Genomic DNA, 56379 nt, shown 5'->3' on the forward strand with positions numbered 1-56379 from the left:
CATCCGTGCCGAAATGTCCTTCGGGTCCGCCTTCACCCGCGGCAGGCCGGCCGCCAGCATCTCTAGTCCCTTCAGTGCCTGCGCGTCGCCGTAAGGATGCGCCTCGCGCGAGCAGATGCCCTCGACGCAATGATCGACGGCGCGGATGCCGGTCGACAGGAACAGCCAGTCCGGCGTGTGCACCGACAATTCCGGATCGAGGATGGTGGCGCGCGGTATCACCAGCGGATGGCGCAGCATCTCCTTCTGCCGCTTGGCCTCGTTGGTGACGCCGGCGATCGAGGAGAACTCGCCGCCGGCGATGGTGGTCGGCACGCTGATCTGGCGCACGACCGGCGGCCTCATCTCGGGTATGACCCCGCCATGGGTGCGGATCGTGTCGATGCCGTCTGATGTCGTGACGTTGTTGGCGAGGCAGAGCTGCACCGCCTTGGCGCCGTCGGTGATCGAGCCGCCGCCGATCGTGACGATCAGGTCGGCCTGCGCGTCACGCGCCTGTTCCGTCGCGGCGATGACCGCCGCGCGCGGCGTATGCGCCGGCATCCGGTCGAAGGTGCCGACGCAGCGCGCGCCGAGCGCCTGGCGGACCTTTTCGATCTCGTCGGTCTCGCGGTTCAGCGTGCCGGAGACCATCAAAAAGGCGCGCTGCGCGCCAAGCCGGTCCAGTTGCTCGACGATGGCCTCACGGGCGGCCCGCCCGAACACGACCTCGTCCATGGCGCCAAATACGACACGGCCTCGATGCACGTGGATTTCCTCCCTCAATACCGTCCGCCTTGCCGGCGGCCCTTTGCGGCGAGGTTAGCGGAGGAAATCGGGGCCGTCATCAGGGTCCTCGGGCTGCGTATTCGACGGCGCCGCACCCATCACTGTCGGCCTGGCGTTCGCCAGGACCATTGCGGAGATCTGGCGTCGTGCGTTGGTCATGAATCCACACCCTCGCGGCGCCATGCGTCCGAGTCTTGCGTTTAGTTGCCCTGCTGCGCTCGCGTCATCCCGTCGCGCGGCCGGGTGCGGCGTGCTACAGCTTTGCGGTCAACAGGGGCACCGCATGACATCCACCGTCGATCTGGCGAAACTGCATATCGATGATTTCACGCCGCACCAGGATGCCGTGTTCGAGATGCAGGCGGCGGATCGCGTCGTGGCCCTGAAGCTCGTCAAGGTCGAGCTTGCGGGCAACAGCGGCCGGGCGGGCGGCGCGTTCTCGCTGCTGTTCGCGGGACCGAACGGGCAATGGCTGCCGCAGGCGACCTATCCGGTACGGCACCCGGCGCTGGGCATGATCGACATCTTCCTGGTGCCGATCGGCCCGCTCGAAGACGGCAACGGCTATCAGGCGATCTTCACCTGATGGCCTGAGGCGCCTGCCGCGCGCCACCGCATCAGGTCGTAGACGCCCTTATCCTCCTCGGCGATGAAGCCGAGCCTGTGGTACAGCCGGATCGCCGGATTGAATTTCTCGACATGGATCGACACCGCCTTGCCGGCCGCGGCCGCCTCGTCGAGCAGGTCGCGCATCAGCGCGCCGCCGAGACCCGATCCGCGATGCTCCGGCAGCAAGGCGATATCGATGACGCAATGCTCGCTCGGCCAGCGGTCGACATAGAGCCGTCCGATATCCGCTCCGTCGCGCATCGCCACCAGCCAGTCGGCGGTCGGATAATATTGCTGGTAATGCGCGTGCTGCGCCTTGAACTGCATCGCCAGGAAAGCGGCCTTCTGCTCCGCGCTCCACGGCGTCAGCGCCAGCTCCTCGGCGCGGGTCGAGGCATAGAGCCGCTCGAGGAAAGGCAGATCGGCATCATTGATGCGGCGGAAGCGCAAGCCGGCCTCCGCGGCGCGGATCCAGCCGAAGGCCGCTAGCGCCGGATCGCTGCGCGATCTATCTGCCATGACCGGGTCAGCCGCGCTGCGGGAAGATGCCCTGCAACGCGATGCAGAAATTCAGGGTGAGGTAGGGCATCAGATTGTTGTGGGGCCTGCTGCCGCCGGTCGGCCCGATCGAGCTCGCCGCCGAGAACGGCGAAATATTGGTCAGCGTCCCGGTATAGGCCTGGCCTGGATTGGCCCGCGCCAGCGATCGCACCGGGCTCGGAGCTGCGAGGTTGGCTGGATTGATGTTGCCCTGGATCGCATGGTTGTGCTGCGGCATTTCAGTTGGCAGCAGCGTCACCGTCGTGGTGCCGCCGGTCTGCCCGATGTCGTAAATGGTGCCGGTAGAGCCTTGCCCCTGTTGCATCGGCGAACTGCCTTGCATGTTGGGCAGCCCGAAAGTGCTCTTGCCGTTGCCGCCATAAATCGTGCCGAGCAGCGAGAACAGCGCGGTGTTCTGCGAGATCGGCATCAACTGGCCGTCGCAGAACGCCCATCCCCTCGGCGCAAAATTGAACGGGAAGATGCGAATCTCGGCCACGAATGGATCAGACATGGTCCCGTCCTAGCTTTGACTTGGATAAACGCCGAACAGCGCAATGATGAAGTTGATGCAAAGGTACGGCTGCATGTTGTCATGCGGCTGGTTGCCGCCGACCAGCGAGCACGCCTGGTTCGCCATCGCCGACGCGGCCGGGACCTCGCGGTAGATCTGCGTCGCGCCCACGCTGCCCACGACGTTGCCGGTCACCGTGTTGCTGGTCGCGTTGTTCTGGGAGGCCGCCATCGGGTGGGAGTGGACGGGCAGTTGCTGGGTGATCAGCGTCACCTGCTCGCTACCCCCGATCAGCCCGATCGGATAATTGCCGGTCTGGTGCAACGGCAGCCGGCCCTGGAGATTTGGCAAGGCGAATGTGGTCTGGCCGTTGCCGCCATAGGTCGTTCCGATCAGATTGTACAAGGTGTCGTATTGCGAGATCGGCAGGACCTGTCCCTGGCAGAGCATCCAGTTGAGCGGCGCAAAATTGCCGGCGAACATGCGGATCTCGCCGATATAGGGCTGGCTCATGGCGGGCGTCCCTCAGTTCTGGGTGGGAAAGATGCCCTGCAATGCAATGCAGAAGCTGACCGCGAGATAGGGCTGCATGTTTTCGTGGGCCTGCGAGCCTCCGGCATTGCCGACGGTGCTCGGGTCGAGCGTCGTCAGATTGTTGGCGGCGGTGTAGAGATTGGCCGACGTCGCCATCAGGTTGCCGGTGACCGCGGGATTGTCGGCGTTGTTGGTCGTCCCCTGAAATACATGCGGGTGCTGCGGCATCTCGGCGATCGACAACGTGTGCGACGCCTCACCGCCGGTCTGGCCCAACGCGAAGCCCGAGCCCATATGGACCGGCACCTTTCCTTGCAGATTGGGCAGCGCAAAGGTCGTCATGCCGTTGCCGCCATAGGTCGTGCCGAGCAGCGAGAACAGAGCCTGGTTCTGATTGATCGGCATCGTCTGGCCGTTGCAAAACGCCCAGCCTTTCGGCGGGAAGTTGAACGACACCATCTTGATTTCCGAGAGAAACGGTTCGGACATCGATCCTCCGTCAGACTGGTCGTGCTGTCAGTGATTCGGTTTGCCGGTGGCCCGGTTTTGTCGGCGACGCGAGTTGTTGGCGACGAGGTCCGTCAGTGACGTGACTGGCTGGTGACCCAGTGAATGAAAATGCCGCGAAATGTCGTCATACAGGTAACCAGCGCACGATAGCGTGTTTTGTGTCGAGTGCAACCTCAACGATTGGTCCGCTTTTGTAATTTTTTATGCGTCCGCTTCGTCGATCGCCGGCTCGCGCGGGCGGCACGGGATCGATCGCGCGGACGTCATGTCACGAAGCGGACATGAACCCACGGGCGCGATGAGCCGCTTGATTAGATCAAACCACGAGATCGTGGTGGGTCTGAACGTGATAATCGGTCGGCGTGCCGCCCATGGCCGCCAATATCATTTCGTGGCCGGTCCACCATGGCGCGGCGGCACTGGATGGCCCGCCGAACAGATCGGTCAGCGCCTGCACATTCCGCGCGAGGCTCGACTCATGGCCGGCGTCGGTCTGCGACGACGCCTGGGCCATCGTCGAGAAGTCGAAGCCTTGGCTCGAGGCGGCGCCGGTAAGTGCCGATTTGCCCGTTGGTTGAGTCGTCGACGCATCATTCTGCGGGGACGCGGCGCCCTGTGTGTTGGCGTTGGCCTGGACGACGTCGGCGGCACTGACCAGACGGCGCTCGCCATCGGCGAGGCCGATATACATCAGGTCGTTGACGTCGGACGGCGAGATCAAGTCGGGAAGGCCGAGCACATGGCCCAGTTCATGCGCCACGGTGGTGAGGAGGTCGAGATGGCCCGCCGCGGCCGTCGACGGATCGGTCAGGAGATCCGTGCCCGCGGCATTGAGGGCGTGCGCGAACTCGAAACTGTCCGAGACGGTCGGGTCGATGAACCAGCCATGGCCGGCGGCGTCGACGTCGATCGTGATATGTCCTGCGCCTTCCTGCCCGATGATCTGGCCGCCGAGATCGGCAATGCTGAAGGTGACGGCATGCAGGGCGGCGAGCGCAGCCGAACTGGCGCCCGCGGATGCCCATTCGGCGATCGCAGCCGACACCACCGCATTGAGCTCGCCCTGGGTCAGGTGCACCTCTCCGGTGCTGGGCGTCGCAGCCTGCACGCCGCCCGCCTCGGCGAGCAGCGGCGCGACCGCAGCCGGAAGCGCCGGCAGCGTGCTGACCAGTGTCGTCGTGCCGATACCGCCGGTGGTGTCGACGCTGATGCCGCCGGTGCTGCTGGTGTCGTCGTCGGTGATCACGCCCTGCGCCGAGCCGGAGGTCGAACCGTTCTTCGACAGGTTCAGGTGGGTGTTGCCGTTGAAATTGCTCAGCTCGACGTCGGTGGCGTAGCTCGAATTGTGGTTCAGCGTGTTCCTGCTGCCCGTCGTGCTGCCGGATCCCGTCCCGATCACGATGTTGGTCGTGCTGGTGTCCGACGCGGTCGCACCGTTTTCGACATCGAGCGCTGCAAACGGACTGGTGGAGGTTGGAGACGACACCGAGTTGCCGTACAGCGAGGCGTTCAGGGTCGAACTGCCGTCGTTGTTTTGCAGCGCGATGCCGGAGTCGCCCGCTCCGGTGATGGTGTTGTTCTGGATCAGCGTCGTCAGCGAGCCGGCGCCGGCGTCGCGCACGAAAATGCCGTCGGAGTTCGAGCCGGCCTTCGCCGGGCCGATCTCGTTGCTGGCGATCGTGCCCGACATGGTGCCGCTGTCGGCGCCCTTGGCGACGAAGATGCCCACGGTGTCGAACGCGTTGGCGCCGCCATCGGTCAGGACGTTGTGCGAGATGTCGAAGGTGGTGGTGGCGGCCGAGGCGAGGGTGCCGGATCCGCTGCGGATATCGACCCCGGTGCCGCCGCCGGGAACGATGGCTTCGCCGTTGTGGAAGGTATTGCTCCGGACCACCGCGTCCATCGACGCATTGTTGTTGGCGATCAGGGCGATGAAATCGGAACGCGTCCCGGCGAAGCTGCTGTTGGTGACGGTATAGTTGGCGGTCGCCGAATTGTAGACCTGGGCGAGGACATTGTCGTTGCCGCCGGTTGTACCGATCAGGCCGAACGTGTCGCTGTCCATCGTCAGGCGGTTCAGCGTGCCGCTGGTGTTGTAGAGATCGACATTCTGGGTGTAGCCGCCGGAGATGCTGGATCCCGTGATCGAGGCGGTGCCGAGCAGATTGTCGAACCGGATGCTGCTCTCTTCGCGATCGCCGGCATTGCTGCTGCCGTTCGTGCCGCTGATCGTGCTGTTCGCGAGCGTGAAGCCGGTGACGTTGTTGCCGTAGATCGCGAAATTGCTGAAATCGTGCAACGTCACGTCGGTGAGCGACACGTTGGCGGTACTGTGCAGGAAAATGCCGGTCCCGTTCGTGCCGGACGTGGTCTGCCCGCCGGCATCGGTGCCGGTCAGGATATCGCTGCCGGTCTTGTTGTCGATGGTGCCGCCGGAGCCGGCGACTCCGGTGCCGGTGATCACAAGGCCACCGGCCGTGCCGGTCGTGTCGAGAATGATGCCGGCACTGCTCGACGTGCCGGTGGACGAGATGCTCTGGAAGGTCAGATTGCCGGCGCCGATATTGGTGTGCTCGACGTCGAGCGCGGTGCCGGTCGTGGACGTGATGGTGTTGGTTGCCCCGGTGACGGTGATGGTGCCGCCATGGGTGAAGCTCAGGCCGGCGCCGCTCGACGTATTGACCGTGATGTCGGACATCGTCACGGTGCCGACATTGTTGCCGTCGTCGCTGATGCCGATTCCGGTCGAAGCCGAGGTGTCGATGCTGACGCCGGTGATGCTGTGGCCGGTCGTGCCGAGCAGGTCGATGCCGTTGTCGGCGCCGGTCACCTTGATCACCGGATCGGTGCCGGAACCGGTGTTGGCGGTGACCACCGCGCTGGTCACCGGATTGGTGAATTGCAAGGTGTGGCTGCCGCCGATCAGGTTGACGCCGTTGGCGAGATTGATGCCGTTGGCCTCGCTGTAGGTGCCGGTGCCGTGCTCGAGCACGACGTAGTCGCCGGAGCCTGCCGGGTTCGCCGCGTTGAAGGCGGCGATCGACGTAAATGGATCGTGCTGGGTGCCGAGGTTGGCGCTGCCGGTGGCCGAATTGTCGATGTAGAACACTTGCGGCACGACGCCGACATGGAAGCTCTGCGGGCCCGACGAGAGCGGCCCGGCGCTGCCATTGTTGTCGGCGACGTTGAGGGAGACGGTATCGGAGCCGGTATAGCCGTCGTCGCTGTTGTAGGTCAGCGTCGCCAGCGCGGTGTTGATCTGCGCCACCGTCCCGGTCAGCGTGACGGTGTGGCTGCCATTGTTGGTGAAGCTGGCGAGGCCGGTGGTGTCGAATGTCAGCGCGCCGTGACTTGAAGTGATCGTTGCGACGTCATTGCCGGTGGCGCTGACGTCGGTGATCGAAAGCCCCGAGATCGCGAGGTTGGTGTGCGAGAACGCCGTCCCGACCGACGAATCCGCGGGCACCGTCGCGGTCGGCGGCAGGTCGGGAACGGTCACGTTTTCGCTGTTCGAGGTGCCGGTGATGGCGGCATTGGCCGTATCGGTCGCGGTGATGGTCTGGTTGCCGGTGCTCTCGAATGTCTCGCTGAAGGTGCCGACGCCGTTGGTCAGCGTCATGTTGGTCGGCAGCATTGCGCTGCCGTCGCTCGACGTGAAGTGCACGGTGCCGGTGTAGCCGGTCGCGACGTTGTCATGGGCATCGAGCGCAGTGACGGTGACCGAGCCCGCGGTACCCGTCGTGCCGCTGGCCGGGATGGTGACCACGAAATGCGTGGCCGCGCCCGGCGCCACGGTTTCGGCGTTCGAGGTGCCGGTGACGCCGGCGCTGACCGTGTCGGTCGCGGTGATGGTCTGGTTGCCTGCGGTATCGAGCGTTTCGCTGAAGGTGCCGACACCGTTGCTCAGCGTCATGTCGGACGGCAACACGGCGTGGCCGTCGCTCGAGGTGAAGTGGACGGTGCCGGCATAGCCGGTGGCGACGTTGCCGAAGGCATCAAGCGCGGTGACGGTGGTCGAACCCGGCGTCCCCGCGGTGCCGCTGGCGGGAAGCGTGACCGCAAAATGCGTGGCGGCGCCGGCCGTGATCGTTTCGACGCCCGAGGTGCCGGTGATGGCCGAGCTCACGGTGTCGGTCGCGGTGATGGTCTGGCTGCCCGCGGTGTCGAGGGTCTCGCTGAAGGTGGCGACGCCGTTGGTCAAGGTCATGTTGGCCGGCAGCGTGGCAAGGCCGTCGGTCGAGGTGAAGTGGACGGTGCCGGTGTAGCCGGTGGCGACGTTGCCGAACGCGTCGAGCGCGGTGACCGTGCCGATGGCCGCGGTCCCCGCCGTTCCGCTGGCCGGCAGACTGACCGAAAAATGCGTGGCGGCGCCGGCCGTCACGGTCTCGGCGTTCGAGGTGCCGGTGATGCCGGGGCTCACGGTGTCGGTCGCGGTGATGGTCTGGCTGCCGAGGGTGTCGAAGGTTTCGCTGAAGGTGCCGACGCCGTTGGTCAAGATCATGTTGGCCGGCAGCACCGCGTGACCGTCGGTCGAGGTGAAGTGGACGGTGCCGGTATAGCCGGTGGCGACGTTGCCGAAGGCATCGAGCGCCGTCACGGTCACCGACCCCGGGGTGCCGGCGGCGCCATTGGCCGGAATCGTGACCACGAAATGCGTGGCGGCTGCGGCCGCCACGGTTTCCGGATTCGAGGTGCCGGTGATGGCAGGGCTCACCGTATCGGTCGCGGTGACGGTCTGGTTGCCGGCGGTATCGAGCGTGTCGCTGAAGGTGCCGACGCCGTTGGTCAGCGTCATGTCGGCCGGCAGCGTGGCGAGGCCGTCGCTCGAGGTGAAGTGGACGGTGCCCGAATAGCTGGTGGCGACATTGCCGAAGGCATCGAGCGCGGTGACGGTGACCGAACCCGGCGTTCCCGCCGCGCCGCTGGCGGGAAGCGTGACGGCGAAGTGCGTGGCGGCGCCCGCCGTGATCGTCTCGGCGTTCGAGGTGCCGGTGACGGTGCTGTGGACCGTGTCGGTCGCGGTGATGGTCTGGCTGCCCGCGGTGTCGAGGGTCTCGCTGAAGGTGGCGATGCCGTTGGTCAAGGTCATGTCGGCTGGCAGCGTGGCAAGGCCGTCGGTCGAGGTGAAGTGGACGGTGCCGGTGTAGCCGGTGGCGACGTTGCCGAGCGCGTCGAGCGCGGTGATCGTGCCGATGGCCGCGGTTCCCGCCGTTGCGCTGGCCGGCAGGCTGATCGAAAAATGCGTGGCGGCGCCCGCCGTCACGGTCTCGGCGTTCGAGGTGCCGGTGATGCCAGGGCTCACCGTGTCGGTCGCGGTGATGGTCTGGCTGCCGATGGTGTCGAAGGTCTCGCTGAAGGTGCCGACGCCGTTGGTCAAGGTCATGTTGGCCGGCAGCACCGCATGACTGTCGGTCGAGGTGAAGTGGACAGTGCCGGTGTAGCCGGTGGCGACGTTGCCGAAGGCATCGAGCGCGGTCACGGTCACCGTGCCCGGCGTCCCCGCTGCGCCGTTGCCCGGAATGCTGACCACGAGATGGGTCGCGGCACCTCCCTTCACCGCCTCCGTATTCGAAGTGCCGTTGATGCCGGGGCTAACCGTGTCGGTCGCGGTGATGGTCTGGTTGCCGGCGGTGTCGAAGGTCTCACTGAAATGGCCGACGCCATTGGTCAGCGTCATGTCGGCCGGCAGCGTGGCGAGGCCGTCGGTCGAGGTGAAGTGGACGGTGCCGGTGTAGCTGGTGGCGACATTGCCGAAGGCATCGAGCGCGGTGACGGTGACCGAACCCGGCGTTCCCGCCGTGCCGTTGGCCGGAAGGTTGACCGAGAGATGGGTGGCGGCGCCCGCCGTCACAGTTTCGGCGTTCGATGTCCCGGTCACGGTGTGGTCGACCGTGTCGGTGGCGGTGATGGTCTGGCTGCCTGCGCTATCCAGGGTCTCGCTGAAGCTGCCGGAGCCGTTGGTCAGCGTCATGTCGGCCGGCAGCGTGGCGTGGCCGTCGGTCGAGGTGAAGTGGACCGTGCCGGTGTAGTTGGTGACGACGTGGTTCAGGGCGTCGAGCGCGGTCACGGTGACCGTGCCCGGCGTCCCCGCTGCGCCGTTGGCCGGGATGTTCACGGCAAAGTGAGTGGCCGCGCCCAAGGTCACGTCGATCGTGAAAATCTGCGAGCTGCTCAGCGTGCCATCGCTTGCCGTCGCGGTGACGGTATAGGCGTGGCCCGGCGCGGTGGTGAAATTGATCTTGCTCGGATCGGCGACGGTGATCACGCCCGTCGTGGCATTGATGGCGAAGCCACCGCCCGAACTGTCGCCGGTCAGGCTGTAGGTCACCGGATTCATGTCGGTCGCGGACGCGGTGATGCCGACGAGGCTGCCGGCCGCCGCGCCTTCCGCGACCTTGTTGGGCGCCGCATTGCTGTCGACCGGTGTCGATGGCGCGACGTCCGTGACGGCGATGACGAAGCTCTGCGAGCTCGTCAACACGCCGTCATTGGCCTGGACGGTGACGGTGTAGGCGTGACCGGGGCTGGTGACGAAATTGACCTTGGTCGGGTCGGCGACCGACACCACGCCGGTGTTAGGATCGATCTTGAAGCCGCCATTGGAGCTGTCGCCGGTCAGCGAGTAGGTGACGGGATTGCCGGCGCTGCTGATGGCCTGTGCGGTGAGGTTGACGAGCGTGTTGGCGGCGGCGCCCTCGGAGACGGTGATACCTCCCGAATTGATGTCAACTGGCGCCGACAGTGAGGCGGTCACCGGCGGCCAAGGGGTACCGGCAGGGCAGCCGAGATAGAGATATTGCAAGCCGTACTGCGCGGCGAATGCCGATGCCGCGCCATCCAGGACGATATGTCCGGTCGAGTCGAGCTGCAGTTCCGGCCGGGTGATGTCACCGATCGTATAGGCGGGAATGCTCGTCATGGTCACTCCAGCGACCGGTGCCAAGCCCGATCGATAATTACACTTGTCTGGAAAAACGGCGTGTGAACCCGGTCACACGTAGGGGTTGATCATTGTTGTTCGGGGCGGACGGCTCCGTGCCGATCGCAATGAAAGCAGGCGGTGCGGTCGGCGCAGAGGCGCGGTCTGCGAGTTGAAATGCACTTCCCATGCGAAGTCGCCTCACTCACGCCGCGACCGAGGCTCAACAAATGTTCGAGAAAAATGCGGCGATCGACAAAATATGCTGTTTGGTAACCATGACCGTATTGGCGATGCTTGCAGGTGTCAACGTCGGTCCGGAGCGAAGCCGTACAAGTAACCTTGATGACGCCGTGCAGCGGGAGGTAGAGCGCCGCAATCGCGCGATCTTCCTCGCCATGTGACAATGGGATGTCGAGGCACTCGCCTTCTGATTGCTCCACATTGGGACGGGTTCGCCGGCTGCGCCCACACCGTGATGGGATTGACCGCCCGATACGCCAGTCATTCTGACCTTTCGACGACCGTTTTCTTCCAATCGCCGTCGTAAGGCTCTCATGATGCGAAACTATTTTGCTTGATCACGGCCTCGTCTTGAACAGACTGGGGGGCGGTCACATCTGAGACGTCCGCCGCGGCGACGTTGCGGCCATCCACTTCGTCGAATCACAGCAATTTCATTTGCGGCATTCGAGTCCTTGGGGAGACGGAATTGAGCACGACTGACAGAACGGAGCGTCCGGCTCCGACGAACGGCCATGAGCGGCGTTCGCTTCCCCGCCTTGCATCGCTCGGCCTCGCGCCGATCGGGCTGTTGGCTGCGCTGGCGCTCGGCGGCTGTGACGAGAAGAGCGCGCAATCGCAGGCCGCGCCTCCGCCGCCGCCCGTGACCGTCGCGCAGCCGGTCAAGCGCACCGTCACCGACTGGGACGAGTTCACCGGCCGCTTCGAGGCGATCGAGGAGGTTCAGGTCCGCGCCCGCGTCGGCGGCTTCGTCAACAGCGTCGAGTTCAAGGATGGTGCGATCGTCCACGCCGGCGATCTGCTCTACATCATCGATCCGCGGCCGTTCGAGGCCGTGGTTTTGCAGGCCGAAGGTCAGCTCGCCGACGCCCGCGCCAAGGGCGAGCTTGCCAAGCGCGATCTCGAGCGCGGGCTGAACCTGGTGCAGACCAGCGCGGTCTCGGAGCAGGTCGTCGACCAGCGCCGTCAGGCGTTGCAGGCGGCGCGCGCCGCCGAGACCCAGGCCGAGGGTTCGCTGAAGGCCGCGCAGCTCAACGTCGAATTCACCCATGTGGTGGCGCCGATCACCGGCCGCGTCAGCAGGCATCTGGTGACCCCGGGCAATCTGGTGCAGGGCAGCGAGGGCGGCGCGACGCTGCTGACCTCGATCGTGTCGCTCGACCCGATCTATATCTATTTCGACGTCGACGAGGCGACCTATCAGCGCAACAGCAAGCTGTGGTTCGAAGGCCGGCGGCCGAGCTCGCGCGACACCGCAAATCCGGTGCAGGTGGCGCTGACCGGCGAGACCAAGCCCTCGCATGAGGGCAAGATGGACTTCATCGACAACCGGCTCGACGTCTCCACCGCGACGCTGCGCAGCCGCGCGATCATTCCGAACCATGATCTCTCGATCCTGCCCGGCCAGTTCGGCCGCGTCCGCATCATCGGCTCCTCGCCCTATGAGGCGCTGCTGATCCCGGACACCGCTGTTGCCACCGACCAGTCGCGCAAGATCGTGTTCGTGGTCAAGGACGACAACACGGTGGAAGCACGCGCCGTCACGCTCGGGCCGCTCGATGACGGCCTGCGCGTGATCCGCGAGGGTCTCAAGGCTGAGGACCATGTGATCGTCGACGGGCTGCAACGCGCCCGGGTCGGCGCCAAGGTGACGCCGAAGATGGCGCAGGCACCTGCTGGTGACAAGCCGGTGGCAGGTGCCACGCCCCCGGCAGGTGCAAAGCCATGAATCTCGGCAGGCTCTCCATCAACCAGCCCATCCTCGCGATGGTGCTGTCGATCGTGCTGCTGATCGTCGGCGCGATTGCCTATCCGACGCTGCCGGTCTCGGAATATCCGCAGGTGGTGCCGCCGACCGTCACGGTCACGACGCAATATCCGGGCGCGTCGGCGCAGACGGTGTCCGACACCGTCGCAGCTCCGATCGAGCAGGAGATCAACGGCGTCGAGGACATGCTGTATCTCTACAGCCAGGCGACCTCGAACGGCCAGCTCACCATCACCGCCACCTTCAAGCTCGGCACCGACCTCGACAAGGCCCAGGTGCTGGTGCAGAACCGCGTCGCGATCGCGCAGCCGCGGCTGCCTGAGGAAGTGCAGCGCAACGGCGTCGTCACCCGCAAGAACTCGCCCGACATCCTGATGGTCGTGTTCATGCTGTCGCCCGACGACAGTTTCGACCAGCTCTACATCTCCAACTACGCGCTGCTCCAGGTCCGCGACCAGCTGCTGCGGCTCGACGGCGTCGGCGACATCCAGATGTTCGGCGCGCGCGATTACTCGATGCGGCTGTGGCTCGATCCCGACCGGATCGCCAATCTCGGCCTGACCTCGGCGGAGGTGTTGGCCGCGATCCGGGCGCAGAACCTGCAGATCGCGGGCGGCCAGATCGCCGAACCGCCGATCGCCGACCGCGCGTTCCAGCCGAACCTCGTGTTCACCGGCCGCCTCAAGGACATCAGGCAGTTCGAGGACATCGTGGTGAAGGCCGGTTCCGACGGCCGCACCGTGCGGTTGCGCGACGTCGCCCGCGTCGAGCTCGGCGCGCTGTCCTACGCCACCAACAGCTTCCTGCTGCGCAAGTCGGCCGTTGCCCTGCTGGTGACGCAGCGGCCGGGATCGAACGCGCTCGCCACCGCCAAGAACATCACCGATACGATGGCGCAGCTCAAGACGACCTTCCCGAAGGGGCTCGACTACAATATCGGCTACAACCCGACCGAATTCATCGCCCAATCGGTCCATGAGCTGATCAAGACCATCTACGAGGCGATGGCGCTGGTCGTCATCGTGGTGCTGGTGTTCCTGCAAGGCTGGCGGCCGGCGATCATCCCGATCATCGCGATCCCGGTGTCGCTGGTCGGCACCTTTGCGGTGATGGCCGCGCTCGGCTTCTCGATCAACAACCTGACGCTGTTCGGACTGGTGCTCGCGGTCGGCATCGTGGTCGACGACGCCATCGTGGTGGTCGAGAATGTCGAGCGGCATCTCGAGCACGGCATGTCGAGGCGCGAGGCGGCGCTCAAGACCATGGAGGAGGTCGGCGGCGCGCTGGTCTCGATCGCGCTGGTGCTGTGCGCGGTGTTCGTGCCGACTGCGTTCCTCGGCGGCATCTCCGGGCAGTTCTTCCAGCAATTCGCGGTGACCATCGCGGTCGCGACCGCGATCTCCTGCTTCTGCTCGCTGACGCTGTCGCCGGCGCTGGCCTCGCAGATCCTGGTGCCGCATGAGGAGAAGCGGCCGCCGGCGCGCTGGAACATCATCGCGCGGGGCTGGGACAGCTTCACCGCGCTGTTCAACCGGGTGTTCGATCGGCTGGCCCACGGCTATGCCGCGGTGGCCGATTTCGTGATCCGGCACACCGTGGTGATGCTCGCGGTCTATCTCGCGCTGATCGGCAGCGCCGGCTGGCTGCTTGCGACCACCTCGCAGGGCTTCATCCCGGCGCAGGATCGCGGCTACGTCATCATCTCGGCGCAGCTGCCGGGTGCCGCGTCGCTGGCGCGGACCACGGCTGTGGTGCGCGAGATCGAGCGGATCGCGCTGGATACGCCCGGCATTGTCCGCGTCGCCGCGTTCGCCGGCTTCTCCGGCGCGACGCGCACCCAGGCCGGCAATGCTGCCGCGCTGTTCCCGGTGTTCGACGAGCCCGAGGCGCGGCTGAAGAAGGGGCTGACGGCGAACGCCATCACCGCCGAGTTGCGCAAGCGGCTGTCGGTGATCCAGGGCGCCTTCATCATCGTGATTCCGCCGCCGGCCGTGCCCGGCATCGGCACCGGTGGCGGCTTCACTATCCGCGTCCAGGACCGCCAGGGGCGTGGCCCCGAACTGCTGGCGGCCGCGACCGACGAACTGGTGCTGGCGGCGCGCAAGTCGCCGAACCTGACATCGGTGTTCTCGCCATACTCGGCGAACACGCCGCAGCTGTTCGTCGACATCGATCGCGTCAAGGCGCAGAAGCTCGGCGTTCCCATCGCCAACGTCACCGACACGATCGAGACCTATTTCGGCTCGACCTATGTCAACGACTTCAACCTGTTCGGGCGCACCTACCACGTCACGGCGCAGGCCGACCTGCCGTTCCGCAAGGAGACCACCGATCTTGCGCGGCTGCGGACCCGCAACGCCAATGGCGACATGGTGATGCTCGGTAGCATCGTCGACTTCAAGGACATTTCGGGCCCCGACCGGGTCGCGCGCTACAATCTGTATTCGTCGTCCGAATTGCAGGGCGAGCCGGCGCCGGGCGTCAGCTCGACGACGGCGCTCGACACCATCAAGAAGCTCGCCGACGAGACGCTGCCGTCGGGCTTCTCGTTCGAATGGACCGACCTGTCCTACCAGCAGGTCAACGGCGCCAATGCCGGCCTTTACGTGTTCCCGATCTGCGTGCTGTTCGTCTACCTGGTTCTGGCCGCGCAATACGGCAGCTGGACCCTGCCGTTCGCGGTGATCCTGATCGTGCCGATGTGCCTGTTCGCGGCCACCATCGGCGTGCGCATCATGGGCCAGGACGTCAACATCCTGACCCAGATCGGCTTCGTGGTGCTGGTCGGCCTTGCGGCCAAGAACGCGATCCTGATCGTCGAGTTCGCACGCGACATCGAGCTCGAGGGCCGACCGCGGCTGGAGGCCGTGATCGAGGCCTGCCGGCTGCGCCTGAGGCCGATCCTGATGACGTCGTTCGCCTTCATCCTCGGCGTGCTGCCGCTGGTGGTGTCGACCGGCTCGGGCTCGGAGATGCGGCAGGCGGTCGGCGTCGCCGTGTTCTTCGGCATGCTCGGCGTCACCCTGTTCGGCCTGGTGTTCACCCCGATCTTCTACATGGTGGTGCGCAACCTCGCGGAAGGAAAGAACGAGGGTAAGCCGAAGGAGACGGCGGCGGCGGCGGGGTGAGCATCGCTCTCTCCGTCGTCATTCCGGGGCGCCGCGGAGCGGCGAGCCCGGAATCCATTCTTCCACCTGGGCTGCGGCCCGATGGATTCCGGGCTCGCGCAGCGCGCGCCCCGGAATGACGGGAGAGCGCAACGCGAGCCCATACTTTTGGCTGAACTGAAATCGATGGGCAGGCGCGCGGTTATAAAATAATGTCGCGCCGATTTTTCCTGATGAGAAAACTGCTGGGAGAGCATAACAATGAAGTCGGGATTTTTGGCCGCGGTCGCGGCATGCAGCCTGATGCTTGCGGCGCCGGCGATGGCCCAGGGCGTCAAGATCGGCATCCTGAACGACCAGTCGGGCGTCTACGCGGATTACGGCGGAAAGTACTCGGTCGAAGCCGCCAAGATGGCGATCGAGGATTTCGGCGGCGAGGTACTCGGCCAGAAGGTCGAGATGGTCACCGCCGATCACCAGAACAAGCCCGACCTCGCGACCTCGATCGCGCGGCGCTGGTATGACGCCGATGGCGTCGACATGATCACCGAGCTGACGACCTCGTCGGTCGCGCTCGCGGTGCAGGAGCTCTCGAAGGAAAAGAAGAAGATCGACATCGTGGTCGGGGCCGCGACCTCGGCGATCACGGGCGCGTCCTGCACGCCCTATGGCTTCCACTGGGCGTTCGACACCCATGCGCTCGCGGTCGGCACCGGCGGCGCGCTGGTGAAGGCCGGTGGCGACAGCTGGTTCTTCCTCACCGCCGACTACGCGTTCGGCTACGCGCTGGAAAAGGACACCAGCGAGATCGTCACCGCCGCCGGCGGCAAGGTGCTGGGCTCGGTCCGCGTGCCGTTGAACTCGTCGGACTTCTCCTCCTTCCTGTTGCAGGCGCAGAGCTCGAAGGCGAAGGTCATCGGCCTCGCCAATGCCGGCCAGGACACCACCAACTCGATCAAGCAGGCCGCCGAGTTCGGCATCGTCAGGGGCGGCCAGAAGCTCGCCGGGCTGTTGATGACGCTCGCCGAGGTCAACGGTCTCGGGCTCGAGGCCGCGCAGGGCCTGGTGCTGACCGAGGGGTTCTACTGGGATCACGACGACAAGAGCCGCGCCTTCTCCGAGCGCTTCTTCAAGCGCACCGGACGGATGCCGAGCATGATCCACGCCGGCACCTATTCGGCGACCTTGAGCTATCTGAAGGCGGTGAAGGCCGCCGGCACCAAGGATTCGGATGCGGTCGCCAAGAAGCTGAAGGAGCTGCCGGTCGACGACGCCTTCGCCCAGGGCAAGGTGCAGGAGAACGGCCGCATGGTCCACGACATGTATCTGTTCGAAGTCAAGAAGCCCTCCGAATCGAAGAAGCCGTGGGACTACTACAAGCAACTCGCCGTGGTGCCCGGCGACCAGGCCTTCCCGCGGGCCAAGGACTCGGGGTGCCCGCTGACCAAGTAATGCAAAGCTGTTGAAACAACACAACTGTCGTCCCGGCGAAGGCCGGGACCCATAACCACCGATCTCAGTTGTTGTGTAAGGCTGGGGCCCCAGCCCTCGCAAAACTGGACCCTGTGGTTATGGGTCCCGGGTCAAGCCCGGGACGACAGCGGAATATGCGGCGCGATCGCGCCTTCAATGCACCAGCCGCCACACCGCGCCGCCGATCGCGCCGACCCACAGGACGACGGACGCCAGCGCCTGGATGGCGAAGCCGGGGCTGCGTTTCGCCACCGCCTCGCGATAGCCGATGAAGTAGACGATGCGGCCGATCACCCAGATCGCGCCGACGATGGCGGCCGCGGCATCGCCGATATAGATCGCGAACAGCCAGAGCGACGGCAGGAAGATCGGCATCCATTCCAGCGTGTTCATCTGGATCCGGAAGATGCGCTCGAAATCCGGATGGCCTGAAATCGCCGGCAGCTTGACGCCGTAGCGGACGCGGGCGCGCGCGACCTGCGTCGAGGTGAAGAAATAGAACGCGACCGCAAGGCAGGTGACGATGGCCGTGTAGGGGTACATGGCAGGCGTTTCCTCTTGTTGCACTGGCCCCGATGTCATGACTGGGCAGCAGGGTCCGGTGTGACAGGCGTGGTCATCTGGGCTGCGCCGATCTTCCGTCGGCGTCCTAGTATCCCGTCATCTCAAGATAGCCGATTCCGGCGTGGCTGCCGGAAAAGCGGATCGGACCTTCCCAATAGGGGAAGCTGGTCCCCATCCAGCTTCGCGGATAGAGCGGCATGGTTTCGATGGCGAGGCCGCGCGCGGGCAGGGTGATACGCCATGATGTCGGCAGCTTGCGGTCGCCGATCTCCGTGATCGCGGTTGGCGTGAGGCTGTTGCCGGCGGCCGCGATCTCGGCCGAGCGGCCGTCCGGCGTGATCCAGTTGCCGAACAGGTTTTCGCGGCCGTCCTTCTGGCGCAGCCGGTACAGCATCAGCTTCTCGTCGCCGGGCAGATGCAGCGAGAACCAGTCCCAGCCGGTCTGGTCGGCGGCAAGCGGCTGGCTGCTCCATTCGCGATCCATCCAGGCCACACCCGTGACGTCGACCGGCCTGTCGTCGATCACGATGCGGCCGGACGCCCGGTAGAACGGCTGGCTGTAATAATAAGAGGCCTGTCCGCGATCCGATTTGCGGCTGTAACCGTGGTCGCCTTGCAGCACCAATGCGCGGTCGGCTTCGAGGTGGAGCGTGGCGCTGAAATCGGTGGCGGAGGCCTTGAGCTCGAGCGGCGCGACGCGCTGCGCGTCGAATCCATCGAGCCCGCGGATCTCCCAGGCGTCGATCCAGGCATGGAACGGCGTGGCTTCGACACCGGCCTGCCCGACGCCGCCGCGCGCGAACGTCTCGCTGAAGCGATGCGTAGCGGCGCTGGTCACCGCCGCGTGGCCCATCCAGAGCTGTTGGCTGGCCCAGCCCTCGCTGGGACCGCCCGGCTTCATCGCCTGGCGGAACAGCGTCCATTGCGCGCCATAGGCCGCGCCGCTGGCATCCGACAGGTTTGCCGTCACGTACCACCACTCGATCCGGAAGTCCGGATGTGGGCCGTGATCGGCGGGGAAGGCGAACGGCTTGCCCGGCGTGACGGCGGCAAAACCTTCGGCATTCTCGCCGAGCCCGGCAAAGCCCTGGGCAAGGCTCCTGCCGCCGAGCACCAGCGCCAACGCACCGCCGGCAAACGCGCGACGCGTGATCGTGCCGCTAGCGCTCATTGACGAAGATCCTGATCAGGCTGGCCGGCTGCATGCGGGCCAGCCTGGCGACCGGGAGTGCGGCGGCACAGAGCGCGGCGGCCATCGCCACCGCGAGCAGCTCGATCAGTTGCAGCGGGAAGACGTGGAACGGCAGCCGCCAGCCGAACGCTTTCACATTGACGATCGCAAGCAGGCACCACGCCACCAGCAGGCCGAGCGGCAGCGCGAACAGCGCGGTGATCAATGCGACGGCCATGGTCTTCAACAGTTCGAGCGCCGCGAGCCGCCGCCGCGTCAGGCCGATTGCCCACAGCGGCGCCAGTTGCGGCAGCCGCGAATTGGCCAGTGTGAGCAGGCTGGTCAAGAGCGCGATGCCGGCGACGCCGAGCGTGAAGGCGTTGAGCGCCGCGGTCACCGAGAAGGTGCGATTGAAGATACGTTTGGACTCCCGCTTCATCGTCGCCTGGTCGGCAACGCTGCGGTCGTCGAGAGCGAACTTCTCCTGCAACGCCGTGATCAGCGGCGCGATGCGATCCGGCGCGACGCGGAGCCCGAGCCGGGTCTGCGGCGTCTGCGGAAAGCGGCGCGTCAGTGCGGCGAAGTTGACCGCGATCTGGCCCTTCGGGTTGCCGTAATCGGCATAGATGCCGACGATCTCGAGCGGCCAGTTGCCGCCGGGGGCGGGGACGTCGATGTGATCGCCGAGGCCGAGCTTCATCCGTCGCGCCAATTGCTCGCTGACCAGACAAGTATCGCCGGGGCGCAGCCTGACCCAGGCATTGGCGGTGCTCTCCAGCAGCGGCCAGTTGTCGCGATAGGTCGAGTGGTCGGGCAGGCCGAGCACCTCGATTGGCGCACCACCGAATTGCGTGTCGGCGCGGCCGCCGGGCAGAATCGCCTCGACCTCCGGCCGGTCACGCAGCCAGGCCTTGATCTCCTTGGCCTGGGCATCGCTGGCGGCGCTGACATAGACGTCGGCGGCGAGGCGGCCGTCGAGCCAGACCAGGAAGGTGCGGCTGAAGCTGTCCACCATGGTGCCGACGCCGACATTGACTGCGAGCGCGAGCAGTAAGGCCATCAGCGCCAGCGACAATCCCGATAGCTGCTGGCGGCTGTCGGCCCAGAACCAGATGCCGACCGGTGCCCGCGCGCTGCGCTGCCCGATCGCGAGCGCGATTTGCAGCACCATCGGCAGGATCAATGCCGCGCCGAGCATCAGCGCGGCGAGCACGGCAAAGCCCGCGATCAGGGAATCGCCGAATCGAATGAGCGCGGCGGCAACCGCGAACACCGCGACTGCCGCTGCGCTCTGAAACATCAGCCAGCGCCGCTGCGCCTGCTGCCAGGCCTGCGGCTGCGCGGTCGCCAGCACCGGCATCCGGATCGCCTTGATCAGACTCGCGGCCGCGGCGGCCAGCGCGCCCAGGATGCTGATGGCGACGCCGGCGAGCCACCACACCGGCTTGAGCGAAAGCTGTCCCGGAATCTGCGCGCCATAGAGCCCGCGCAGCGACGCCGCGACGTCCGGCAGCAACGACGCCGCGATGAAGTAGCCGCAGACCAGGCCGATCAGGCCGGCGACCAGCGCCAGCGATAGCAGCTCGATCACCAGCACGGTGTTGATCATCCGGGCCGAGACGCCGCAGGCGCGCAACGTCCGCAGCATCGGCAGCCGCTGCTCGAAGGCAAGTCCGATCGCCGAATTGACGATGAACAGGCCGACGAAGAACGACAGCAGGCCGAACGCGGTGAGGTTGAGATGGAAGCTGTCGGTCAGGCGTTCGAGGTCGCTCTCGGCGCTCGGCTCGACGAGGCGGAGCCTTTCGCCTGCCACGCTTTGCAGCGTGGCGTGCGGCGCCATGGACTTGCCTTTGGACTTGCCGACCAAGAGGCGCGACACATGGCCGGGCAGCTTCAGGATATCCTGCGCGATACCGATATCGACCACCAGCGCGCCGGGCGCGAGCTCCGCCTGTACGCGCAGCGGCGGCAAGATGACGCCGCTGGCCTGCGGCCGCTCGCCCTCCTTGAGGCCGAGATCGCGCAACGTTTCCGGCGCCACCAGCATCTCGCCGGGCGGCGTGACGAAGGCTTGCAGGCTGCCGCGGCTGACCACCGGCGCGGTGCCGACCTCGGACGGCAAGGTCACCGGCTCGACGCCGAGCAGGCGGAAGCTGCGGCCATCGATCTGGACCCGGCCTTCCAGCATCGGCGACACCGGCCAGCCGGCGCGGCGCAGATCGACGAACAGTCGTTGTGGGAAGGTCGCGCTGTCGCGGCCCACCAGCATGGCGGTGCGCGAGCCGCCGAAGGTCGCGGCGGCGCGGTCATAGGCGATGCGGGCTTGCTGGTTCAGCGCCTGCACGCCGCTCCACAGCGCGGTTGCCGAGATCAGCCCGATCAGCAGCGTCGCAAGCTGCATCGGATGCCGTCGCCAGTGGCTGAGCAGCACGGCGAGGATCCAGATTGCGCGCTTCATGCGAGCCTTCCCGCATGCAGCGTGACCTGGCGGTCGAGCGTCGCGGCGAGCCGCGCGCTGTGGGTGACCATCAGGAAGCCGCAGCCGGTGCGAACGACCAGATCGCGCGCCAGATGCAGCACCTCGTCGGCGGTGTCCTCGTCGAGATTGCCGGTCGGCTCATCGGCGAGCAGCAACAGTGGCTTCGGCGCCAGCGCGCGGCCGATCGCGACGCGCTGCTGCTGGCCGCCGGACAATTGCTCCGGATAGCGCCTGAGCAGGTTTTTCAGGCCGAGACGCTCGACCAGCTCGTCATGCCAGGCCGCATCGTGCCGGCCGGCGATGCGCGACTGGAACACGAGATTATCTGATACCGTCAGGCTCGGGATCAGGTTGAATTGCTGGAACACGAGGCCGAGCCGGTCGCGGCGCAGCTCGGCGCGGCCGGCATCGTTGAGCCCGGAGACAACGATATCCGCGAGCTTGATTTCGCCGCCATCGGCGGCATCGAGCCCCGCGATCAGATGCAGCAGCGTGCTCTTGCCGCTGCCGGACTCGCCCGATAGCGCGACGCTCTCCCCGGTCGTCACGGTGAGGTCGACGCCGCGCAGCACGGCGACGTCTTCGCCGGCGGAGCGGTAACTCTTGGTCAGGCCGGTGACGCGAAGCAGCGTGGCGGTCTGGTCAGGCGAAGCGATGGCGGGGCCTCATTGCGGCTTCTGGTATTTCAGGACGAACTCGTCGATCGGCACCGGTGCCTTGAAGACGGGAATGTCCTTCGGGTCCTCCGCATGATGCAGGAAATCGCCCTCGGCGACCAGCTTGAAACCGGCGGCCTCGATCTCCTGCTTCAGTGTGCTCTCCTCGATCCGGTGCAACGTCTTGGCGACGCTGGTGCCGTCGCCCGGCTTGGCCGAATGGTCCGCGATGATGAGGTAGCCGCCCGGCTTGAGCGCGGCGAACATCTTCTTGTTCATCGCGGCGCGATCGACCGGCAGGTAGGTGATGTCGTGATAGAAAAAGAAGAAGGTGATCATGTCGAGGTTTTTGAGATCGGGCGGGATCGGATCGTCATAGTCCCGGACCACATGCACCACGTTCTTCATCGCCGGCGACTTCGCGCGGGTGTCGAACCTGTCCTTGACGAAGCGCTCGAGCACGGCGGCCGAATCCTGCGCATAGACCTTGCCTGACGGGGCAACCGTGCGCGCCAGCAATTCGGTGCTGTAGCCGGCGCTCGCCGCCATGTCGAGGATCGTCATGCCCGGCTTGACGCCGGCAAAGGCCAGCATCCTGGCCGGCTGGCGGCGCTGGTCGACTTGGCGATCGGTATCGCTGCGATCGGGCGCGGCGACGATCGCCGCATAGTCGGGGCTTGCCGCGTCTTGCGCACGGACGGGCATTGCGAGCAGTGCGGTGGACACGAGTGCGGCGCAAGCGGCCGCGCGAAGGATCAATCTGTTCATGAAATAACCCCGGCTTTTCGTTGCGCCCGAACATAGCAGCCGAGGCATGACAGATCACCGCTTCACGGCCGCGACGACGCGATCGTGATCGAAGGCGCCGCGAGGTCATCGTGGCGTGGCGGCCACAGGCCCCGAGCAAATGCGGTGTTGCGTTGCGCAGCGAGGCGTGGCTAGCATCTCTGACGGGGCCGAATTTACGAAGCCAAGATACGAAGCCAAGAAACGAAACGACGGGGAGCCAGACATGACCACGCAACCGACGCCCAGGGGCACGCCAAAGGGGACGCCCAAAGGCGCTTGGCAGATCACCTTCCTGCTGTTCCTGTTCATGGTGGTGAACTTTGCCGACAAGATCGTGGTCGGGCTCGCCGGCGTGCCGATCCGGAAGGAATTGGGCCTGACGCCGGAGCAGTTCGGCGATCTCGGCGCAGCCTTCTTCCTGCTGTTCTCGATCTCGGCGATCGTGGTCGGCTTCATCGTCAACCGTGTCGCGACCCGCTGGGTGCTCTTGGTCCTCGCGGTGGTCTGGTCGCTGGCGCAATTTCCGATGGTGGGCGACGTCAGCTTCGCGACGCTGGTGATCTGCCGCATCATCCTCGGCGCCGGCGAGGGGCCGGCATTCTCGGTCGCCGCGCACGCGATCTACAAATGGTTTCCGGACGAGAAGCGCACGTTGCCGACCGCGATCCTGTCGCAGGGTTCGGCGTTCGGCGTGATCCTCGCGGTGCCGGCGCTGAACTGGATCATCGTCAATCACAGCTGGCATCACGCCTTCGGCGCGCTTGGGATCGTCGGCCTGCTCTGGGCGGTCGCCTGGTTCGCGCTCGGCAAGGAAGGCCCGCTGGAATCGAGCAGCACGATCGTCGCCAACGAGCAGCGGATTCCCTACTGGAAGCTCTTGACCTCGCGCACCTTCGTCGGTTGCGTGATCGCGACCTTCGGTGCCTATTGGGCTTTGTCGCTCGGGCTGACCTGGTTCACCTCGTTCATCATCGAGGGGCTCGGCTTCTCGCAGCAGCAGGCCGGCTTCGTCTCGATCCTGCCCTGGATCTTCGGCGCGACCATCGTGATCCTGACTGGCTGGATTTCGCAGTTGATGCTGGCGCGCGGCTTCACCACCCGTGGCGCGCGAGGCGTGCTCGGCTCGGTGCCGCTGATCATCGGCGGCTGCATTCTCGCGACGCTGCCCTATGCGCCGCCCGGCGGCCTGATGATCGCGCTGCTGGTGATCGGCTCCGGCCTGTGCGGCTCGATCTACGTGGTCTGCCCGCCGATGCTCGGCGAGTTCACCCCGGTGTCGCAGCGCGGCGCGATCATCGCGATCTACGGCGCGCTCTACACCGTCTCGGGCTTCCTGGCGCCGATGGTGATGGGCAGCGTGATCCAGCATGCGGCGACCCCGATGGCCGGCTACATGACGGGCTTCACCATCAACGCCGCGATCATGGCCGGTTCCGGCCTGCTCGGGTTGCTGCTGCTGTGGCCGAACACCGAGCGCGCACGACTGATCGGCGAGCCTGCCGCGCAGCCGAAGTTCGCCTGACGCGATGGCGCGCTATCGGCTCCATTGCATCGGCGCCTCGGGCAACTCCTACAAGTTGGCCCTCTACATGAACTGTGCCGGCCTCGACTGGGAGCCGGTCGGGGTCGACTTCGCCGGCGGCCAGATGCGGGACGCCGGCTGGCGCGCCAGCACCAATGCGATGGGCGAGGTGCCGGTGCTCGAGGTCGACGGCCAATTCATGTCGCAGTCGGGTGCGATCCTGGTCTGGCTCGCGGAAACCACCGGCAAGTTCGCGCCCGCCGATGACCAGCGCTTCGAGGCGTTGCGCTGGATCATGTTCGACAATCACAAATTCACCAACAACCATGCGATGCACCGCTTCCAGCGGTCGTTCATGCCGGAGCCGGTGCATCCGGCGATTCTCGCGTTCCTGCGGGCGCGCTCGGAGTCGAGCTTCGCGATTGTCGACAAGCATCTCGCGGATCGCGCCTTCATGCTCGGCGACCAGCCGACCATCGTGGATTTCTCCCTCGCGGGATACGTCTATTATCCCAAGGAGGAGACCGGCTTCGACATCGCGGCGGAATTTCCGGCGCTCGATGCCTGGCGCAAGCGCCTCGCGGCGCTGCCGGGCTGGAAGCCGCCGTATGAATTGATGCCGGTGGGATCGGACCTGCGGACCGCGATGCGGCGGCCGGTCTAGCACGGCTTTTGCTGTCATCCAGGTTACGGCGGCTCCTTCACCCTCCCCCTCCAGGGCAGGGCTGTCGCACATGACATCTAAGGGCTCTGGAACTGACGTTTCCACATCGTCATGCCCGGGCTTGTCCCGGGCATCCACGTCTTGTTTTCTTGTGAAGGAAGACGTGGATGGCCGGGACAAGCCCGGCCATGACGGCGTTCACATGGGTTGCTCACACCATATGCGATAACCCTGCCCTCCAGGGGAGGGTGCGCCGTTGTGCTGGTCTCAGTTCAATCCCTGCGCGCCGCGGACCAGCCGACCCGGACGTGCGCCGGTGGCTCTGCCCTCGCGCTGGGTGACGATGCCGGAGACGATGGTGGCGTCGTAGCCGTCGACCTGTTGCAGGAGACGGCGGCCGCCGACCGGCAGGTCGTAATGCACCTTCGGAGGATGCAGGTGCAGCCGGCCGTAGTCGATCACGTTGACGTCGGCCTTGAAGCCCGGCGCGATCACGCCGCGATCATGCAGCCCGACCGACAGCGCGGTCTTGCGCGATTGCGCAGCGACCACGAACGGGATCGAGAGCTTGTCGCCGCGGCTGCGATCGCGGGTCCAGTGCGTCAAGAGATAGGTCGGGAAGCTGGCGTCGCAGATGATGCCGCAATGCGCGCCACCATCAGACAGGCCGGGCACCGCGCTCGGCTCGCGCAGCATCTCGTGCACGGCATCGAGATTGCCGTCGGCGTAATTCAGGAACGGCACGTAGAGCATGCCGCGGCCTTCATCGGTCAGCATCGCGTCATAGGCGAGCTCTTCCGGCTGCCGGCCCTGGCGGCGCGCCTGCGGACCGAGCGCGTTCTCGGGCGGCTGTTCATAGTCCGGCGGATTGCCGAGCAGGTACATCTTATCGTAGTTCGGCCGGAAGAACAGCGGATCGTCGGTCGCGGTTGCGCTCTCGCTCAGGATCGCGGCGCGCACCTCGGGCCGGCGCAGATGCTTGAGCCGCTCGGCCAGCGGCAGCCTGGCGATCTCGCGATAGCTCGGATGGGTCTGGAACGGGTTGCGCGACAATTCCAGCCCGAGCAGCAGCCCGACCGGCCGCGCCGCGATCTGGGTCGTGATCGACAGGCCGCGCGCCGCGGCCTCATTGATGGTGTCCATGGTCTGCCGCCAGCGCCGCGGCGCCTTGTCGGCCTGCGCGACGGAGAACGAGATCGGGCATTTGGTGGTCTCGGCGACCCGCAGCATCATCGGCAGGTCTTCGTGCACGGTGCTCTGGTCGAGCACGAATTGCAGCACGCTGCGGCCGACGCCGTGCATCGCGCCGGCGATCGCGGTCAGTTCATCCTCGCCCGCTTTCAGCGTCGGGGTGTAGTCGCCGGTCGAGGTGCGGTGATTGAGCGTGCGCGAGGTCGAGAATCCCAGCGCGCCCGAGCGCACCGCGTCGCCGGCGAGTGCCGCCATCTGTTTGTTGTCCTCGGGCGTTGCCGGATCGCGGCGCGCGCCGCGCTCGCCCATCACATAGACCCGCAGCGCGGCGTGCGGCAGTTGCGCGCCGATATCCATGTCGAAGCTGCGCTTCGACAGCCACTCCATGTAGTCGGGAAAGCTCTCCCACGCCCAGGGAATGCCGGCCGAGAGCACCGGCTCCGGAATGTCCTCGACGCCCTCCATCAGCTGGATCAGCCTGCCATGATCGCTCGGCCGGCACGGCGCGAAGCCGACGCCGCAATTGCCCATGATCGCCGTCGTGACGCCGTTCTGCGACGACGGCGTGATATCCTGGCTCCAGGTCACCTGGCCGTCGTAATGGGTGTGGACGTCGACGAAGCCGGGCGCGACCAGTTTGCCGCGCGCGTCGATCTCTTCCTTGCCCTTGGCTGCGACCTTGCCGACTTCGGTGATCTTGCCGCCGGTGATTGCGACATCGGCTTCATAGAGATCGCCACCCTTGCCATCTGCAATATTGCCGCCGCGGATCACGAGGTCTGGGGTCGAGGTCATGGCATTTCATCCCGAGGCTGTTTTTGGTTATGCGGCATCATGGGTGACCCCTTGATGCTGTCAACCAGCGCCGACGAAGCTCTGGGATGCGCTGGCGGCGCTTTGCCGGCGAGAACCAATCGTTGCCACGCGGCGGAAATTTGTTCCGCCAGGTAAGCTTCCGCGGATCTACCTTGCGCCGTAGAACGCCGTCTTCTGGGTCTCCTCGGCCTGTAACCGGGCGCGCACGCGCATCAGATCCTTCCAGCCGATATAGCCGACCAGGCGCTGGTCCTCGCGCGAGATCACCGGCAGATGCGAGACGTTGACCTGCATCAGGCGGTCGGCGAGGCGGTCGAGATATTCATCCGGGTAGGCGACCGTGACCTTGCTGCCGGTCAGCAGTTGGCCGAGCGTCGCGGTGCGATGCTTGCCGGCGCGGCGCCAGCGTAGCACGGAGGGCGGATCGATCACGCCGAGCACGTGATGGTTGGCGTCGACCACCGGGAAGCTCGGATGGCCGGTCTTCGGGTTGGTCAGGAATGCTGCCGCGCCGTGCAGCGTCATGCTGTCGGAGACGCTCTCGACTGCCTTGGTCATGACATCGCGCACGCGGGTCAGTGCGAACGGATCGACCCGGTACTCGCGCACCAGATGATGGCCGCGCCGCGCCACCTTCTCGGTCAGGATCGAGCGCCGCATCAGCAGCACCGTGACGCCGTGCGCGCTACAGCAGGCCGCGATCAGCGGCAGCAGCACATGGGTGTTGCCGGTGAGCTCGACGGCGAAGAAAGTCGCGGTCAGGGGCGAGCGCATCGTGCCGCCCATCGTTGCCGCCATCGCCAGCAGCGCCCAGAAGCCGGGGCTCGCGGCCGGCAGGTAACCGCTCAGCGCGGTGCCCATCGCACCGCCCATGATGAGCAGCGGCGCCAGCACGCCGCCCGACGTGCCGGAGCCGAGCGCGACCGACCAGATAATCGCCTTCACCACGAGCAGCAGCAGCGCGGCCTTCAGCACCACATTGCCTTGCAGCATCGACGCGAGATTGTCGTAGCCGACGCCGAGTGCCTGCGGCTCGATCAAGCCGCCGAGACCGACCACCAGGCCGCCGATCAGCGGCCACCACATCCAGTGGATCGGCAGCTTCAGGAAGATGTCCTCGCAGCCATAGACCAGTTGCGTGAGCACGCCCGACAGCAGCCCGGACAGGATTCCGACCAGCATCCAGGCGGCGAGCTGGAGCAGCGAGATGTCGACGCCGCCCGCGAATGGAAACAGCGGCGCCGGCATGTGCAGGAAGGTGCGTCCGACCGCGGCCACCACGGCGGCGACGGTGACCGGAATGAAGCTGCGCGGCGTCCATTCGAACAGCAGCAGTTCGACCGCAAGCATGATTGCTGCAATCGGCGTTCCGAATACGGTGGTCATGCCGGCGGCGGCGCCCGCCACCAGCAGGGTCTTGCGCTCGTTGTCCGTCACAGGGAGCATCTGCGCGATCAGCGAGCCGATCGCGCCGCCGGTCATGATGATCGGACCCTCGGCGCCGAACGGGCCGCCGGTGCCGATCGAGATCGCCGACGACAAGGGCTTGAGGATCGCCACCTTGGGGTCGAGCCGCGAACGGCCGAGCAGGATGGCCTCGATGGCTTCCGGAATGCCGTGCCCGCGGATCTTCTCGCTGCCGAAGCGCGCCATCAGGCCGATGATCAGCGCGCCGGCGACCGGCACCAGCACGGTCCAGAGACCAAGCGGCGAGTCCTGCAATTTCAGGTCGGCGAAGCTGAACCGGCCGAAATAGGCGATGTTGGTGGCGAGCTTGATCAATTGCAGCAGGCCGGCGCCGGCCAGCACGCCGGCGACGGAGACAAACACGGCGATCGCGGAGATCATCACGACGCGCGGATCGGTCGTGAAGTCGCTCAGGAGGTGGCTGGCCTTGTCGCCGATTTTGGCGGACGTGCTCGATTTGGTGGAAATGACGCTCATGGCTGGCGTAAGGCTCTGACGAAGTGGATGCGCGCGTAATATCGTATTGCGATATAATTTCAAGCGGGAGACCTCGAATGGCAGCTTTGAAAGGCCCTCCGAAATCGCCGAACAAGGCCCGGAAGCGGGTTCCCAGCCAGGCCGATTACGAGGCGCTGTCGCAATTCCGCTATCTGATCCGGTGCTTCATGGAGTTCAGCCAGGAGGCGGCGAAGGCCGAGGGCCTGACGCCGCGGCAGCATCAGGCCTTGCTGGCGATCAGGGGATTTCCCGGCGGCGGGCCGGTCACGATCGGCGATCTGGCCGAGCGGCTGCGGCTTCGCCACCACACCACGGTCGAGCTGGTCGATCGGCTGTCGGACGCCGGGCTGGTCGAGCGCGTGCTCGATCCTGCCGACCAGCGGCGGGTGCTGCTGAAACTAACCGGGCGCGCGGCTGGTCATCTCGCCGAATTGTCCGCGGTTCATCTCGACGAATTGTCGCGGATCGAGCCGCTCTTGAAGCAGGTGCTGTCGCGGCGGTCGGAATGAATGGTTGCGTGCACAAAGCTGCGGCGTTTCTCGCCCTAGGCTAGGTTCCGGGTATCATACAACCATAGCATGTCGAAGCTAGATTTAATGCGCGCTGCGACAGGGCGTTATGCCTTGTCATTGTCATGAAACCTTCATAGACCGGGTGGGGACAATATCATTGAATGGACGGCGGCCGGTCGTGACCGATGCGGGCACTGCTATTGCCATCAGGCATGGCGATCAGGCGGAATTCGAACTCAAGCTGCTGGCGCCGCAAGGAAGCCTCGAAAAGCTACGCGAGGCGCCCTGCATCGTGCAGCATGCACGTAACCGCGGCGCATTTCACCGGCGGGAAACCGTCTACTACGACACGCCGGAGCGCCTGCTGTTTCGGCACGGCATGTCGCTACGCGTGCGGCACAGCGGCAAGACCTTCGTCCAGACGCTGAAGCTTCCACCCAATCCCGCGCAGCCGCTGTTGCGGCGCCAATGGGAAATGCCGGTTGCGGGGATCACCCCTGACCTCGCGCTGTTCCCGGCGGACGAGGTCGGCGATCCCGTGGCGACGCTGAGCAATGATATGCTGGTGCCGGTGTTCGAGACCAAAGTGCGCCGGCACGCGCGGCAGCTCGACCTGCCCGATGCGTCGGTTGAAGTCGCATTCGACGAGGGCACGATCGAGGCCGATGCGCGCCAGGAGGTGCTGTCGGAAATCGAGATCGAACTGAAGAGCGGCAATGCCGGCGTCCTGTTCGACCTCGGCGCGCAATTGCTCGATGCCGCGCCGCTACAGATCGGTACCCGCAGCAAGGCGGAGCGCGGCTATGCGCTGGCGTTCGATGTGGCGCCATCCGCGGTGAAGGCCGAAGCGTCGAGCATCACCGCGGAGCTCGCGGTCGACGACGTCATCGCATTGCTGGTGGGCTCCTGCTGGCATCATCTCCTGAAGAATCACGCGGTGGCCGAGCAGGGATCGGACTCCGAGGGCGTGCACCAGATGCGCGTGGCGTTGCGCCGCCTGCGAACGATCTGCGGACTGTTTCGGCGCGACATTCCATCGCCGGCATTCCGGGCGATCAACGGCGAAGCAAAGTGGTTGATGCGGCAACTCGGCCGCGCCCGGGATTGGGACGTGTTCGCCGAATCGACGATCACCCGCCTGGTCAAGGCGGTTCCGGACATCGACCTCGATGGCTTGCGCCAGGCGGTTCAGCAGCAGAGGCAGTCGAGCTACGGGACCTTGCAGAGCGTGCTCGCCGATCCCCGGTGCAGCCGCTTCCTGCTCTCGCTCGGGCATCTGGTGGAGCGCCGCGGCTGGCGCAACGAGATCGACAGCGAAGCGCTGGCCGTCCTGTCGCAACCGATGCCGGTGCTCGCCGATCAGATTCTGGGTCGGTTGCATCGCAAGACATTGAAGCGCGGCGCGCACTTCCGGCGGCTCGATATCCAGGCGCAGCACACCCTCAGGATCGACCTCAAGAAGCTGCGCTATGCGGCGGAGTTCTTCCTGCCGCTTTATGCGACCCACGCTCCGGCGAAGCGCTATGTGAAGCGGCTCGCCCGGTTGCAGAACAGTCTGGGGCGGGTGTGCGACATCGGCAGCACGCGCGTGCTGCTGCATACGATCCGGCAGGACGACCAGCCTGCACTGCATCTCGGCATCGGCGCGATGGCCGGCTGGCTGGCGCGCGATCAGATCGCGGTCGCGAAAGCGCTGCGCAAGAGCTGGCGGCGGTTCAAGGCGACGCCCGCATTCTGGGGCCGCTGAGTTTATCGGCCGCGGGCGGTCCGTGCGGCCGCCCTCACCAGATTACGCCTGGATCGCTGCCGCGGAGGTCTGCGGCTTGCGCTCGGTGACCAGCGCCAGCAGCACCGTCAGCACCATGAAGACCACCGAGGCGCCGAACACCCAATGCGGCATGTGCTGGTCCATGATCCAGCCGAACAGCAGCGGGCTTGCGATGCCGCCGAAGTTGAAGCCGGTGGAGACGATGCCGAAGGCGCGGCCGGCGGCTCCGGGAGGTGCTGCGTTGCGCACCATCATGTCGCGGGACGGCGCGATCACGCCGCCGAGGAATCCGGCGAGCCCCATCGCGAGCGTGAGCGCCACCGGCGGCAGGTTCATCAGCGCGATCAGCAGCACCAGCACGGCATTGACCGCGAAGCAGGCCGCGGCGACCTGGCTGTGACGATGGGTCCAGTCGGCGAGATAGCCGCCGGCGAGCACGCCTGCGGCGCTGGAGCCGAGGAATGCGGTCAGGGCGATATTCGCGGTTGAGAACGACGCGCCGTAGCCGCCCATCAGCGCGACCACGCCGAAATTGTTGATGCCCGAGGTCGACAGGCTGAGCAGCGTGAAGAAGGCCGTCAGCACCATCAGCGCCGGCGTGATCACGCTCGCCTTCTGTGAGCCGTCGTCCTTGGCCTTGTTCTTGTTGGCGCCGGCGTCGGGAATGCCGAGCACGATCAGGAACAGCGCCACCAGCGGGCCGACCGCGCCGGCCACGATCAGCGCGCCGAGGCCGCCGACCGAGGCGACCAGCGCCGCCATGATCGCCGGCGCCACCGCGCCGCCGAGGAAGCCGGCAAAGGTGTGGATCGAGAACGCGCGGCCCATCCGTGCCTCGTCCATATGGGCCGAGAGGATGGCGTAGTCGGCCGGATGATAGACGCTGTTGGCGAGGCCGAGCAGCACGGCGCAGACGATCAGCGAGGTGTAGCTGAGATGCAGGCCGAGCCCGATCAGCGCGCAGCCGCCGACCGTCAGCCCGATCAGCAGGATCTTGCGCGCGCCGATATGGTCGGCGAGGTAGCCGATCGGCGCCTGGGTCAGGCCCGAGACCACCGCGAATACGGTGAGCGCCAGGCCGAGCTCGACATATCCAACACCGAGCTGCTGCTTCAGGAACGGAAACAGCATCGGCAGCACGAAGATATGGAAATGGCTGACCCAATGGGCGACCGAAATCCCGGTCAGCGTGCGCGCCGCACTGTCGGCTTTCGCTTGCTGCGGTGCGGCCAGAATATCGACCATGTCCGTGAAAACCCCAGTTCCGTAAGCGTTTTGCAGCGAAGCGGGCACCGGTTCGCATGCACAAAACGCGTCGAGAAGCCATGCCCGGCAGGGCCGGCAGAAAATAGAGGTTGGCGGCTAATTGTCCATGAACACAGGCGCATGGCTGCCCCCGGCACGGCCGTGCCGGATCGACACATGCGGCATTAAATGCAGCGACAAATTGTGGCCGTGCGGGGATGATCGGCCATGGTCGACGCCAGAACGCCACTCCGGGTGCTTGTGTCGGAGGGCTCCAGCACCTCCAGCCGCGAGGCGATCACGATCCTGGGGCTGGCCGGCCATCACGTCGAGATCTGCGATCCGGCGCGCTGGTGCCTGGCGCGCTATTCCCGCTTCGTCCGCAAATATCACCATTGCCCGCCGCTGCGGTCGGATCCGGCCGGCTATCTCGGCTTCGTCGAGCGCCTGCTGGCGGCGCGGCATTTCGATGTGCTGCTGCCGACCCATGAACAGGGCTTCCTGTTCGCCCGCTCCGAGGCCCGGCTGAAGGCGCACACCGGCCTCGCGCTGCCGGATTTCGCGAGCTATCGCGCGGTGCACGGCAAGGCCGGCTTCAGCCGCCTGCTCGACCGGCTCGGCCTGCCGCAGCCGCCGACCCGGATCGTGACCTCGGCCGACGAGCTGCGCGCGGCGATCCGGTTTCCTTCGGTGGTCAAGACCTCGGTCGGCACCGCCAGCCGCGGCATCTGGTTCGTGCGCGACGCCGGCGATCTCAATCGCGCGCTCTACGATCTCGAATCGTCAGGCGATTTCGCCGGCGAGGTGCTGGCGCAGGATCTGATCACCGGCACGGTCGAAAAGGCCCAGTCGGTGTTCTGCCGCGGCGCCCTCGTCGGCTTCCACGCCTACCGGCAGGTCGCGGCCGGTGTCGGCGGCGGCGAGGCGATCAAGGAGAGCGTGAGCCGGCCGGCGATCCGGGCCAGCCTCGAGACCATCGGCGCGCATCTTCGCTGGCACGGCGCGCTCTCGGTCGACGTCATCATGCCGCTGGACAGCGCGACGCCGCTGTTGATCGACTGCAATCCGCGGCTGGTCGAGCCCGTCAACGCCTATCGCGCCGGCACCGATCTGGTCGATCTGCTGCTGCGCGTCTCGCTCGGCGAGACCCCGGCGCGGCTGCCCGACGGCCGCGCCGGGGTGCGGACCCATCTGGCGATGCAGGCGCTGTTCGGCAGCGCCTCCCGCGACGGAACGCGGCGTGACCTGATCCGCGAATGCGGCCGCATCGCCGCGGGCAAGGGTCTCTATCGCGGCAGCTCCGAGGAATTGACGCCGGTGCGGCTCGATTGGCCTTCAGCCGTGCCGGTGGCGATGACGACGGCGCTGCTGCTGGCCTCGCCGCCGATCGCCTCATCGCTGGCGCGCGGCGGCTTCGGCGCGCATCTGCTCGACCGCGCGAGCATCAGGACGATCGAGGGGGAGGATTTTATGCACGATCTCTCGACACGTCGTCCCGGCGAAGGCCGGGACCCATAACCACGAATACAAGTTTGGTGGCACGCCGGGGCGGCACGGTGCCCAATAGCGCGCTTCAGGGGTAATGGGTCCTGGCTTTCGCCAGGACGACATCGTGGATAGTCCTACAACGGCTCGTCGTCATTGCCGTAGCGATCGAGCTTCGGCGTGGCGATGTCGCCATCCTCGTAGGACTCGTCGTCCGGCGGCGCTGCGGGTGGTGGAGGCTTCTTCGCCTTGTCGTCAGGCTTGGTGCCGCCCTTGTCCTGCTTCCCGGCCTTGGCCATGCGTTTCCCCTGCGCGGGTCAAATCAGTCGCCGGAATTCTACTCCAGTTCGTGGGCGCTCGTCATGTGAGGAGACGGCGCGGTGAGGTCACACCCGCGCCGCTCTTTGTCCGGGCATGCCTAGAACGTCGCGCCGGCCTTCACCATGTAGGTGCGGCCGGGCAGCGGATAGGCCGAGAAGCGGCCGGCCGTGAACGAGCTCGCGATGGCGTAGTCGTAGTACAGCGCGTTGAACAGGTTGTTGACGCTGAGCGACCAGAAGAAGCGATCGACTTGCCCGCTCAGCTTGATGTCGGCGGTGGCGTTGCCGGGAATCCGGCCCTGGGTGTTGGCCTGGTCGTTGTCCATGACGCGCGAGCTCCAGGCCCGCGCCGTGGCGTCGAACACCAGGTAGTTCTGCCAGATATTCCAGGTGATGCCGATATTGCCGGTGTAGCGCGACACCAGCGGCACGTCGTTGCCGGCCCACATGCCTTCGCGGAAGACGGCGCGGGTGACCGCCATGCCGCCGCGCAGGGTCACGGTGTCGCTGACCTTGAGCGAAGCGCTGGTCTCGGAACCGTAGCGGCGGGTCGGATCGAGGTTGACGTTGTAGAACAGCACCGGGTTGAAATGAATCTCGTTCTCGAGATCCATCAGATAGACGCTGGTCTGGACCTGGAAGCGATTGGTCTTGACCCGGAAGCCGCCCTCGACGTCCTCCGAGGTCTGGGTCTTGAGCTGGAAGTTCTGCGGGATCGGCGCGAACGTCACCGGATCGAACGACGGGCCGGATGCGACGCGCTCGTCGACATCGGGGGTGCGGAAGGCGCGGGCGGCGCGGCCGAACACCGAGAAGGTGTCGGTGAAGCGATGCTCGACGCCGACATGCAGCGCATATTGCGTCTCGTTGCTGTCGAGCGGAGCCGCCTGCGTATCGAACGCGAACGGCGCGTTCGGGTCGTAGCGGTCGCGTGCCGAGACGCTGGTATTCTGGACGCGCGCGCCGTAGGAGACATCGGTGGTCGGCAGCAGTCCCAGCGTATGCTGCCAGTATCCGGCGACGGTCTGCTGCTCGATGTTGTAGATGTGGTAGGGGTCGACGCCCTGGTAGGCGCCGCGCGCCTCGCGGAAGGTCGAGTCGTAATAGTCGATACCGGTCAGGATCGTCGACGGCATTCCGAAGGCCACGTTCTTGATGCTGAGCCGCGGCGTGATCGACCATGTCTGCAACGCCGCATCGTTGTAGGTCGAGGCAAAGCTGATGGTCGGCACGGTGCCGAAGAAGCCGCTCTGGGTGTCACGCTGCCGCCAGCCGCCGTCGACGATGAGGTCGACGCCGTTCATCAACGTCTTGGTGAAGCCGGCGGTGACGCTTGATGTCTGCTGGTTGGCGTAGTCGAACGGCGTGCTGGTGCCCCTGCGGTCGGTCTGCAACTCGTTGACGCCGATCGACGGATCGACCAGCCGTCCGCCGGGGAGACCAAGCTTCTGATCGCTGCCGGTGACGGTCAGGAAGGCAGAGAGGTCCGACGTGTTGTAGTTGACGTTGCCGACCGCGTTGCGCTGGTCGAGCGCATTGTTGGCGCGGTAGCCGTCGGACTTGATGCCGTTGCCATAGAACGAGGTCGACCACGGCCCCGAATTGAGTGCTGCGGAGATCGCGGCCATCCGCGTGTTGAACGAGCCGACGCCGCCCTCGGCTTTGATCGTGGCTGGCGGGCCGCCGGCGCCGGTCTTGGTGATGATGTTGACGACGCCGCCCACCGCGTTGTCGCCGTAGAGCACGGCGCCGCTATTGCCGCGGCTGATCTCGATGCGCGCGATCGAATCGAGCGGGATCGTGGTGAGGTCGAAGCCGGCCTTGTCGACGTCGTTGAGGCGGCGGCCATTGAGCAGGAACAGGGTGTTGTCGGAGGCGAAGGCGCCGAAGCCGCGCAGATCGACCGCAGTCTTGGCGCCGTTCGGGCCGCCATAGAGCGTTTGCAGTTGTACGCCCGGCACCTGGGCAAGGATTTCCGGCAGCGACTGCACCGGCGAATGCGCGATGTCGTCGGCCGTGATCACGGTCGAGGACGAGCCGACGATACCGGCGAACTGGCGTCCGCCGCCGTTGCCGCCCGTTCCGGTGGCCGGTGCGGTTCCGGTCGAATTCGATCCGGCGCCGCTGCCGGCATCGCTGCTCTGGGAGGTGCCCGGCGCCGGGCGGCGCGGCGCCGGCGCTTCGTCGGCGGCCGGCTTGGCGCGCGTGACGTTCTGGTCGTTCGGTTTGGCGACCTCGATGGCCGGGAGCTGATCGGGAGACGGGACTTGCTGCGCCCGCGCGGCGGAGGCGGCGATTGCAGGGGCGATCATCGTCGACGCGAGCAGAAGCGCGCGGCGGCGCCGATGGGAAGGGAAGCAAAACATAAAGTGCGGCCTCGGAATGACGTCAGTGGCACGTCACCGCGAACCCAGTCTCACCATTGCACTTGCGGCATCCGGTGAAGCTCATGCCTGTACTCCCCGACCGGCATCGTCGCGTGTGACCACGGCTGACGGCAGGTCTCCTGGCTCGCGGGTCGTTACCCTTCGTCGCCTTCCCAGGACCGAGTTTCCCAGTGGCATCTGACGAAGGATTCACCGCATACAGTTGCGGGGGCAGCCGCGGCATTGGGGAGGTTTCCCCGCACCGCATTCCCTTTTCATCTCATTAAAGAACCGTCATGTTCAACTAGCGTTCGGCCGGGCAGCAAAGTCAATCCGGCGGGCGTCCGGCGGCGGCGAGGCGGTCACGGTTTTTATCGAGTGTCGCTTGTCTGCCACGGCGATCGCTGTAAGAGCATGGATTGGATGAGCGTGCAGGATTTTGCCTTGGCGGCCGAGGTCGCGGCGCGGCGCCGGTGGGGTGCCACCACGGCGCTGCTCGCGCTCGTCGTGCTGCTGCTGGTGGTTTCGCTCGGCGTCGGTCCGGTGCGGTTGTCGCCGCTCGCGGTGATCGAGGCGCTGTTCGGCGGCGGCAGCGACGTCGCGCAGGTGATCGTGCGCGAGATCCGCTTGCCGCGTACCATCCTGGCGTTCGCGATCGGCGGCATTCTCGGGCTGTCCGGCGCGGCATTGCAAGGCTTGCTGCGCAATCCGCTGGCGTCGCCATCGCTGTTCGGCGCGCCGCAATCGGCGGCATTCGGCGCGGTGCTGGTGATCGCGCTCGGCCTCGCCGATGTGCGCTCCTACGCGCTGCCGGTGGTGGCGATCATCGCCGCCTTCGGCTCGGTGTTCGCGTTGCTCGCGATCGCCGGCCGCAATGCCGGGCTGTTGATCCTGATCCTCGCAGGGCTCGCGATATCGAGCTTCGCCGGCGCCGCCACGGCGCTGGTGATGAATCTCTCGAGCAATCCTTTCGTGGTGCTGGAGATTGCGTTCTGGCTGCTTGGTTCGCTCGAGGACCGCAGCTTCCAGCACGTCGCGCTGGCGCTGCCCTTCATCGTCGCGGGCGCCGCCATCCTGCTCAGCCAGGCCAGTGCGTTCCGCGCGCTGACGCTCGGCGAGGAGGCCGCGCAAAGTCTCGGCGTCGACGTCGGAAGGTTGCGGCTCCTCGTCATCACCGGCGTTGCGCTCGGCGTCGGCGGCGCGGTCGCCGTCACAGGCACCATCGGCTTCATCGGGCTCGTCGCGCCGCATCTGATGCGACCGGTGATCGGCCACGATCCGGCGCGGCTGTTGGTGCCGAGCGCGCTCACCGGCTCGGCGCTGTTGCTCGGCGCCGATATCGCGGTGCGTATCATCCCCTCCACCTCGGACATCAAGGTCGGCGTGCTGACCTCGATCATCGGCGTGCCGTTCTTCCTCTATCTGATCATGCGCGAACGCCGCGCGCTCGGCGGGGGCGTGGCATGACATTGCTCACTGCCAGCGGTCTCCATGCGTCACTCGGCCATCGCGAGGTGCTGCGCGATATCTCGCTGTCGCTGGCCGCGGGCCATCTGGTCGCGCTGGTCGGTCCGAACGGCGCCGGCAAGACCACGCTGCTGCGCGCGCTCGCCGGACTGATTCCCTCCGATGGCGAGATCCGGATCGACGGCGATGCCTTGGCGTCGCTGTCGTTGCGCGAACGCGCGAAGCGTTTCGCCTATCTGCCGCAGGGCCACCTGGTGCACTGGCCATTGCCGGCGCGGGATATCGTCGCGCTCGGCCGCTATCCGCATGGCGCGACCGATCCAGCACGGCTGTCGCCGCAGGACATGGACGCGGTGTTGCGGGCGATGCAGGCGGTTGACGTCATGGAGTTCGGCGATCGCCGCGTCACCGAGCTCTCCGGCGGCGAACGCAGCCGGGTCGCGCTGGCCCGGGTGCTTGCGGTGGAGGCGCCGGTCATCCTCGCCGACGAGCCGACTGCCTCGCTCGATCCGCGCCACCAGATCGACGTGATGCAGAAGCTGCGCAGCGTCGCCGACACTGGTGTGCTGGTGATCGTGGTGACCCACGACCTCGGCCTGGCCGCGCGGTTTACCGATCAGGTGCTGGTGCTGTCGGAGGGACGGCTCGCGGCGCAAGGCGCGCCTGATGCGGCATTGTCGGAGCGCGTTCTGGCCAGCGTGTTCCGGGTCAGCGCCTTTCGCGCGGAGTTTCAGCGCGAAGCGGTGATCGTGCCGTGGGCGGATGTCTGATGAGGATGCGGTGGCTCGCAGTCACGGCGGCGGCATGGCTCATCTCGGCCAGCGCCGTGTCCGCAGCGGGGCCGCGCGTCGTCTCGATGAATGTCTGTAGCGACCAGCTGGTGCTGTCGCTGGCCGATCCCGACCAAATCCTCGGGCTCAGCCGCTTCGCCCGCGATGCCTGGCAATCCTGGGCCGCCGACAAGGCGCGCAACTATCCGCTGCTGTCCGGCGGGGCCGAGGATGTTTTGCTGCTCAGGCCCGATCTCGTCGTGGTCAGCCTGTTCGACAAGCGCGCGACACGCGATCTGTTGAAGGCGAACGGGCTGCATCTCGTCGAATTCACCGTGCCGCGCACGCTGGACGAGGTGAAGGACCAGATCCGGGCGATGGGCGACGTGCTGCAACATCCGGATCGCGCGCAGGCCGAGGTCGCGCGGCTCGACGCAGCCATCGCGCGAGTGCGGGCGGTGGCGAGCGTGCATCATTACCGCGTGCTGCCGCTGGAGCGGCGCGGCTTCGTCTCGGGCGACAGCAGCCTGATCAGTTCGCTGCTGACGGCAACCGGCCTCACCAATGTCGCCGGCGAGCTCGGCCTCGGCGCCGGAGGATTCGCGTCGCTGGAGGCGATCGTCAAACTGCGGCCGGATTTCATCCTGGTGTCGGAGGCCGGCGATCGCGCCGAGGACGAGGGCCGCGCCTTCCTGTTGCACCCGGCGCTGGAGCGCTTCTATCCGAGGGAGAAGCGCATCGTGTTGCCCGAGCGGCTCACGGTGTGCGGCGGCGTGATGCTGGCGGATGCGCTGGACTGGCTGACGGCGGAATTGCAGCGCGTGACGCGGTAGGCCAATCAAGTCAGCCGTCCAAGTCCCGTCATCCTGAGGTGCGAGCCTTGCGGCGCAATTGCGCCGCTGGGCGAGCCTCGAAGGATGCACGGCCCGGATATTTCCAAGCGCTCGCGGAAGGAGTTGGGCCGTCGCCCTTCGAGACGCGCTGCGCGCTCATCAGGGTGACGGTGAGAGATGTTGTGCGACGGCCAACGGTTAGCCGATCATCCCATCAGCACCGGCCCGCCGGCCTTCTTCCAGGCATCGATGCCGCCTTCGATATGGGCGGTGTTGGTCAGTCCGGCTTTCTTGGCGGCGGCTACCGCCATCGCGGAGCGCTCGCCGAAGGCGCAGAAGAACACGACGCGGCGGCCGGTCGCGGCGGCGACTTCGCGCAGCATGCCGCCGGGCTGTAGGGTGGCGCAGATTCCAGGATAGGGCGCGTGCAGGGCGCCGGCGAGCATACCGTGCTTGGCGCGCTCGCCGCTCTCGCGCAGGTCGACCAGCAGCACATCGGGCCGGCCGAGGCTCGCGATGGCGTCGCGCGCGTTGAGCGAGAGCCCCTCCCTGGCGAGCTCGTCCTGGTGCAGGCCGACATGCATGTTGGCGGGCACCACGACGTCCATCAGCTTCGGATTCGGCAGGTTGAGGTTGTTCATCAGCTCGACATAGTCGTCGATCGATTTGACTTGCAGCCGCGGATTGTGGCGCTTCTCCTCGCCGATGGTGGAGACGGTGTCGCCCTTGTAGTCATGCGCGGGGAACACCATGGTCTCTTCCGGCAGCCTCAAGAGGCGGTTGAAGATCGAATCATACTGCGCCCGCGCGCTGCCGTTCTGGAAGTCGGTGCGGCCGGTGCCGCGGATCAGCAGCGTGTCGCCGGTGAAGACGCGGTCGCCCATCAGGTAGCTGTAGGAATCGTCGGTGTGGCCGGGCGTGTACATGGCCTCGAGACAAAGCCCCTCGATCGTCACTTTGTCGCCGTCGGAGACCCGCATCGAGACCACGTCGGCCTTGCTCTGCTCGCCCATGATGGTGATGCACTGGGTGCGGTCGCGCAGCTCGCCGAGGCCGGTGACGTGATCGGCGTGCAGATGGGTGTCGACGGCCTTGACCAGCCGGAGGTCGAGTTCCTGCAACAGCTTGCAGTAGCGATCGGCCTTCTCCAGCACCGGATCGAGGATCAGCGCCTCGCCGCCGGCGCGGCTCGCGAGCAGATAGCTGTAGGTGCCGGACACGCTGTCGAACAGCTGGCGAAAGATCATGACGGCTTACCTGTTCTCCGGGTCGAGTCGTGGAGAGGATATTATTCCATAGATAGGGTGCATTCAAAGCAAATCCATCCCCGTGCGACTCCGTATCCGTCACCCCAATCCGTCCCCGTCACCCTGAGGAGCCGCGAAGCGGCGTCTCGAAGGGTTGATGGCCCGGCTCTTTCCGGCGACAGGCTTGCAGTGCGCTGAAGCATCGGGGCCGTTCATCCTTCGAGACGCGCTACGCGCTCCTCAGGATGACGGGTTATGGTCTTGGGCGCTCAGGGCCGGACGTAGCTCCAGCCCTGCTCCTGCAACTCCATCAGGTGCACCACGCCCGACGGTACGATGGTGGCGTCGGGGACGACGGAGATCGCGTGGCCCTCGGCCTTCTCCATGCCCTGCTTGGTGTTGTTGCAGGCCGAGAACTGGATCTTGCCGGGAAACACCAAATCCTTCAGCCGCCTGATGCGGTCCTGCACCGGCGAGGTATCGCTGCGCAGCATGTGCAGGCCGGGGCCGTAGGTCACGATGTCGACTTCCACGTCCTCATTCTTCGCGCGGTAATATTCGATCACGTTGGTGGCGTTGTTGAGCGCGAGGTTCATGATCTGCGGATCGTTCTGGTCGACCTGGATCGCGATGCGGTGCGGCTTGTCGGCGGCGAGCGCGCCGGTTGCGAAGGCGAGCGAGAGCAGGGCGGCGGTGACGAGACGGCGAAGCATGGCGAACTCCTAGGGGCGGACCAGCGTGTAGCCGTTTTCGGTGAGCAGCAAAATCTGCGCGACGCCGACCTGGACGGGCGTGGCGGCGGCGATGTAGTCCGGCCGCTTGCCGGTGTCGCGCTCAATGGTGTCGACGGTGTTGAGGCAGATGTCGACGCGGGCGCCCTGCGCAACCAGGCTCTCGACCAGCTTGCGATTTGGATTGTCGGGCTTGAGCAGCTCGATGCCGGGGCCGAAGGCGACGATCTCGACCGCGACCTTGTCGGGGTCGTAATGCTTCATCAGGTTGTTGGCGACGCTGATCACGAGGCCCTGCTTCTTCGAATCGCTGTCGGAGAGTTGCAGCACGATCTTGTGCTCGGCGAACGGCTTGTCCTGCAATGGCGCCAGCTGGGCGCGGGCCAGCGGTGCCGTGAGCGCGAGCGCCGCCAGGCCGAATGCCGCGATCAGCGCCCGCCGCGTCATCCGAGCCTCGTGATGCCGGGATTGTCGTCGACGCCCTTCAGCGTCACGCCGGGCTCGTCGCGGTTCGGCGGCCGGCCGGAGCGCAGATGCTTGGCCACGACGTCCCAGACCGGCGCGCCGCTCTGCTGGTTGACCGAGGCCCAGCCCGCGACCTTGTAGTGCTTGCCGGCTTCGAGATGCCTGCCGTTGCGAAGCTTGAGCTCGGTGATGCGCTTTCCGACGCTCTCGCCCGGCGTGCAGGTGTAGGCGAGGCCGCCGACGCGTACCATGTCGCCGCCCTGCTGATAATAAGGGTCGACGTTGAACAGATTATCGCAGACGTCTTCGAGCACGTCCTTGATCTGGCCGCCGGTCATGGTGGCGACGTAGGTCTCCGGATAGGTGATCGCGGTTTCCGCCAGCACGTCTTCCATGGTCAGCGGCTGGCCGGCGAGCGTGGTGAGACCCCAGCGGAAGCCGGGCGACAGAGCGATCTCGGCGTTGAGCTCGTTCAGCAGCGCGTCGCAGATCAACTGGTCGACGGTGCCGGAGAAATTGCCGCGGCGATAGAGCAGGCGGTCGGCGGCGCCGAGCTTGTCGCTCCATTCGTCGACATGCGGGTCGCGCATCTTGTCGATCAACGCCTGCATCGTCGGATCGGGCTTCAGGAGCTCGGCAAACACCGGCAGCAGCCGGTAGCGCAGATTGGCGACCTTGCCCTTGGCGAGGTCGAGATCGAGCACGCCGATGAACTTGCCGTTGGAGCCGGCATTGGTGACCAGCGTGACGCCGCCGGCATTGGTCACCGTGATCGGCAGCGGGATCGCGTCATGGGTGTGGCCGCCGAGGATCACGTCGATGCCGGTGACGCGACTAGCCAGCTTGAGGTCGACATCCATGCCGTTATGCGACAGCAGGATCACCGCCTCGACCTTGTCGTTGTTGCGATGGCCGTCGACGAGCTTTTGCAGCTCCTCGTCGCGGATGCCGAAGGTCCAATCCGGCGTGAAGCGCTTGGGGTGGGCGATCGGCACATAGGGGAAGGCCTGGCCGATGATCGCGATGCGATGGCCGCCGATCTCCTTGATGACGGATGGCTTGAACACGCGCCCGGAGGCCGGATCGAACGCCTTGGCGTCGTTGAATGCGGCTTCCTCGGTCAGGAATACGTTCTGCGCCAGGAACTCGCCCTTGAAGCGGGCGAGATTGTCGCGCAGCACCTGCTCGCCATAGGTGAATTCCCAATGCCCGGTCATCGCCTCGATGCCGAGCAGGTTGGCGGCCTCCACCATGTCGGCGCCGTTCATCGCGTTGGCAAGCCCGGTGCCCTGCCAGAGATCGCCGCCGTCGAGCAGGATCGAGCGCTTGTCGCCGACATCGGCGCGCAGCTTGTCGACCAGCGTCTTCAGATGCGCAAAGCCGCCGAGCCGGCCGAACCGGCCGGCGGCCTTCTCGAACTCGACGCAGGTAAAGGCGTAAGCGTCGGCGCTGTCGGGTCGGATGCCGAAGCGGTCGAGGAACGCCTTGCCGACCAGGTGCGGCGGCTGGCCGGCCATCGCACCGACGCCGAGATTGACGCTGGGCTCGCGGAAGAACACCGGCTTCAGCTGCGCATGGGTGTCGGTCGTGTGCAGGATGCGCGCGTTACCGAAGCGTTCGAGGTCGTAGACGCTCGCGGTATCGGCGCTGCGCGCAAGACGGGGCAGGCCGGCCGTCAGCGTTGCGGCGGCGGTCGCTCTCAGGAAATCCCGGCGGCGGATGATCATTACTTTCTCCGCGCGGCCCGTGGCCTGCGCGCCTTTAGCGAATTTCCATGTCCTTCCAGCGTTCCTTTTCGCTGGTGGCCTGGAAGATCGATGCCTTTGCCAGCGCCTCGGCCTCCTTGGCCTGGGCGACTGCGGTGTCGAAATCACCAGCCTCACCGGCCTTTTTTGCGGCGGCGAGCGTCGAAGCTGTGGTGGTCCACTGGTTGCGCAGCGAGCCGGCTTCCTTGTTGGCAGCCTCGGCCGCCGCATAAGCCGCCTTGTAGTCGGCCTCGGAAGCGGCACGCGCGCCGGGCGCCGTTGCGAGCAGCAGGACGGATGCAGCGAAGAATACCTTCGTTCTCGTGGCCGCGCTCATGGCCTGGCTCCCGGACCCGAGATCGGCAGGCCATTGCTGACATAGGACAGGTAGTATTCGAGGTTGCGGTACTCGTCGTCCTGCGGATTGAGCGGCACGCCGCGGATCTGGCTGTTGCAGGTGGTGAAGCGGCGGCTGGTGGTGCCCATGCCCGACCATTCCGAGCGGTAGATCGGCATCGCGTTCAGGATGCCGAGCGCCGGCGCCAGCACCTCAGCGCGGATCCGCTCGCCCGGGCTCTGGATGTGGCAGGTGGCGCAGGAGAAGTTGAGCTGGCCGCGGCGGGTGTAGAAATACTCCTTGCCCTTCTGGTAGGCCTGAAGCGCCCGCGGATCGTTCGGGATCTTGATGTCCATCGGCTTGCCGCGCGAGGTGAAGGCCATGTAGGCGGTGAGTGCCGCCATGTCGTCCTTCACATAGGAGAACGGCGCCTCGCCATTGGCTTCGCGGCAGCGGTTGAGCGCGAGCTCGAGCGTGACGACCTTGCCTTCCTTCTCGTCGAAATAGGGATAGTTCTGGCGGATGCCGATGCCCTGGTTCGGGAAGCAGTCGGCATAGGTCTTGCCGTTCTTGAACGGCGTCGTGAACATCTCCTTGCCGGCTTCGAGCGAGAACTCGTAGGGCGGAAACTGCTCCTTCTCCTCCCACTGCTTGTGCAGGTCCTCGTCCATGGAATAGGGTCCGTTGACGAAATCCTCGAGCTTCAGCTTGGGGAATTTGGCGGTGAAGAATTTCTGGAATGCGGCCTTGTCGGCGGCGGGATCGACACTGTCGACAGCGCGCGCCGGCGCGAGCGCAAGCACGCCGAGCGCAAGCGCGGCAACGGTCGCGCGGACTGCCAGCCGCCGCGTCATTGAATCTTCGCCGTGGTGCTGTCGGTGGCGCCCTTGTTGTCGACCCAGCTGACCTTCAGCTCGCCGTCCTTCTTGCCGCCCTTGAAGGCGAACTTGACATAGGGATCCTTGGAGACGCCGCCGCCCCAGTCCGCGACGAACACCGGCTTGCCGTCATATTCGAAGGTCAGCACCTGGATGAAATGCGGCGGGATGATCTCGCCCTTGGCGTCCTTGACGAAGCCGGAATCCATCGGATGCTGGATCAGCGCCTGCACCTCGGTGGTGTCGCCGTTCGAGGTAGCGCGGACGCGAATGCTCGATGCCATCTGATTTGTTCCCTGTTGAGCCTAGCCGCCGCAGCCGCCGACGGTGACCTTGATTTCCTTGGTCGCGCTATAGAGCTTGCCATCGGCCTCGACCAGCACCACCACATTGCTGGTCTTGGCCATCTTGATGCGGTTGCCGACGCTCGGCAGCGTGCCGTCCGGAATCTTGTAGGACGCGACCAGCGAGATCGGGTTCTCGCTCACCAAAAACGAGATCGAGGTGACGCCCGGCAGTGTCGTGGTGGCCGAGATCGGCACCACAGCGCCGTTCTCGGCGATCTCGGGCGCATCCATCTTGACCTTGTCCGACGGCTCGGCGGTCTTGCCGTAGAGCGCCTTGATGGCGTCGGCCACGGTCTTCTGCTTGAACGCGTCTTCCGGATATTTGTCGTTGGCGGCCGCGAGCGCCTGCGGCACGTCGAACGGGATCACCCCGAGGCCGATCAGTGCGGCGACGCCCGCGCCCTTCAGCAGCAGGCGGCGCACTTCGGAATATTCGTTGGTCGCGATGTTCATCGAAAATCTCCTCAAGCGGTCGCGCCGTCACAGGGTCTGCAGGAAGTCCACCACGGCGTCGATTTCCTTCTCGCTCAGAATCCGGTTGCGGCCGAACGGCGGCATCACGGTCTGCGGGTTGCGTTTGGTCTCATCGGTGACGATCGCGATCAGCTCGTCGCGGCTGTATTTCGCCTTGAGTCCGGTCAGCTCGGGGCCGATCGTGCCGGGCAGCTCGCCGCCCTTGATGACATGGCAGGTCAGGCAATTGCCCTTGCCGCGGTCGAAAGCGAGCTTTTGGCCCTCAGTGGCGGACTGGGCCTGCGCGGGCACAGCCACGGCGAGGCCGGCCAGCAGCGCCAGAACGAAGGCTGGCTTGGAGAAAGTGGCGATCAAGGACGTTTCCCGGTCAATCTCGATGATCCCATCGCAATATAAAGAGTGGAAAGCACAAAGGCCATCGGCTGGCAACTTGGAGAATAGGCGCGTTGCGACGGGGTTAATGTCGTTACGGAAAGGTCAGCGCAGATGCAACCAGGCCCGTCACCCTGAGCAGGCCGCAACGCGGCCGTCTCGAAGGGTGGACGGCCCGACTGGTGGCTGTGCATTCTTCGAGGCTCGCCGGCGGCGCAATTGCGCCGCAAGGCTCGCACCTCGGAATGGCGGGGAAGCAACAGCGGTGTCGTTCCGGTTCCGATTTTGCCGATTGCGGTTGCGCGGTCTACATTCGGCTAACACAGGAGACGTGCGGTGGCGGAGTTCGTGGTGGAGTTCGGCAAGGACGGTCGGCCGGTTGAGGCGGACGGTCGGCTCGACGCGGCGGCCTTCCACCGCAACCATCAGCCGATCTGGGCGGTCCTGAAGGATTTCCTCGCCGGCCGATCCGGCGACGTGCTGGAAGCCGGCAGCGGCACCGGCCAGCATGTCGTCCATTTCGCCAGCCAGACGCCCGACATCATCTGGTGGCCGAGCGACCTCCATGCCGCGCATCTGCGCAGCATCGCGGCCTGGCGCGCCCATGCCGGGCTTGCCAACATCCGGCCGGCGCAGCCGATCGATCTGTCCGATCCGGCCTGGTCGCCGGCGCTATCGGATGGCAAAGGTCCGGACAGGCTGCTCGCGATCTTCTGCGCCAATGTGATCCACATCGCGCCGTGGCGCGTCGCCGAGGGCCTGTTCGCCGGCGCCGCGCGGCATCTGCGCGCCGACGGCCGGCTGTTCCTCTACGGCCCGTTCAAGCGCGGCGGCAAGCACACTGCGCTCAGCAATGCCGTGTTCGACACCTCGTTGCGCGAACGCGACGCCGAGTGGGGCGTGCGCGACATCGCCGATGTCGAAGCGCTCGCGGAGCGCGTCGGGCTGAAGCTCGGCGGCACTTTCGAGATGCCGGCCAACAACATGATCCTGATGTTCGTGCGGAAGGATGCGGGTCAATCGTAGGATGGGTAGAGCGCAGCGAAACCCATCGCGCTTGTCCGGGGCGACGGTTGATGGGTTTCGCTGCGCTCTACCCATCCTACAGATCGGGCAATGGCCAGCTCAGTCGTAAGCCAGACACCACCCATCGCCGCGCACCCAGCAACGCGCGTCGGGAATTCCGGCATCGCGGTAGAGCCGCGTCACCTTCTGCCAGCCACCGCGGGCGAAGGCTTCGGCCAACGCCTGCTCTGATGGCTCGTCGCGGCCGCCGTCACAGGGAATGATCGCGACCGGTGAAATCCAGTCGGCTTGATACGCGCCATCGGCGCGTCGGATCCGGAACACCGCGCCGGAGCGCGCCACCTGCTCCGGCGTGCCGCCCTTGAAGCCCGCATCCGATGTCAGCGGCAGGATCAGGCGGCCACCCTCGGCGAGGCCGTCGAGCCAGCGCGCGGCGGGCCGGGTGCAGCCGGCATTGACGTAGATCACGCCGGCCGGCCTGAACTCCACCTGCGTGCCGTCACCCGTGATGATCTCGACATTTGAATAAGGGGCGAGATTGGCGCGGGCACGTGCCGCAAGCTCCGGGTCGTATTCAATGCCGGTGACCCGGCCGGTCGGTCCGACCAGATGCGCGAGCAGGGCCGTGTAGTAACCCGTGCCGGTTCCAACATGCACCACGTGTTCGCCAGCGGCGGGCGCGGCCCGGTGCATGAGGTGGGCGTGCAGCGAGGGCTGGCCATTGTTGAGGCGCCGCTCGGGCAGCAGCGCGACGAGGTCGTTGGTGTAGAGATAGACCGGATCGGCATCGGGCGTCGGCATGTAATCCTGTCGAAACCCCCGCAGCATCATCCATGGTCCCGGGCCGACGAAATCCTCTCGGGGAATCGCGGCGAAGGCCGCGGCGACGCGCGGATCGACGACGTTGGCGGCGGCCAGGATCTGCCTGGCGTAGGCTCCGCGGACGATGCGGAGTTCGGCTTGCGGGTCCATTGCGGTGCTCCCTTTGCCTTCCGTGTGTCATTTGACACATCACTGTGTGTGAAATAGCATACTTCAACGACGGAGGCCAGAATGAAGAGACGGCTTTATCCGGCCGTGCTGGAGCGCGGACCGCGCGGCGCGTTCGGGGCATGGTTTCCGGATTTTCCCGGCTGCGTGGCCGGCGGCAAATCGCAGGAGGAGGCGATCGAGCGCGCCGAGCGTGCGCTGGCGCAGGCGGTGGACGGCTGGCTCGAGCAGGGCCACGCGCTGCCGGAGCCGACGCCGATCGAACGGATCGTGCCGCCCAAGGGCTCCGACGTCGCGGCGTTCTTCATGGTCGGCGTCGATCCGCCCGATCCGTCCGAGCGCGTCAATGTCTACCTGCCGAAGAGCCTGATCACGCGCATCGACAAGCGCGCCGCGGAGCTCGGCATGAGCCGTTCGAGCTTCTTCGGCTTTGCGAGCTCGCTCGCGCTGGAATGGCCGGGCGGATTTCCACGCGGCGCCCCGATCGCGCCGCGCTCCAAGGTGCACAAGACCGGCGCGCTGCGCGCCGAGAAGCGGCCGGGAAAGAAGCCGGTGCGGTAGGGCGATTGCAGCCGCCGTCATTCCGGGGCGCGCCTCTTGGCGCGAGCCCGGAATGACGAAGTTGGGTACCAGCCGCACTTTGCTTTCGCCGCCCCTCGTGCGCCTCCCGCATGGCGTACGTCCGTTTGCGCCGGTTGATCGGCCTGCACCCGCTCTCCATAGTGCCGGCGATTGCAGGCCGCCGGGGCCTCGACGCGGGACTATCGATGATCGACGTGACAGCTGCGGACGAAACCAGTGACGACGCGCGGGCGCGCGCCAATGTGTGGCGGCTGGCGGCGGCGCAGGCGCTGACCGGGGCCAATTCGGCCGTGATCTTCGCCACCGGCTCGATCGTCGGCGCGTCGCTGGCGCCGAGCGTCTCGCTCGCCACCGTGCCGCTCTCGATGTATGTGCTCGGCCTTGCCGCCGGCACGCTGCCGACCGGCGCGATCTCGCGCGCCTATGGCCGCCGCACAGCCTTCATCATCGGCACCTTCTGCGGCACGCTCACCGGCGCGCTCGGCGCCTGGGCGATCCTGCATTCGTCGTTCTGGCTGTTCTGCGGCGCGACCTTCCTCGGCGGACTCTATGGCGCCGTCGCGCAGTCCTATCGCTTCGCGGCGGCCGATGGCGCCAGCGCCGCGTTCCGGCCCAAGGCGGTGTCCTGGGTGATGGCCGGCGGCGTGTTCGCGGGCGTGCTGGGGCCGCAGCTCGTGCAATGGACCATGGACATCTGGCCGCCTTACCTGTTCGCGTTCTCCTTCGTGATGCAGGCGCTGGTCGCGCTGGTGGCGATGGCGGTGCTGTCGGGCGTCGACGCACCGAAGCCCGCGGCCGCGGATCTGCATGGCGGCCGCCCGCTGTTCGAAATCGCAAGGCAGCCGCGCTTCATCGCCGCCGCGCTGTGCGGCGTGATCGCCTATCCGATGATGAACCTGGTGATGACCTCGGCGCCGCTCGCCATGAAGATGTGTGGGCTCACGGTCAGCGATTCCAATTTCGGCATCCAGTGGCACATCGTGGCGATGTATGGCCCGAGCTTCTTCACCGGCTCGCTGATCGCGCGGTTCGGCGCACCGCGCATTGTCGCGCTCGGGCTGGCGCTGGAGGCGGTGGCCGCGATGATCGGGCTGTCGGGCATCACGGCGCCGCACTTCTGGGCGACGCTGTTCGTGCTCGGCGTCGGCTGGAATTTCGCTTTCGTCGGCGCCTCCGCGCTGGTGCTGGAAACGCACCGGCCGCAGGAGCGCAACAAGGTGCAGGCGTTCAACGATTTCCTCGTCTTCGGCATGATGGCGATCGGCTCGTTCTCGTCAGGCCAGCTGCTCGCGCATTACGGCTGGAACGCGGTCAATTGGGTGGTGTTCCCGCCGGTGCTGCTCGGCCTTGCCGTGCTGTCACTGGCGTCATTTGCCAAGCGGCGGGCGAAATTGCGCGCGGTGGAAGAGATTCCGGACCCGAGCATGTAGGCATGTTCCGGAAAAATGTGCCGCGGCTTCCCGCAAGAACATGCCCAACGATCTCCTGCTGCCAACTGCTGACACTTCGACCCGCTTCGAAGTGACGTGCTTGCACAGCTCCCTACATCGTGAGAACGGATAAATCCGGTCATGACGATGTCGGAAGCAAGAGCAAGAAATGGACGCATCCTCACCCACGCGAACTGACGAATCCTCGCTCGGCTACGAAGGCTGGCGCATCGTCGCCGTCTGCTTCCTGCTGGCGACCTTCGGCTGGGGCCTCGGCTTCTATGGCCAGAGCGTCTATGTCGCCGAGCTGCACAAGCAGCACGGCTGGCCGGCCTCGCTGGTCTCGTCGGGCACTACCTTCTTCTATCTGTTCGGTGCAGCGCTGGTCGCCTTCGTCAGCGAGGCGATCAAGGCGTTCGGCGCGCGCAGTTGCCTGATCGCCGGCACCTTGGCGATGGCGGTCGCGTCGGTTGCGATCGGCCAGGTGCGCGAGCCGTGGCAGCTCTATCTCGCCGACGCGCTGCTGGCGGTCGGCTGGGCCGGCACCAGCCTCGGCATCATCACCAACACGCTCGGCCTGTGGTTCGACAAGAAGCGCGGCATGGCGATCAGCCTGGCGCTGAACGGCGCGAGCTTCGGCGGCATCGTCGGCGTGCCGCTGCTGGTGACCGGGATCGGCGCATTCGGCTTCTCCGGAGCGATGATCGCGGCCGCCGTGATGCTGGTCGTGATCATGGTGCCGGTGATCCTGATCTTCGTCGGGCGGCCACCGGCGCATCTGCACGCTGTGACGTCAGCGGCTGCTGATGCGCCGTCAGCGACCCAGATCCGGGCGAGGGCGCTGCGCGACATCCGCTTCCTCTCGGTCTCGATCGCGTTCGCGCTGGTGCTGTTCGCCCAGGTCGGCTTCATCGTGCATCTGATCGCCTATCTCGACCAGGTGATCGGTCGCGAGCGCGCCACGGTGGCAATGGCGCTCTTGACCGCGATGGCCGTGGTCGGCCGCGTCTCGTTCTCCTTCGTGATCGACCGGCTCAACCAGCGGCTGGCATCGGCGCTGTCCTTTGTCAGCCAGGCGATCGCGCTCGTCATCATCATCAATGTGCACAACGACGTGGCGCAGATCGCCGCCTGCGCGCTGTTCGGCTTCTCGGTCGGCAATCTGATCACGCTGCCGGCGCTGATCGTGCAGCGCGAGTTCGACCCGCGCGCGTTCGGCGTGCTGGTCAGCCTGATCACCGCGATCAACCAGATCACCTACGCGTTCGGTCCCGGCGTGATCGGGCTGCTGCGCGATCTCTCCGGCAGCTACACGCTGCCGTTCTACGGCTGCATCGGCCTCGAACTGATCGCGGCCGTGGCGATCATGACCCGCGGACCGGCCGCGTCATCCTGAAAACGACCTTGTAGCCCGGATGAGCGAAGCGATATCCGGGACCGCGCCGCGGAATTACGATTGTCGGGTCACGGAATTATCCCGCACGCTGCTTCAGCAACTCCTCAAGGTCGAGCCGCCGCGTGAACATCGAAAGCTTGCCGTCGGCACTGCGCGGCCAATCGGCTTCGGGGCGGTCCCAATAGAGCTCGACGCCGTTCTCGTCGGGATCGCGCAGGTACAGCGCCTGGCTGACGCCGTGGTCGCTGGCGCCGTCGAGCTCGATGCCGGCCGAGATCACCCGGTGCAGCGCGTCGGCGAGCGCGGGGCGGGTCGGGTAGAGGATCGCGGTGTGGAACAGGCCGGTGGTGCCTGGCGGCGGCGGGTGGCCGCCCTTGCTCTCCCAGGTATTGAGGCCGATGTGGTGGTGATAGCCGCCGGCCGAGATGAAGGCCGCGCCGGAGCTCATGCGCTGCTGCAACTCGAAGCCGAGCACGCCGCAATAGAAGCCGAGCGCACGGTCCAGGTCGGCCACCTTGAGATGGACATGCCCGATCCGCGTGCCCGCGATGATGGGAGGATTTTGCGACATGGACTGCTCCGCTGGCGTCAGCGCCCTGCTGCTCAGGGCAAGGCTTCGCCGCCTGATATAGTCTGGATTTGCCTGGACCGGAGCAATCCATCCGGAAACGCAGCGTTTCCGAACGGCGCCACGGTCCGCCTGACCTAGCAGAGCTCCGACAACTCGCCGCCGGGCAGCTGGAACTCGAACGTGTTCAGCGTCATCGACACCATCGTGTAGTAGCCGCACAGGCCGATCACCTCGACGAGGCCACGCTGGCTCAGCACCTCGATCGCCTCGTCATACAGTGCCTTCGGCAGGCCGTGACCTTCGTGCAGCGCCTTGGCGACGTCGTAGATCACCCTGGCCTTGGGATCGTCGAAGGTCGGCGTCCGGCGCACGCGGATGTCCTCGATGATCTTCGGATCGAGGCCGCCCTTCAGCGCGAGCCGCTTGTGGGCGTACCATTCGTAATGCGCGGTCCAGTGCCGGGCGGTGACGAGGATCGCGATCTCCGACAGCTTTGCGGGAAAGATCGTGTCGAAGCGCAAGACCTCGCCGAGCCGCGTGGCATGCCGCGCCATCTCCGGGCTGTTCAGCCAGGCCAGCATCGGCGCCGGTGGCGCGCCGCGCTTGCCGGCGATCGACTCGTCGTAGGTTTCTTTCTGGGCGGCGTTCATTTCGCTAGGCGAAAGCAGCTTTAGCCGCATGTCCGTTTCCTCTTGTTTTTCAATCGTTACCCCATCTCGGCGATACACCCGAACCTGCAAGGTGAGTAGCGACGCCAGAGCATGGCGCGGCCGCGAGGCATATTGAATTCGGCGGCTGCGTAGGTCTAAGGTCGAATCCAATTCGTCGATTTTGAGTGGAAACGCACCCATGGCTGACCTTGAGACATTCCGCGCCGAGACCCGCGCCTGGCTGGAGCAGAACTGCCCGCCGGAGATGCGCAAGCCGATGGCCTCGGATGGCGACACCTTCTGGGGTGGCCGCAACACGAAATTCTCCTCCGAAGCGCAGCGGGTCTGGTTCGAGCGGATGCGCGACAAGGGCTGGACCGTTCCGCATTGGCCGAAGGAATATGGCGGCGGAGGCCTCGACGGCGAGGAAGCCAAGATCGTGCGCCAGGAGATGGCGGCGATCGGCGCGCGCCAGCCGCTGACCTCGTTCGGCATCTCGATGCTCGGGCCGGCGCTGCTGCAATACGGCACCGAGGAGCAGAAGAAGGAGCATCTGCCGAAGATCGCCGCGGGCCTGATCCGCTGGTGCCAGGGTTATTCCGAGCCGAACGCCGGCTCCGACCTCGCTTCGCTGCAAACCCGCGCGATCGGCGACGGCGACGACTACATCATCAACGGCCAGAAGATCTGGACCTCCTACGCCAACTATGCCGACTGGATCTTCTGCCTGGTGCGCACCGATCCGGCCGCCAAGAAGCATGACGGCATCAGCTTCATCCTGTTCGACATGACCTCGAAGGGCGTGTCGACCAAGCCGATCCTGCTGATCTCCGGCTATTCGCCATTCTGCGAAACCTTCTTCGACAATGTGCGGGTGCCGAAGTCGCATGTCGTCGGCACCGTCAACCGCGGCTGGGATGTCGCGAAGTATCTGTTGCAGCATGAGCGCGCGATGATCTCGGGCATGGGCGAGCGCGGCGTCGGCCGTCCGCTCGGCCAGATCGCCGCCGACTCGGTCGGCGCGGATGCGCAAGGCAAGCTCGACGACGCGCAGCTGCGCAGCGAGATCGCGAATTTCGAGGTCGATGAGGCGGCGCTTGCCGCGGCGGCCGAGCGCGCGGTCGATCTCGCCAAGGCCGGGCAGTCGCATCCGGCGTTCTCGTCGGCGATGAAGTATTACGGCACCGAGCTCAACAAGCGCCGCTACGAGATCCTGATGTCTGCGGGCGGCAGCGACGCGCTGGAATGGGAGAGCGACCGTTCCCGCGGCGGCGCCCGTCCGCGCGCCTGGCTGCGCACCAAAGCCAACTCGATCGAGGGCGGCACCTCTGAGGTGATGCTCGGCATCGTCGCCAAGCGCATCCTCGATCTGCCCGGCGCGTGACGCACAATCTCACCACACGTCATTCCGGGATGGCCCGAAGGGCCAGGCCCGGAATCCATAACCACGATCGTGCGTATGGATTCCGGGCTCGCGACGATGTCGCGCCCCGGAATGACGAGATTAACATCTGAAGAGCGGAATCCATCCATGGCCCTCGTCCTCACCGAAGAACAATCCATGCTGCGCGACAGTGCGCGCGGTCTCATCAGCGACAAGGCGCCGGTGGCGCATCTGCGCGGCCTGCGCGATGCCAAGGACACCACCGGCTTCTCGCGCGAGCTCTGGAAGACATTTGCCGAGATGGGCTTCTCCGGCCTCTTGGTGCCGGACCAGTTCGGTGGCAGCGGGCTGGGCTGCGTCGAGGCCGGCATCGTCATGGAGGAGATCGGTCGCACCTTGATGCCGTCGCCGTTCCTTTCGACCTCGGTGCTTGCGGCCTCAGCGCTGGTGCGCGGCGGCAGCGACGCGCAGAAGGCGCAGCATCTGCCCAAGATCGCCGATGGCTCGCTGCTTGCGGCACTCGCGATCGATGAAGGCGCCAAGCATCGCCCGCTGCAAACCAAATTGCAGGCCACGCGCTCCGGCAACGGCTTCAAGCTGTCGGGCGACAAGGCCTTCGTGGTCGACGGTCACACCGCCGACCTGCTGATCGTCGCCGCGCGCAGCGCGGGCAGCACCGGCGACAGGAACGGGCTGACGCTGTTCCTGGTCGATCCCAAGGCGAAGGGGCTCGCGATCGAGCGCACCGCGATGGTCGATTCGCACAATGCCGCGCGCATCGTGTTCGACAATGTCGAGGTCAACGCCGACAGCGTGCTCGGCGAGGTCGATCAGGGCTTTGGGCTGCTCGAGAGCGTGCTCAATATCGGCCGCGGCGCGGTCGCCTCAGAAATGGTCGGTCTCTCCGACGAGGTGTTCGGCCGCACCGTGACCTACCTGAAGGAGCGCAAGCAGTTCGGCAAGGCGATCGGCGAATTCCAGGCGTTGCAGCACCGCGCCGCCCAGCTCTACATCGATATCGAGATCACCCGCGCCGCGGTCCTGAAGGCGCTACAGGCGCTCGATACCAACATCGACAAGGCCGCGACCGCGGTCGCGGTGGCAAAGGCGCGCGCCGGCACCACGGCGACGCTGGCCGTGCAGGAAGGCGTGCAGATGCACGGCGGCATGGGCATGACCGACCAGTTCGACATCGGCTTCTTCATGAAGCGCGCCCGCGTCTGCCAGGAGCTGTTCGGCGACAGCAATTTCCATACGGATCAGTTGGCGCAGGGTAAGGGATACTAAGCCGACGCGTCAGCGCAACGCCGTCGCCACACAACACACTGTCATCGCCCGGTTCAACCGGGCGATCCAGTATTCCAGAGAGGTCAGTGCTTGAGCCGAGAAGCCTCGGCGTACTGGATCACCCGCTTTCGCTTTCGCGGGTGATGACAGCGGAGGGGCGGTAGCAGCGGTGGTCTGGGCTGCGTTGCCGATCACCGAATCGGCGGTGCGTACTGCACGCCGCCGGCGTTCCAGAGCTGGTTCATGCCGCGCGGGATCTTCAGCTTGGAATCGGCGCCGACGTTGCGGTCGTAGACCTCGCCGTAATTGCCGACATGCTTGATGATGCGCACCGCCCAGTCCTTGGTCAGGCCGAGATCCTCGCCATAGGCGCCCTCGGTGCCGACCAGCCGCATCACTTCCGGCTTCTTCGACTTCAGCGCCTCGTCGATGTTCTTCGAGGTGATGCCGAGCTCCTCGGCGTTGATCATGGCGTACAGCGTCCACTTCACGATCATCATCCAGTCGTCGTCGCGCTGCCGCACCACCGGCGCCAGCGGCTCCTTGGAGATGATGTCTGCCAGGATCATGTGATCGCCCGGCTTGGAGAGGTTGAGCCGCAGCGCATAGAGCTGCGAGGCGTCCGAGGTCAGCGTGTCGCACTGGCCTGAATCATAGGCCTTCACGACATCGTCCAGCTTGTCGAACTTCATCTCCGTGTACTTCATGTTGTTGGCACGGAAATAGTCGGCGAGGTTGAGCTGGGTCGTGGTGTTGCCCTGCACGCAGACCTTGCTGCCGTTGAGGTCGAGCGCGGAATCGATGTTGCGCGCGCGCGGGATCATGAAGCCCTGGCCGTCATAATAGGCGACCGCCGGGAAATAGAGATCGTAATTGACCTCGCGCGACATGCTCCA

General features: G+C 66.0%; 48 protein-coding genes and 1 riboswitch (2 of these 49 running past the window's edge). Of the genes, 19 read left to right on the forward strand and 29 right to left on the reverse strand.

Going from position 1 to position 56379, the window contains the following annotated elements; genetic code table 11:
* Nucleotides 1–747: the 5' portion of an iron-containing alcohol dehydrogenase gene (locus B2W55_RS28270; RefSeq protein WP_024578736.1), read on the reverse strand. Its footprint begins 408 nt before the window's first position; 747 of the gene's 1155 nt are visible here — the first part of the coding sequence; the start codon lies at nt 745–747; its stop codon lies beyond the left edge, outside the window.
* A gap of 304 nt (nt 748–1051) precedes the next feature.
* Here B2W55_RS28270 and B2W55_RS28275 point away from each other — a divergent pair, with 304 nt between their 5' ends.
* On the forward strand, nt 1052–1354 hold the full coding sequence (locus B2W55_RS28275) for a DUF6916 family protein (RefSeq protein ID WP_024578737.1): 303 nt from the start codon (nt 1052–1054) through the stop codon (nt 1352–1354).
* Here the strand turns inward: B2W55_RS28275 and B2W55_RS28280 are convergent.
* From B2W55_RS28280 to B2W55_RS28300, 5 genes are all read right to left on the reverse strand, one after another.
* Complete coding sequence (locus tag B2W55_RS28280) at nt 1336–1896, reverse strand: GNAT family N-acetyltransferase (RefSeq protein ID WP_024578738.1); 561 nt, start codon at nt 1894–1896, stop codon at nt 1336–1338. The genes B2W55_RS28275 and B2W55_RS28280 overlap by 19 nt on opposite strands.
* A 7-nt stretch (nt 1897–1903) precedes the next feature.
* Nucleotides 1904–2431 carry a phage tail protein gene (locus B2W55_RS28285; protein ID WP_024578739.1) on the reverse strand — a complete coding sequence of 176 codons (528 nt, stop codon included), beginning with the start codon at nt 2429–2431 and terminating at the stop codon, nt 1904–1906.
* 9 nt (nt 2432–2440) lie between these two features.
* A complete protein-coding gene (locus B2W55_RS28290) occupies nt 2441–2944 on the reverse strand; it encodes a phage tail protein (protein WP_024578740.1) in 504 nt (167 codons plus the stop codon).
* Nucleotides 2945–2956: 12 nt separating this feature from the next.
* A complete protein-coding gene (locus B2W55_RS28295; RefSeq protein WP_024578741.1) occupies nt 2957–3454 on the reverse strand; it encodes a phage tail protein in 498 nt (165 codons plus the stop codon).
* 337 nt (nt 3455–3791) lie between these two features.
* A complete protein-coding gene (locus B2W55_RS28300; protein WP_024578742.1) occupies nt 3792–10394 on the reverse strand; it encodes a cadherin repeat domain-containing protein in 6603 nt (2200 codons plus the stop codon).
* A 230-nt stretch (nt 10395–10624) separates the two neighbouring features.
* Here B2W55_RS28300 and B2W55_RS28305 point away from each other — a divergent pair, with 230 nt between their 5' ends.
* The 4 genes from B2W55_RS28305 to B2W55_RS28320 all read left to right on the forward strand — a co-directional run bounded on the left by B2W55_RS28305 (nt 10625) and on the right by B2W55_RS28320 (nt 16964).
* Nucleotides 10625–10798 (forward strand): hypothetical protein, encoded by a 174-nt coding sequence (locus B2W55_RS28305; protein WP_160306676.1) that lies wholly within the window; start codon nt 10625–10627, stop codon nt 10796–10798.
* A 401-nt stretch (nt 10799–11199) separates the two neighbouring features.
* Nucleotides 11200–12366 carry an efflux RND transporter periplasmic adaptor subunit gene (locus tag B2W55_RS28310; RefSeq protein ID WP_100555166.1) on the forward strand — a complete coding sequence of 389 codons (1167 nt, stop codon included), beginning with the start codon at nt 11200–11202 and terminating at the stop codon, nt 12364–12366.
* The gene (locus tag B2W55_RS28315; protein ID WP_024578745.1) at nt 12363–15533 is read left to right on the forward strand and encodes an efflux RND transporter permease subunit; all 3171 of its coding nucleotides are present in this window, start codon (nt 12363–12365) and stop codon (nt 15531–15533) included. Before B2W55_RS28310 ends, B2W55_RS28315 begins: the two co-directional genes overlap by 4 nt.
* Before the next feature lie 240 nt (nt 15534–15773).
* On the forward strand, nt 15774–16964 hold the full coding sequence (locus tag B2W55_RS28320) for an ABC transporter substrate-binding protein (RefSeq protein WP_024578746.1): 1191 nt from the start codon (nt 15774–15776) through the stop codon (nt 16962–16964).
* A 174-nt stretch (nt 16965–17138) separates the two neighbouring features.
* On the opposite strand, the gene B2W55_RS28325 is transcribed toward B2W55_RS28320, so the two are convergent.
* The 5 genes from B2W55_RS28325 to B2W55_RS28345 all read right to left on the reverse strand — a co-directional run bounded on the left by B2W55_RS28325 (nt 17139) and on the right by B2W55_RS28345 (nt 22626).
* The gene (locus B2W55_RS28325) at nt 17139–17528 is read right to left on the reverse strand and encodes an MAPEG family protein (RefSeq protein WP_024578747.1); all 390 of its coding nucleotides are present in this window, start codon (nt 17526–17528) and stop codon (nt 17139–17141) included.
* Nucleotides 17529–17634: 106 nt separating this feature from the next.
* The gene (locus tag B2W55_RS28330) at nt 17635–18720 is read right to left on the reverse strand and encodes a lipocalin-like domain-containing protein (RefSeq protein WP_024578748.1); all 1086 of its coding nucleotides are present in this window, start codon (nt 18718–18720) and stop codon (nt 17635–17637) included.
* Nucleotides 18710–21181, reverse strand: coding sequence for an ABC transporter permease (locus B2W55_RS28335; RefSeq protein WP_024578749.1), 2472 nt, complete (start codon nt 21179–21181; stop codon nt 18710–18712). The genes B2W55_RS28330 and B2W55_RS28335 overlap by 11 nt, the downstream gene beginning before the upstream one ends.
* A complete protein-coding gene (locus B2W55_RS28340) occupies nt 21178–21831 on the reverse strand; it encodes an ABC transporter ATP-binding protein (RefSeq protein WP_029878742.1) in 654 nt (217 codons plus the stop codon). The genes B2W55_RS28335 and B2W55_RS28340 overlap by 4 nt, the downstream gene beginning before the upstream one ends.
* A 36-nt stretch (nt 21832–21867) precedes the next feature.
* Nucleotides 21868–22626, reverse strand: a complete 759-nt coding sequence (locus B2W55_RS28345) for a class I SAM-dependent methyltransferase (protein ID WP_024578751.1) — start codon at nt 22624–22626, stop codon at nt 21868–21870.
* Between the two features lie 244 nt (nt 22627–22870).
* Here B2W55_RS28345 and B2W55_RS28350 point away from each other — a divergent pair, with 244 nt between their 5' ends.
* Both B2W55_RS28350 and B2W55_RS28355 read left to right on the forward strand, forming a co-directional pair.
* On the forward strand, nt 22871–24169 hold the full coding sequence (locus B2W55_RS28350; RefSeq protein WP_029878743.1) for an MFS transporter: 1299 nt from the start codon (nt 22871–22873) through the stop codon (nt 24167–24169).
* A 4-nt stretch (nt 24170–24173) separates the two neighbouring features.
* Complete coding sequence (locus B2W55_RS28355) at nt 24174–24833, forward strand: glutathione S-transferase family protein (protein WP_029878744.1); 660 nt, start codon at nt 24174–24176, stop codon at nt 24831–24833.
* Nucleotides 24834–25100: 267 nt separating this feature from the next.
* On the opposite strand, the gene B2W55_RS28360 is transcribed toward B2W55_RS28355, so the two are convergent.
* A complete protein-coding gene (locus B2W55_RS28360) occupies nt 25101–26819 on the reverse strand; it encodes an N-acyl-D-amino-acid deacylase family protein (RefSeq protein WP_024578752.1) in 1719 nt (572 codons plus the stop codon).
* 168 nt (nt 26820–26987) lie between these two features.
* Nucleotides 26988–28784, reverse strand: a complete 1797-nt coding sequence (locus B2W55_RS28365; RefSeq protein WP_024578753.1) for a chloride channel protein — start codon at nt 28782–28784, stop codon at nt 26988–26990.
* A 77-nt stretch (nt 28785–28861) separates the two neighbouring features.
* Between B2W55_RS28365 and B2W55_RS28370 the strand changes: the two genes are divergently transcribed.
* Together B2W55_RS28370 and B2W55_RS28375 are read left to right on the forward strand one after the other, a co-directional pair.
* Nucleotides 28862–29314: a MarR family winged helix-turn-helix transcriptional regulator gene (locus tag B2W55_RS28370; protein ID WP_024578754.1), complete on the forward strand. Its 453-nt coding sequence runs from the start codon at nt 28862–28864 to the stop codon at nt 29312–29314.
* 181 nt (nt 29315–29495) lie between these two features.
* Nucleotides 29496–31064 (forward strand): CYTH and CHAD domain-containing protein, encoded by a 1569-nt coding sequence (locus tag B2W55_RS28375; protein ID WP_024578755.1) that lies wholly within the window; start codon nt 29496–29498, stop codon nt 31062–31064.
* 42 nt (nt 31065–31106) lie between these two features.
* Here B2W55_RS28375 and B2W55_RS28380 read toward each other — a convergent pair whose 3' ends face one another.
* Complete coding sequence (locus B2W55_RS28380) at nt 31107–32330, reverse strand: MFS transporter (protein WP_024578756.1); 1224 nt, start codon at nt 32328–32330, stop codon at nt 31107–31109.
* 228 nt (nt 32331–32558) lie between these two features.
* On the opposite strand from B2W55_RS28380, the gene B2W55_RS28385 reads away from it, so the two are divergent.
* Nucleotides 32559–33848, forward strand: coding sequence for a hypothetical protein (locus tag B2W55_RS28385; RefSeq protein ID WP_024578757.1), 1290 nt, complete (start codon nt 32559–32561; stop codon nt 33846–33848).
* A gap of 104 nt (nt 33849–33952) precedes the next feature.
* On the opposite strand, the gene B2W55_RS28390 is transcribed toward B2W55_RS28385, so the two are convergent.
* The gene (locus B2W55_RS28390; RefSeq protein ID WP_168200236.1) at nt 33953–34114 is read right to left on the reverse strand and encodes a hypothetical protein; all 162 of its coding nucleotides are present in this window, start codon (nt 34112–34114) and stop codon (nt 33953–33955) included.
* 119 nt (nt 34115–34233) lie between these two features.
* Nucleotides 34234–36447 (reverse strand): TonB-dependent receptor, encoded by a 2214-nt coding sequence (locus B2W55_RS28395; protein ID WP_244442112.1) that lies wholly within the window; start codon nt 36445–36447, stop codon nt 34234–34236.
* A 167-nt stretch (nt 36448–36614) separates the two neighbouring features.
* Nucleotides 36615–36812, reverse strand: a riboswitch (cobalamin riboswitch).
* Between the two features lie 112 nt (nt 36813–36924).
* Between B2W55_RS28395 and B2W55_RS28400 the strand changes: the two genes are divergently transcribed.
* Genes B2W55_RS28400 through B2W55_RS28410 form a run of 3 tightly spaced genes read left to right on the forward strand, consistent with a single transcriptional unit; the run spans nt 36925 to nt 39571 of the window.
* Complete coding sequence (locus tag B2W55_RS28400; protein WP_029878747.1) at nt 36925–37968, forward strand: FecCD family ABC transporter permease; 1044 nt, start codon at nt 36925–36927, stop codon at nt 37966–37968.
* A complete protein-coding gene (locus B2W55_RS28405) occupies nt 37965–38738 on the forward strand; it encodes an ABC transporter ATP-binding protein (protein WP_024578760.1) in 774 nt (257 codons plus the stop codon). Before B2W55_RS28400 ends, B2W55_RS28405 begins: the two co-directional genes overlap by 4 nt.
* Complete coding sequence (locus B2W55_RS28410; protein WP_024578761.1) at nt 38738–39571, forward strand: ABC transporter substrate-binding protein; 834 nt, start codon at nt 38738–38740, stop codon at nt 39569–39571. Before B2W55_RS28405 ends, B2W55_RS28410 begins: the two co-directional genes overlap by 1 nt.
* Before the next feature lie 206 nt (nt 39572–39777).
* Here B2W55_RS28410 and B2W55_RS28415 read toward each other — a convergent pair whose 3' ends face one another.
* The 9 genes from B2W55_RS28415 to soxX all read right to left on the reverse strand — a co-directional run bounded on the left by B2W55_RS28415 (nt 39778) and on the right by soxX (nt 46149).
* Nucleotides 39778–40818, reverse strand: coding sequence for an MBL fold metallo-hydrolase (locus B2W55_RS28415; protein ID WP_024578762.1), 1041 nt, complete (start codon nt 40816–40818; stop codon nt 39778–39780).
* A gap of 269 nt (nt 40819–41087) precedes the next feature.
* Complete coding sequence (locus B2W55_RS28420; RefSeq protein WP_024578763.1) at nt 41088–41531, reverse strand: DsrE family protein; 444 nt, start codon at nt 41529–41531, stop codon at nt 41088–41090.
* Between the two features lie 9 nt (nt 41532–41540).
* A complete protein-coding gene (locus B2W55_RS28425) occupies nt 41541–41996 on the reverse strand; it encodes a hypothetical protein (protein ID WP_024578764.1) in 456 nt (151 codons plus the stop codon).
* Nucleotides 41993–43741, reverse strand: coding sequence for a thiosulfohydrolase SoxB (gene soxB, locus B2W55_RS28430; protein WP_024578765.1), 1749 nt, complete (start codon nt 43739–43741; stop codon nt 41993–41995). Before soxB ends, B2W55_RS28425 begins: the two co-directional genes overlap by 4 nt.
* 34 nt (nt 43742–43775) lie before the next feature.
* The gene (locus tag B2W55_RS28435) at nt 43776–44096 is read right to left on the reverse strand and encodes a hypothetical protein (protein WP_024578766.1); all 321 of its coding nucleotides are present in this window, start codon (nt 44094–44096) and stop codon (nt 43776–43778) included.
* The gene (soxA, locus tag B2W55_RS28440; RefSeq protein ID WP_024578767.1) at nt 44093–44950 is read right to left on the reverse strand and encodes a sulfur oxidation c-type cytochrome SoxA; all 858 of its coding nucleotides are present in this window, start codon (nt 44948–44950) and stop codon (nt 44093–44095) included. Before soxA ends, B2W55_RS28435 begins: the two co-directional genes overlap by 4 nt.
* Complete coding sequence (gene soxZ / locus B2W55_RS28445; protein ID WP_024578768.1) at nt 44947–45258, reverse strand: thiosulfate oxidation carrier complex protein SoxZ; 312 nt, start codon at nt 45256–45258, stop codon at nt 44947–44949. Before soxZ ends, soxA begins: the two co-directional genes overlap by 4 nt.
* Before the next feature lie 21 nt (nt 45259–45279).
* Complete coding sequence (soxY, locus tag B2W55_RS28450; protein WP_024578769.1) at nt 45280–45774, reverse strand: thiosulfate oxidation carrier protein SoxY; 495 nt, start codon at nt 45772–45774, stop codon at nt 45280–45282.
* A 27-nt stretch (nt 45775–45801) separates the two neighbouring features.
* Entirely contained in the window at nt 45802–46149 is a 348-nt protein-coding gene (gene soxX / locus B2W55_RS28455; protein WP_024578770.1) for a sulfur oxidation c-type cytochrome SoxX, read from the reverse strand.
* Nucleotides 46150–46503: 354 nt separating this feature from the next.
* On the opposite strand from soxX, the gene B2W55_RS28460 reads away from it, so the two are divergent.
* On the forward strand, nt 46504–47193 hold the full coding sequence (locus B2W55_RS28460; RefSeq protein WP_024578771.1) for a DUF938 domain-containing protein: 690 nt from the start codon (nt 46504–46506) through the stop codon (nt 47191–47193).
* 99 nt (nt 47194–47292) lie between these two features.
* Here the strand turns inward: B2W55_RS28460 and B2W55_RS28465 are convergent, their stop codons facing one another.
* Nucleotides 47293–48165, reverse strand: a complete 873-nt coding sequence (locus B2W55_RS28465; protein WP_024578772.1) for a protein-L-isoaspartate O-methyltransferase family protein — start codon at nt 48163–48165, stop codon at nt 47293–47295.
* An 81-nt stretch (nt 48166–48246) separates the two neighbouring features.
* On the opposite strand from B2W55_RS28465, the gene B2W55_RS28470 reads away from it, so the two are divergent.
* From B2W55_RS28470 to B2W55_RS28480, 3 genes are all read left to right on the forward strand, one after another.
* The gene (locus B2W55_RS28470; protein WP_024578773.1) at nt 48247–48744 is read left to right on the forward strand and encodes a type II toxin-antitoxin system HicB family antitoxin; all 498 of its coding nucleotides are present in this window, start codon (nt 48247–48249) and stop codon (nt 48742–48744) included.
* A 206-nt stretch (nt 48745–48950) separates the two neighbouring features.
* Nucleotides 48951–50195 carry an MFS transporter gene (locus tag B2W55_RS28475; RefSeq protein WP_024578774.1) on the forward strand — a complete coding sequence of 415 codons (1245 nt, stop codon included), beginning with the start codon at nt 48951–48953 and terminating at the stop codon, nt 50193–50195.
* A gap of 169 nt (nt 50196–50364) precedes the next feature.
* The gene (locus tag B2W55_RS28480) at nt 50365–51591 is read left to right on the forward strand and encodes an MFS transporter (RefSeq protein ID WP_024578775.1); all 1227 of its coding nucleotides are present in this window, start codon (nt 50365–50367) and stop codon (nt 51589–51591) included.
* A 76-nt stretch (nt 51592–51667) separates the two neighbouring features.
* On the opposite strand, the gene B2W55_RS28485 is transcribed toward B2W55_RS28480, so the two are convergent.
* Nucleotides 51668–52162: a VOC family protein gene (locus B2W55_RS28485; protein ID WP_024578776.1), complete on the reverse strand. Its 495-nt coding sequence runs from the start codon at nt 52160–52162 to the stop codon at nt 51668–51670.
* Nucleotides 52163–52296: 134 nt separating this feature from the next.
* A complete protein-coding gene (locus B2W55_RS28490; RefSeq protein ID WP_024578777.1) occupies nt 52297–52842 on the reverse strand; it encodes a carboxymuconolactone decarboxylase family protein in 546 nt (181 codons plus the stop codon).
* Nucleotides 52843–53011: 169 nt separating this feature from the next.
* Here B2W55_RS28490 and B2W55_RS28495 point away from each other — a divergent pair, with 169 nt between their 5' ends.
* The gene (locus B2W55_RS28495) at nt 53012–54196 is read left to right on the forward strand and encodes an acyl-CoA dehydrogenase family protein (protein WP_024578778.1); all 1185 of its coding nucleotides are present in this window, start codon (nt 53012–53014) and stop codon (nt 54194–54196) included.
* Nucleotides 54197–54343: 147 nt separating this feature from the next.
* On the forward strand, nt 54344–55483 hold the full coding sequence (locus B2W55_RS28500) for an acyl-CoA dehydrogenase family protein (protein ID WP_024578779.1): 1140 nt from the start codon (nt 54344–54346) through the stop codon (nt 55481–55483).
* A gap of 191 nt (nt 55484–55674) precedes the next feature.
* Here the strand turns inward: B2W55_RS28500 and B2W55_RS28505 are convergent, their stop codons facing one another.
* A protein-coding gene (locus tag B2W55_RS28505) for an amino acid ABC transporter substrate-binding protein (protein WP_024578780.1) crosses the window boundary here: on the reverse strand, nt 55675–56379 show its 3' portion. Its footprint extends 333 nt past the window's final position; the window shows 705 of its 1038 coding nt (coding positions 334–1038); the start codon falls outside the window, past its right edge; its stop codon occupies nt 55675–55677.

The sequence above is a fragment of the Bradyrhizobium sp. UBA2491 genome (assembly GCF_002341725.1).
GTDB lineage: Bacteria > Pseudomonadota > Alphaproteobacteria > Rhizobiales > Xanthobacteraceae > Bradyrhizobium.

What these genes read in the sequence shown, in the direction of transcription:
- B2W55_RS28435 (WP_024578766.1), bottom strand. Translation starts at nt 44,096, where the DNA reads ATGAGCGCGGCCACGAGAACGAAGGTATTCTTCGCTGCATCCGTCCTG.
- B2W55_RS28475 (WP_024578774.1), top strand. Translation starts at nt 48,951, where the DNA reads ATGATCGACGTGACAGCTGCGGACGAAACCAGTGACGACGCGCGGGCG.
- B2W55_RS28350 (WP_029878743.1), top strand. Translation starts at nt 22,871, where the DNA reads ATGACCACGCAACCGACGCCCAGGGGCACGCCAAAGGGGACGCCCAAA.
- B2W55_RS28480 (WP_024578775.1), top strand. Translation starts at nt 50,365, where the DNA reads ATGGACGCATCCTCACCCACGCGAACTGACGAATCCTCGCTCGGCTAC.
- B2W55_RS28370 (WP_024578754.1), top strand. Translation starts at nt 28,862, where the DNA reads ATGGCAGCTTTGAAAGGCCCTCCGAAATCGCCGAACAAGGCCCGGAAG.
- B2W55_RS28300 (WP_024578742.1), bottom strand. Translation starts at nt 10,394, where the DNA reads ATGACGAGCATTCCCGCCTATACGATCGGTGACATCACCCGGCCGGAA.
- B2W55_RS28345 (WP_024578751.1), bottom strand. Translation starts at nt 22,626, where the DNA reads ATGAACAGATTGATCCTTCGCGCGGCCGCTTGCGCCGCACTCGTGTCC.
- B2W55_RS28390 (WP_168200236.1), bottom strand. Translation starts at nt 34,114, where the DNA reads ATGGCCAAGGCCGGGAAGCAGGACAAGGGCGGCACCAAGCCTGACGAC.
- B2W55_RS28330 (WP_024578748.1), bottom strand. Translation starts at nt 18,720, where the DNA reads ATGAGCGCTAGCGGCACGATCACGCGTCGCGCGTTTGCCGGCGGTGCG.
- B2W55_RS28420 (WP_024578763.1), bottom strand. Translation starts at nt 41,531, where the DNA reads ATGCTTCGCCGTCTCGTCACCGCCGCCCTGCTCTCGCTCGCCTTCGCA.
- B2W55_RS28490 (WP_024578777.1), bottom strand. Translation starts at nt 52,842, where the DNA reads ATGCGGCTAAAGCTGCTTTCGCCTAGCGAAATGAACGCCGCCCAGAAA.
- B2W55_RS28500 (WP_024578779.1), top strand. Translation starts at nt 54,344, where the DNA reads ATGGCCCTCGTCCTCACCGAAGAACAATCCATGCTGCGCGACAGTGCG.
- B2W55_RS28380 (WP_024578756.1), bottom strand. Translation starts at nt 32,330, where the DNA reads ATGGTCGATATTCTGGCCGCACCGCAGCAAGCGAAAGCCGACAGTGCG.
- B2W55_RS28410 (WP_024578761.1), top strand. Translation starts at nt 38,738, where the DNA reads ATGAGGATGCGGTGGCTCGCAGTCACGGCGGCGGCATGGCTCATCTCG.
- B2W55_RS28395 (WP_244442112.1), bottom strand. Translation starts at nt 36,447, where the DNA reads ATGATCGCCCCTGCAATCGCCGCCTCCGCCGCGCGGGCGCAGCAAGTC.
- B2W55_RS28325 (WP_024578747.1), bottom strand. Translation starts at nt 17,528, where the DNA reads ATGTACCCCTACACGGCCATCGTCACCTGCCTTGCGGTCGCGTTCTAT.
- B2W55_RS28320 (WP_024578746.1), top strand. Translation starts at nt 15,774, where the DNA reads ATGAAGTCGGGATTTTTGGCCGCGGTCGCGGCATGCAGCCTGATGCTT.
- B2W55_RS28305 (WP_160306676.1), top strand. Translation starts at nt 10,625, where the DNA reads ATGTTCGAGAAAAATGCGGCGATCGACAAAATATGCTGTTTGGTAACC.
- B2W55_RS28415 (WP_024578762.1), bottom strand. Translation starts at nt 40,818, where the DNA reads ATGATCTTTCGCCAGCTGTTCGACAGCGTGTCCGGCACCTACAGCTAT.
- B2W55_RS28290 (WP_024578740.1), bottom strand. Translation starts at nt 2,944, where the DNA reads ATGAGCCAGCCCTATATCGGCGAGATCCGCATGTTCGCCGGCAATTTT.
- B2W55_RS28360 (WP_024578752.1), bottom strand. Translation starts at nt 26,819, where the DNA reads ATGACCTCGACCCCAGACCTCGTGATCCGCGGCGGCAATATTGCAGAT.
- B2W55_RS28400 (WP_029878747.1), top strand. Translation starts at nt 36,925, where the DNA reads ATGAGCGTGCAGGATTTTGCCTTGGCGGCCGAGGTCGCGGCGCGGCGC.
- B2W55_RS28405 (WP_024578760.1), top strand. Translation starts at nt 37,965, where the DNA reads ATGACATTGCTCACTGCCAGCGGTCTCCATGCGTCACTCGGCCATCGC.
- soxB (WP_024578765.1), bottom strand. Translation starts at nt 43,741, where the DNA reads ATGATCATCCGCCGCCGGGATTTCCTGAGAGCGACCGCCGCCGCAACG.
- B2W55_RS28495 (WP_024578778.1), top strand. Translation starts at nt 53,012, where the DNA reads ATGGCTGACCTTGAGACATTCCGCGCCGAGACCCGCGCCTGGCTGGAG.
- soxZ (WP_024578768.1), bottom strand. Translation starts at nt 45,258, where the DNA reads ATGGCATCGAGCATTCGCGTCCGCGCTACCTCGAACGGCGACACCACC.
- B2W55_RS28285 (WP_024578739.1), bottom strand. Translation starts at nt 2,431, where the DNA reads ATGTCTGATCCATTCGTGGCCGAGATTCGCATCTTCCCGTTCAATTTT.
- B2W55_RS28295 (WP_024578741.1), bottom strand. Translation starts at nt 3,454, where the DNA reads ATGTCCGAACCGTTTCTCTCGGAAATCAAGATGGTGTCGTTCAACTTC.
- B2W55_RS28385 (WP_024578757.1), top strand. Translation starts at nt 32,559, where the DNA reads ATGGTCGACGCCAGAACGCCACTCCGGGTGCTTGTGTCGGAGGGCTCC.
- B2W55_RS28365 (WP_024578753.1), bottom strand. Translation starts at nt 28,784, where the DNA reads ATGAGCGTCATTTCCACCAAATCGAGCACGTCCGCCAAAATCGGCGAC.
- B2W55_RS28470 (WP_024578773.1), top strand. Translation starts at nt 48,247, where the DNA reads ATGAAGAGACGGCTTTATCCGGCCGTGCTGGAGCGCGGACCGCGCGGC.
- soxY (WP_024578769.1), bottom strand. Translation starts at nt 45,774, where the DNA reads ATGAACATCGCGACCAACGAATATTCCGAAGTGCGCCGCCTGCTGCTG.
- B2W55_RS28275 (WP_024578737.1), top strand. Translation starts at nt 1,052, where the DNA reads ATGACATCCACCGTCGATCTGGCGAAACTGCATATCGATGATTTCACG.
- B2W55_RS28425 (WP_024578764.1), bottom strand. Translation starts at nt 41,996, where the DNA reads ATGACGCGGCGGGCGCTGATCGCGGCATTCGGCCTGGCGGCGCTCGCG.
- B2W55_RS28335 (WP_024578749.1), bottom strand. Translation starts at nt 21,181, where the DNA reads ATGAAGCGCGCAATCTGGATCCTCGCCGTGCTGCTCAGCCACTGGCGA.
- B2W55_RS28315 (WP_024578745.1), top strand. Translation starts at nt 12,363, where the DNA reads ATGAATCTCGGCAGGCTCTCCATCAACCAGCCCATCCTCGCGATGGTG.
- B2W55_RS28465 (WP_024578772.1), bottom strand. Translation starts at nt 48,165, where the DNA reads ATGGACCCGCAAGCCGAACTCCGCATCGTCCGCGGAGCCTACGCCAGG.
- B2W55_RS28485 (WP_024578776.1), bottom strand. Translation starts at nt 52,162, where the DNA reads ATGTCGCAAAATCCTCCCATCATCGCGGGCACGCGGATCGGGCATGTC.
- B2W55_RS28355 (WP_029878744.1), top strand. Translation starts at nt 24,174, where the DNA reads ATGGCGCGCTATCGGCTCCATTGCATCGGCGCCTCGGGCAACTCCTAC.
- B2W55_RS28280 (WP_024578738.1), bottom strand. Translation starts at nt 1,896, where the DNA reads ATGGCAGATAGATCGCGCAGCGATCCGGCGCTAGCGGCCTTCGGCTGG.
- soxA (WP_024578767.1), bottom strand. Translation starts at nt 44,950, where the DNA reads ATGACGCGGCGGCTGGCAGTCCGCGCGACCGTTGCCGCGCTTGCGCTC.